The sequence below is a fragment of the Pseudomonas sp. TE6283 genome (genome assembly GCF_054060555.1).
Map to the genome: position 1 here is coordinate 1 of NZ_JBSSDH010000018.1, position 56,682 is coordinate 56,682.

At 65.5% G+C, this 56,682-nt stretch carries 49 protein-coding genes and 1 pseudogene (1 of these 50 only partly in view); 27 read left to right on the forward strand and 23 right to left on the reverse strand.

From position 1 onward, the window contains the following. The first annotated feature begins 190 nt into the window (after positions 1-190). From recC to ACVWZ5_RS20555, 6 genes are all read left to right on the forward strand, one after another. Positions 191-3,670 (forward strand): exodeoxyribonuclease V subunit gamma, encoded by a 3,480-nt coding sequence (recC, locus tag ACVWZ5_RS20530; RefSeq protein ID WP_457340812.1) that lies wholly within the window; start codon positions 191-193, stop codon positions 3,668-3,670. Continuing rightward, entirely contained in the window at positions 3,667-7,338 is a 3,672-nt protein-coding gene (recB, locus tag ACVWZ5_RS20535; RefSeq protein ID WP_457340813.1) for an exodeoxyribonuclease V subunit beta, read from the forward strand. The genes recC and recB overlap by 4 nt, the downstream gene beginning before the upstream one ends. Beyond that, positions 7,335-9,410, forward strand: a complete 2,076-nt coding sequence (gene recD, locus ACVWZ5_RS20540; RefSeq protein WP_062575261.1) for an exodeoxyribonuclease V subunit alpha — start codon at positions 7,335-7,337, stop codon at positions 9,408-9,410. Before recB ends, recD begins: the two co-directional genes overlap by 4 nt. A 69-nt stretch (positions 9,411-9,479) precedes the next feature. Beyond that, positions 9,480-10,055 (forward strand): YfiR family protein, encoded by a 576-nt coding sequence (locus tag ACVWZ5_RS20545; RefSeq protein ID WP_062575260.1) that lies wholly within the window; start codon positions 9,480-9,482, stop codon positions 10,053-10,055. After that, positions 10,052-11,323 carry a diguanylate cyclase domain-containing protein gene (locus tag ACVWZ5_RS20550; protein WP_028691309.1) on the forward strand — a complete coding sequence of 424 codons (1,272 nt, stop codon included), beginning with the start codon at positions 10,052-10,054 and terminating at the stop codon, positions 11,321-11,323. The genes ACVWZ5_RS20545 and ACVWZ5_RS20550 overlap by 4 nt, the downstream gene beginning before the upstream one ends. A 3-nt stretch (positions 11,324-11,326) precedes the next feature. After that, positions 11,327-11,827: an OmpA family protein gene (locus ACVWZ5_RS20555; protein ID WP_230962627.1), complete on the forward strand. Its 501-nt coding sequence runs from the start codon at positions 11,327-11,329 to the stop codon at positions 11,825-11,827. An 82-nt stretch (positions 11,828-11,909) separates the two neighbouring features. On the opposite strand, the gene ACVWZ5_RS20560 is transcribed toward ACVWZ5_RS20555, so the two are convergent. Continuing rightward, a complete protein-coding gene (locus ACVWZ5_RS20560) occupies positions 11,910-12,860 on the reverse strand; it encodes a LysR family transcriptional regulator (RefSeq protein WP_062575259.1) in 951 nt (316 codons plus the stop codon). 131 nt (positions 12,861-12,991) lie between these two features. On the opposite strand from ACVWZ5_RS20560, the gene ACVWZ5_RS20565 reads away from it, so the two are divergent. Both ACVWZ5_RS20565 and mmsB read left to right on the forward strand, forming a co-directional pair. Continuing rightward, positions 12,992-14,518, forward strand: a complete 1,527-nt coding sequence (locus tag ACVWZ5_RS20565; RefSeq protein ID WP_062575258.1) for a CoA-acylating methylmalonate-semialdehyde dehydrogenase — start codon at positions 12,992-12,994, stop codon at positions 14,516-14,518. 10 nt (positions 14,519-14,528) lie between these two features. Beyond that, entirely contained in the window at positions 14,529-15,419 is an 891-nt protein-coding gene (gene mmsB, locus ACVWZ5_RS20570) for a 3-hydroxyisobutyrate dehydrogenase (RefSeq protein WP_028691313.1), read from the forward strand. Positions 15,420-15,535: 116 nt separating this feature from the next. Here the strand turns inward: mmsB and ACVWZ5_RS20575 are convergent, their stop codons facing one another. From ACVWZ5_RS20575 to ACVWZ5_RS20610, 8 genes are all read right to left on the reverse strand, one after another. Then, positions 15,536-15,880: a cupin domain-containing protein gene (locus tag ACVWZ5_RS20575; protein WP_023631693.1), complete on the reverse strand. Its 345-nt coding sequence runs from the start codon at positions 15,878-15,880 to the stop codon at positions 15,536-15,538. A 97-nt stretch (positions 15,881-15,977) separates the two neighbouring features. Then, on the reverse strand, positions 15,978-16,490 hold the full coding sequence (locus ACVWZ5_RS20580) for an HIT family protein (RefSeq protein ID WP_028691314.1): 513 nt from the start codon (positions 16,488-16,490) through the stop codon (positions 15,978-15,980). 4 nt (positions 16,491-16,494) lie between these two features. After that, on the reverse strand, positions 16,495-17,427 hold the full coding sequence (locus tag ACVWZ5_RS20585; RefSeq protein WP_023631694.1) for a phosphatidate cytidylyltransferase: 933 nt from the start codon (positions 17,425-17,427) through the stop codon (positions 16,495-16,497). A 1-nt stretch (position 17,428) separates the two neighbouring features. Continuing rightward, complete coding sequence (locus ACVWZ5_RS20590) at positions 17,429-18,052, reverse strand: lysophospholipid acyltransferase family protein (protein WP_062575257.1); 624 nt, start codon at positions 18,050-18,052, stop codon at positions 17,429-17,431. A gap of 10 nt (positions 18,053-18,062) precedes the next feature. Further along, positions 18,063-18,482, reverse strand: coding sequence for a hypothetical protein (locus ACVWZ5_RS20595; protein ID WP_028691316.1), 420 nt, complete (start codon positions 18,480-18,482; stop codon positions 18,063-18,065). Next, positions 18,479-19,798, reverse strand: coding sequence for a phosphatase PAP2/dual specificity phosphatase family protein (locus tag ACVWZ5_RS20600; protein ID WP_457340814.1), 1,320 nt, complete (start codon positions 19,796-19,798; stop codon positions 18,479-18,481). Before ACVWZ5_RS20600 ends, ACVWZ5_RS20595 begins: the two co-directional genes overlap by 4 nt. Next, on the reverse strand, positions 19,798-21,552 hold the full coding sequence (locus ACVWZ5_RS20605) for a bifunctional alpha/beta hydrolase/class I SAM-dependent methyltransferase (RefSeq protein ID WP_457340815.1): 1,755 nt from the start codon (positions 21,550-21,552) through the stop codon (positions 19,798-19,800). Before ACVWZ5_RS20605 ends, ACVWZ5_RS20600 begins: the two co-directional genes overlap by 1 nt. Before the next feature lie 30 nt (positions 21,553-21,582). Further along, on the reverse strand, positions 21,583-22,188 hold the full coding sequence (locus ACVWZ5_RS20610) for a CDP-alcohol phosphatidyltransferase family protein (RefSeq protein WP_062575781.1): 606 nt from the start codon (positions 22,186-22,188) through the stop codon (positions 21,583-21,585). Positions 22,189-22,600: 412 nt separating this feature from the next. On the opposite strand from ACVWZ5_RS20610, the gene ACVWZ5_RS20615 reads away from it, so the two are divergent. Further along, positions 22,601-23,008 (forward strand): type II toxin-antitoxin system HicB family antitoxin, encoded by a 408-nt coding sequence (locus tag ACVWZ5_RS20615; RefSeq protein ID WP_062575254.1) that lies wholly within the window; start codon positions 22,601-22,603, stop codon positions 23,006-23,008. A gap of 21 nt (positions 23,009-23,029) precedes the next feature. On the opposite strand, the gene ACVWZ5_RS20620 is transcribed toward ACVWZ5_RS20615, so the two are convergent. Then, positions 23,030-23,917 (reverse strand): LysR substrate-binding domain-containing protein, encoded by an 888-nt coding sequence (locus tag ACVWZ5_RS20620; RefSeq protein WP_084940787.1) that lies wholly within the window; start codon positions 23,915-23,917, stop codon positions 23,030-23,032. A gap of 77 nt (positions 23,918-23,994) precedes the next feature. Here ACVWZ5_RS20620 and ACVWZ5_RS20625 point away from each other — a divergent pair, with 77 nt between their 5' ends. After that, positions 23,995-24,759, forward strand: coding sequence for a sulfite exporter TauE/SafE family protein (locus ACVWZ5_RS20625; protein WP_084940791.1), 765 nt, complete (start codon positions 23,995-23,997; stop codon positions 24,757-24,759). Here ACVWZ5_RS20625 and ACVWZ5_RS20630 read toward each other — a convergent pair. Continuing rightward, entirely contained in the window at positions 24,749-25,063 is a 315-nt protein-coding gene (locus ACVWZ5_RS20630) for a putative quinol monooxygenase (protein ID WP_028691321.1), read from the reverse strand. The genes ACVWZ5_RS20625 and ACVWZ5_RS20630 overlap by 11 nt on opposite strands. Before the next feature lie 160 nt (positions 25,064-25,223). On the opposite strand from ACVWZ5_RS20630, the gene ACVWZ5_RS20635 reads away from it, so the two are divergent. The 3 genes from ACVWZ5_RS20635 (at position 25,224) to ggt (ending at position 28,612) form a co-directional block, all read left to right on the forward strand. Further along, positions 25,224-25,814, forward strand: coding sequence for an NAD(P)H-dependent oxidoreductase (locus tag ACVWZ5_RS20635; RefSeq protein ID WP_062575250.1), 591 nt, complete (start codon positions 25,224-25,226; stop codon positions 25,812-25,814). 115 nt (positions 25,815-25,929) lie between these two features. Next, the gene (locus ACVWZ5_RS20640; RefSeq protein ID WP_062575249.1) at positions 25,930-26,826 is read left to right on the forward strand and encodes a LysR family transcriptional regulator; all 897 of its coding nucleotides are present in this window, start codon (positions 25,930-25,932) and stop codon (positions 26,824-26,826) included. Positions 26,827-26,944: 118 nt separating this feature from the next. After that, positions 26,945-28,612, forward strand: a complete 1,668-nt coding sequence (gene ggt, locus ACVWZ5_RS20645) for a gamma-glutamyltransferase (protein WP_062575248.1) — start codon at positions 26,945-26,947, stop codon at positions 28,610-28,612. Between the two features lie 79 nt (positions 28,613-28,691). On the opposite strand, the gene ACVWZ5_RS20650 is transcribed toward ggt, so the two are convergent. From ACVWZ5_RS20650 to ypfJ, 3 genes and pseudogenes are all read right to left on the reverse strand, one after another. Beyond that, positions 28,692-29,555, reverse strand: coding sequence for a methyl-accepting chemotaxis protein (locus ACVWZ5_RS20650; protein ID WP_371877790.1), 864 nt, complete (start codon positions 29,553-29,555; stop codon positions 28,692-28,694). 39 nt (positions 29,556-29,594) lie between these two features. After that, a pseudogene (locus ACVWZ5_RS20655) lies at positions 29,595-30,476 on the reverse strand (methyl-accepting chemotaxis protein); the annotation flags it as partial. A 363-nt stretch (positions 30,477-30,839) separates the two neighbouring features. Further along, positions 30,840-31,724 carry a KPN_02809 family neutral zinc metallopeptidase gene (gene ypfJ, locus ACVWZ5_RS20660; RefSeq protein WP_084940800.1) on the reverse strand — a complete coding sequence of 295 codons (885 nt, stop codon included), beginning with the start codon at positions 31,722-31,724 and terminating at the stop codon, positions 30,840-30,842. 199 nt (positions 31,725-31,923) lie between these two features. Here ypfJ and pcaH point away from each other — a divergent pair, with 199 nt between their 5' ends. Both pcaH and pcaG read left to right on the forward strand, forming a co-directional pair. After that, a complete protein-coding gene (gene pcaH, locus ACVWZ5_RS20665; protein ID WP_062575245.1) occupies positions 31,924-32,643 on the forward strand; it encodes a protocatechuate 3,4-dioxygenase subunit beta in 720 nt (239 codons plus the stop codon). 11 nt (positions 32,644-32,654) lie between these two features. Continuing rightward, entirely contained in the window at positions 32,655-33,260 is a 606-nt protein-coding gene (gene pcaG / locus ACVWZ5_RS20670) for a protocatechuate 3,4-dioxygenase subunit alpha (protein WP_062575244.1), read from the forward strand. 35 nt (positions 33,261-33,295) lie between these two features. On the opposite strand, the gene ACVWZ5_RS20675 is transcribed toward pcaG, so the two are convergent. The 5 genes from ACVWZ5_RS20675 to ACVWZ5_RS20695 form a co-directional block, all read right to left on the reverse strand. Further along, on the reverse strand, positions 33,296-33,721 hold the full coding sequence (locus ACVWZ5_RS20675; protein WP_062575243.1) for a cupin domain-containing protein: 426 nt from the start codon (positions 33,719-33,721) through the stop codon (positions 33,296-33,298). A 103-nt stretch (positions 33,722-33,824) separates the two neighbouring features. Then, a complete protein-coding gene (locus ACVWZ5_RS20680) occupies positions 33,825-34,724 on the reverse strand; it encodes a LysR family transcriptional regulator (RefSeq protein WP_457340816.1) in 900 nt (299 codons plus the stop codon). A 53-nt stretch (positions 34,725-34,777) separates the two neighbouring features. Then, the gene (gene trmA, locus ACVWZ5_RS20685) at positions 34,778-35,863 is read right to left on the reverse strand and encodes a tRNA (uridine(54)-C5)-methyltransferase TrmA (protein WP_062575241.1); all 1,086 of its coding nucleotides are present in this window, start codon (positions 35,861-35,863) and stop codon (positions 34,778-34,780) included. Then, on the reverse strand, positions 35,860-37,155 hold the full coding sequence (locus tag ACVWZ5_RS20690) for an NCS2 family permease (protein ID WP_062575240.1): 1,296 nt from the start codon (positions 37,153-37,155) through the stop codon (positions 35,860-35,862). The genes trmA and ACVWZ5_RS20690 overlap by 4 nt, the downstream gene beginning before the upstream one ends. Before the next feature lie 244 nt (positions 37,156-37,399). Beyond that, a complete protein-coding gene (locus ACVWZ5_RS20695) occupies positions 37,400-38,620 on the reverse strand; it encodes an MFS transporter (RefSeq protein ID WP_062575239.1) in 1,221 nt (406 codons plus the stop codon). 343 nt (positions 38,621-38,963) lie between these two features. Here ACVWZ5_RS20695 and ACVWZ5_RS20700 point away from each other — a divergent pair, with 343 nt between their 5' ends. From ACVWZ5_RS20700 to ACVWZ5_RS20710, 3 genes are read left to right on the forward strand one after another with little or no spacing between them, the layout of a single operon-like run. Beyond that, positions 38,964-40,400, forward strand: coding sequence for a cytochrome ubiquinol oxidase subunit I (locus ACVWZ5_RS20700; protein WP_028691332.1), 1,437 nt, complete (start codon positions 38,964-38,966; stop codon positions 40,398-40,400). Position 40,401: 1 nt separating this feature from the next. Further along, positions 40,402-41,409 (forward strand): cytochrome d ubiquinol oxidase subunit II, encoded by a 1,008-nt coding sequence (cydB, locus tag ACVWZ5_RS20705; RefSeq protein ID WP_062575238.1) that lies wholly within the window; start codon positions 40,402-40,404, stop codon positions 41,407-41,409. A gap of 12 nt (positions 41,410-41,421) precedes the next feature. After that, entirely contained in the window at positions 41,422-41,562 is a 141-nt protein-coding gene (locus ACVWZ5_RS20710) for a DUF2474 domain-containing protein (protein ID WP_023630574.1), read from the forward strand. 90 nt (positions 41,563-41,652) lie between these two features. On the opposite strand, the gene ACVWZ5_RS20715 is transcribed toward ACVWZ5_RS20710, so the two are convergent. Both ACVWZ5_RS20715 and ACVWZ5_RS20720 read right to left on the reverse strand, forming a co-directional pair. Continuing rightward, complete coding sequence (locus ACVWZ5_RS20715; protein WP_062575237.1) at positions 41,653-42,777, reverse strand: methyltransferase; 1,125 nt, start codon at positions 42,775-42,777, stop codon at positions 41,653-41,655. Between the two features lie 98 nt (positions 42,778-42,875). Further along, a complete protein-coding gene (locus tag ACVWZ5_RS20720; protein WP_062575236.1) occupies positions 42,876-43,580 on the reverse strand; it encodes an autoinducer binding domain-containing protein in 705 nt (234 codons plus the stop codon). Between the two features lie 214 nt (positions 43,581-43,794). Here ACVWZ5_RS20720 and ACVWZ5_RS20725 point away from each other — a divergent pair, with 214 nt between their 5' ends. Continuing rightward, entirely contained in the window at positions 43,795-44,571 is a 777-nt protein-coding gene (locus tag ACVWZ5_RS20725) for a ferredoxin--NADP reductase (RefSeq protein ID WP_062575235.1), read from the forward strand. Positions 44,572-44,639: 68 nt separating this feature from the next. Here the strand turns inward: ACVWZ5_RS20725 and mscL are convergent, their stop codons facing one another. Continuing rightward, positions 44,640-45,053 (reverse strand): large-conductance mechanosensitive channel protein MscL, encoded by a 414-nt coding sequence (mscL, locus tag ACVWZ5_RS20730; protein ID WP_011535791.1) that lies wholly within the window; start codon positions 45,051-45,053, stop codon positions 44,640-44,642. 177 nt (positions 45,054-45,230) lie between these two features. Between mscL and radA the strand changes: the two genes are divergently transcribed. From radA to ACVWZ5_RS20770, 8 genes are all read left to right on the forward strand, one after another. Next, positions 45,231-46,598: a DNA repair protein RadA gene (gene radA, locus ACVWZ5_RS20735; protein WP_028691337.1), complete on the forward strand. Its 1,368-nt coding sequence runs from the start codon at positions 45,231-45,233 to the stop codon at positions 46,596-46,598. Positions 46,599-46,670: 72 nt separating this feature from the next. Further along, positions 46,671-47,174 (forward strand): RNA polymerase sigma factor, encoded by a 504-nt coding sequence (locus ACVWZ5_RS20740; protein WP_028691338.1) that lies wholly within the window; start codon positions 46,671-46,673, stop codon positions 47,172-47,174. 68 nt (positions 47,175-47,242) lie between these two features. Beyond that, positions 47,243-48,232 (forward strand): FecR family protein, encoded by a 990-nt coding sequence (locus ACVWZ5_RS20745; protein ID WP_457340817.1) that lies wholly within the window; start codon positions 47,243-47,245, stop codon positions 48,230-48,232. A gap of 204 nt (positions 48,233-48,436) precedes the next feature. Then, the gene (locus tag ACVWZ5_RS20750) at positions 48,437-51,106 is read left to right on the forward strand and encodes a TonB-dependent receptor (RefSeq protein ID WP_280070909.1); all 2,670 of its coding nucleotides are present in this window, start codon (positions 48,437-48,439) and stop codon (positions 51,104-51,106) included. A gap of 82 nt (positions 51,107-51,188) precedes the next feature. Beyond that, positions 51,189-51,806 (forward strand): heme acquisition protein HasA, encoded by a 618-nt coding sequence (locus ACVWZ5_RS20755; RefSeq protein WP_062362109.1) that lies wholly within the window; start codon positions 51,189-51,191, stop codon positions 51,804-51,806. Between the two features lie 169 nt (positions 51,807-51,975). Next, entirely contained in the window at positions 51,976-53,742 is a 1,767-nt protein-coding gene (locus ACVWZ5_RS20760; protein WP_457340818.1) for a type I secretion system permease/ATPase, read from the forward strand. A 4-nt stretch (positions 53,743-53,746) separates the two neighbouring features. Beyond that, on the forward strand, positions 53,747-55,078 hold the full coding sequence (locus ACVWZ5_RS20765) for an HlyD family type I secretion periplasmic adaptor subunit (protein ID WP_084940813.1): 1,332 nt from the start codon (positions 53,747-53,749) through the stop codon (positions 55,076-55,078). Between the two features lie 4 nt (positions 55,079-55,082). Further along, positions 55,083-56,420, forward strand: a complete 1,338-nt coding sequence (locus ACVWZ5_RS20770; protein WP_062575229.1) for a TolC family outer membrane protein — start codon at positions 55,083-55,085, stop codon at positions 56,418-56,420. 88 nt (positions 56,421-56,508) lie between these two features. On the opposite strand, the gene ACVWZ5_RS20775 is transcribed toward ACVWZ5_RS20770, so the two are convergent. Continuing rightward, positions 56,509-56,682, reverse strand: the final stretch of a protein-coding gene (locus tag ACVWZ5_RS20775) for a nucleobase:cation symporter-2 family protein (protein WP_028691345.1). It continues 1,344 nt past the right edge of the window; 174 of the gene's 1,518 nt are visible here — the last part of the coding sequence; its start codon lies off the right edge, out of view — the gene reads right to left on this strand; it ends in the stop codon at positions 56,509-56,511.

Sequence of the window (56,682 nt, forward strand, 5' to 3'; positions counted from 1 at the left end):
GTGGGGCTTCCCCATGTGAGAGTAGGTCATCGTCAAGATTCATTTCGCAAAACCCCTATCTGCGCGAGCAGGTAGGGGTTTTGTCTTTTCCGCTTGCCCAAAAGCCAATGCCGTTCCGACAGGGGAAACGCGTCGGCTGCCTCCGTGATAAGGTTTCCCCTCTGCATCAACCGCTCCCCGAGACCAGCCAATGCCCCAGACCACCTCACTTCACCCAGGCTTCATGATCGTCCAGGGCAACCGCCTGGACGACCTGCGCAATCTGGTGGTGAGCGTGATGCGCCGTTACCCCCTGGCGCCGCTGGAAAACGAAATCGCCCTGGTGCAGAGCAACGGTATCGCCCAATGGCTGAAACTGGCCTTGGCCGAGGACCCGCTGGACGACGATCAGGGCGGTTGCGGGATCGCAGCCGCCATCGATGTGCAGCTTCCGGGTAGCTTCATGTGGCAGCTGTACCGCCGCGTGCTGGGGCGCGACGAAATCCCCGAGGTGTCACTGCTGGACAAGGCGCCCCTGACCTGGCGCCTGATGCGCCTGCTCCCGGAAGTGATCGAACGCCCGCACTTCGAGCCCCTGCGCCGCTTCCTCACCGATGACAGCGACCTGCGCAAGCGCTATCAGTTGGCCGAGCGCCTTGCCGACCTGTTCGACCAGTACCAGGTCTACCGTGCCGACTGGCTGAAGGACTGGGCAAGTGGTGCCCATGTGCTCAACACCGCACGTGGTGAGCGCAAGCCGCTGGCCGCCGGCAATCGCTGGCAGGCCGAGCTGTGGCGGATTCTGCTGGAGGATGTGGGCGAGGCGGGCATGGCCCAGAGCCGGGCCGGGGTGCATCAACGTTTCATCGAGCGGATCAACGGCCTGGAACAGGCCCCCGCCGGGCTGCCGGCGCGGCTGATCGTGTTCGGCATCTCGTCGCTGCCTGCCCAGATCCTCGAGGCTTTGGCAGGTCTTGCCCGCTTCAGCCAGGTGTTGCTGTGCGTGCACAACCCCTGCCGCCACCACTGGGGCGATATCGTCGCCGACAAGGACCTGCTGCGACACCAGTACAAGCGCCAGCAACGCAAGCAGGGCATGCCCCTGCAACTGGACGACGAGCTGCTGCACCAACATGCACACCCGTTGTTGGCCGCCTGGGGCAAGCAGGGGCGCGACTACATCAACCTGCTCGACAGCTACGACGATCCCGGCAGTTACCAGGGCGTGTTCAGCGACGGACGCATCGACCTGTTCAGTGAAGGTGAACCGAAGACCCTGCTCAACCAGCTGCAGGACGATATCCTCGAGTTGCGCCCCCTGGCCGAGACCCGCGAGCAATGGCCGGCGGTTGATCCGGCCAAGGACCGTTCCGTGCGTTTCCACCTGGCCCACAGCCCACAACGCGAAGTGGAGATCCTGCACGATCAGTTGCTCGCCCGCTTCAGTGCCGACCCCACGCTGCGGCCTCGCGACGTCATCGTCATGCTGCCGGCCATCGATACCTATGCACCGCATATCCGTGCTGTGTTCGGCCAGCTCGACCGTAACGATCCACGTTTTATTCCGTTCACCCTGACCGACCAGGGCCAGCGTGGTCGCGACCCATTGCTGATCGCCCTGGAACATCTGCTCAAGCTGCCTGACAGCCGTTTCGCCGTCAGCGAAGTGCTCGACCTGCTGGACGTGCCGGCAGTGCGCGCCCGCTTTGCCATCCAGGAAAGCGACCTGCCAACCCTGCACCGTTGGATCGAAGGAGCAGGCATCCGTTGGGGATTGAGTGCCGAGCAACGCGCCAGCCTTGGCCTGCCCGAGGGACTTGAGCAGAACAGTTGGCGCTTCGGCTTGCGACGCATGTTGCTGGGGTATGCGGTCGGCGTGGGCGAAGGCTGTGACGGTATCGAGCCATACGATGAGATCGGCGGCCTCGACGCCGCGTTGATCGGCCCGTTGGTGGCGTTGCTCGACGCCCTGGACATTGCCTGCCAGGCTCTCTCGCAGCCGGCCTCGGCGACGGAGTGGGGGACGCGGCTGCATGCCCTGCTGCAGATCTTCTTCCTGGCCGAGAACGAGCACGACGAGCTGCTCCTGGTGCAGTTGCAGGACCTGCGCGACACCTGGCTGGAAACCTGCGACGCAGTTGGCCTGCACGACTTGCTGCCACTGACCGTGGTGCGCGAAGCCTGGCTGTCCGGGCTGGACCAGGGCAAGTTGTCCCAGCGCTTCCTGGCCGGCTCGGTGAACTTCTGCACCCTGATGCCCATGCGCGCCATCCCGTTCAGAGTGGTCTGCCTGCTGGGCATGAACGACGGCGACTACCCGCGTGCCCAGCCGCCCCTCGACTTCGACCTGATGGCCAGCGATTACCGGCCAGGGGACCGTTCCCGCCGCGAGGATGACCGTTACCTGTTGCTCGAGGCCCTGCTCTCGGCACGCGACCAGCTCTATGTCAGCTGGGTTGGGCGCAGCATCCGCGACAACAGCGAGCGCCCGTCCTCGGTGTTGATCGGGCAGCTGCGCGACCACCTGGCCGCCGGCTGGCAGCTCGCCGGCGCCAAGACCGGCCAACGCGACGACCCTGGGCAGCAGCTGTTGCATGCCCTGACCCAGGAGCACCCATTGCAGCCGTTCAGCCAGCGCTACTTCCAGAGGGGCAGCCCGTTGTTCAGCTTCGCCCATGAATGGTTGGCGTTGCACCAGGCCGAGGACGAAGCGCAAGTGCCTGTCGCACTGTCGCCCTACACCAGCGATGAGCCGCTCAACCTGGTGCAGCTTCAGGACTTCCTGCGCCATCCGGTCCGGCATTTCTTCAGCCAGCGCCTGAAAGTGTTCTTCGAGGCCCTGGAGGCACCGACCCCGGACGAAGAACCCTTCGTGCTGGACGCTCTGCAACGCTATGGCCTGAGCGAAAGCCTGCTCGGCGCCGCGCTGGCCGATCCGGACAACGCCGAGCGGGCGTTGCAGGGCCAGGCCCGACGTCTCCAGGCCTGCGGGATGTTGCCGCTGGCAGGCTTCGGCGAAGCCTTGCAGGCAGAGTTGATTCAGCCGCTGCCGGACTTGCTGCAACGCCATCGGCAACTGCTGCAGCGCTGGCCGACCCGGGTCGAGGGCGCCATGCCGATCCATTTCGAGCAGGGGCCGCTGCGCTTGGAGGGCTGGCTTGGCCAGGTGTACCAGGCCGAGGACCAGAGCCTGTTGAGCATCGCCACCGTGCCCAATACCCTCAGTGCTGGACGCAACAGCCTGAAGTGGCACCGGCTGGTGCCGACCTGGGTGATGCACCTTGCTGCCTGTGCTTCCGGCTACCCGTTGCACAGCGCGCTGGTGGCCAGTGACCTGACCCTGTTGTTGGCCCCGTTGCCTCAGGGCGAGGCGGCAGAGCGCCTGGGCGAACTGCTGGTGGCACGCCAGGCGGGTATGAACGCGCCCTTGCCGGTGGCGGCCAAGACCGCCTTCGCCTGGCTGGCCCAGGAGGACCCGGACAAGGCGACGGCCGCCGCGATCCGCGCCTATGAGGGTGACGGCCAGAACAGCTTCGGCGATCGCAGCGAAAGCCTGGCCCTGGCCCGCCAGTACCGTGACTTCGCCGCGCTGGCCCTCGACGAAACCTTCGAAGGCTGGTGCGAAGCCTTGTATCGCCCCTTGTTCGCAGCGCCCTGGCAGACCCTGGGTAACCCGGAGAACGCCCAATGACCCAAGCCCGTCCCCTTGCGCTGAGTTTCCCCCTGCACGGCAGCCAGCTGATCGAAGCCAGCGCCGGCACCGGCAAGACGTTCACCATATCGGCCTTGTACCTGCGCCTGATCCTCGGCCATGGCGGCGAGCAGGGTTTCAGCCGCGAGCTGCTGCCACCGCAGATCCTCGTGGTGACCTTCACCGACGCGGCCACCAAGGAGCTGCGCGAGCGTATTCGCGCGCGCCTGGCCGAGGCGGCGCGTTTCTTCCGCGGCGAACTGGACGGTGCCGACCCGCTGCTGCACCTGCTGCGCGACGATTACCCACAGGAGCAATGGCCACGCTGCGCCAGCCGCCTGGAGATCGCCGTGCAGTGGATGGACGAGGCCGCCGTCTCGACCATCCACGGCTGGTGCCAGCGCATGCTGCGCGAGCACGCCTTCGACAGTGGCAGCCTGTTCACCCAGAGCCTGGAGACCGATCACAGCGACCTGCTGGGCCAGGTCATGCGCGACTACTGGCGGCGCTTCTGCTACGGCATGCGCGGCGAGTCACTGGCCTGGGTGCGCGGCAACTGGGTCAGCCCCGATGCCTTGTTGCCGAGGATCAGACCGCTATTTGGCCGTGTCCGTGGCCAGGAGGATGAGCAAGACCCGCAGTCGTTGATCGAGGCGACCCTGCGCCAGCGCACCGAGCAATTGGCTCAACTCAAGGCGCCCTGGGGCGCCTGGGCCGACGAGCTGCAGCAGATCTGTCGCGATGCCGTGGCGGCCAAGCAGGCCGACGGGCGCAAGTTGCAGGCGCGCTATTTCGAGCCCTGGTTCGACAAGCTGCGGGCATGGGCCGGTGATGAGCAAGCCATGGAGCTGGACCTGGGCACCGGCTTCACCCGCCTGACGCCCGCTGGCCTGGCCGAGGCCTGGAAGTCCGGCGAGCCGCCGCAACACCCGGCGCTGCGGGCCATGGAGTCCTTGCGCGAGCAGCTGCAGGGGCTGGCCAGCCCCGACGCACGGTTGCTGGAGCATGCCGCCGCCTGGGTATCGGCGCGCTTCGAGGTGGAGAAACGTCGCCGCGCCGAAATGGGCTTCGACGACATGCTGCTGCGCCTGGAACATGCCCTGGGCAGCGACTCCGGTCAGCGCCTGGCTGCGTTGATCCGCGAGCAGTTCCCGGTCGCGTTGATCGACGAGTTCCAGGACACCGACCCCGTCCAGTACGGGATCTTCGAGCGCATCTACCGCATCACCGAGAACAACCCGGACACCGGCCTGTTCATGATCGGCGACCCCAAGCAGGCGATCTATGCCTTCCGTGGCGCCGACATCTTCACCTACCTGGCCGCGCGCCGCGCCACCGCCGGGCGCCTGCACAGCCTGGACACCAACTACCGCTCCAGCCAGGCCATGGTCGCGGCGGTCAACCGGGTGTTCCTGCAGGCCGAGGAACGCGCCGAGGGCCGTGGCGCCTTCCTGTTCCGGGCCCAGGGCGACAACCCTCTGCCCTTCGTCGAAGTGCGCGCCAAGGGTCGTGGCGAGCAACTGCTGATCGCCGGGCAGCCCAGCGCGGCCCTGCATTGCTGGCAGCTGGAAAGCGACGAGCCGGTGTCCGGCACAGCGTATCGCCAGCAGCTGGCGGCCAGTTGCGCCAGCCATATCGTCGAGCTGCTCGAAGGTGGTCAGCAAGGCATCAGCGGTTTCGCCGATGCCGCCGGCAAGCTGCGACCCTGCTTGCCTTCCGATATCGCCATCCTGGTGCGCGACGGTCGCGAGGCCCAGCTGGTCCGCGCCGAGCTGGCGGCTCGCGATGTGCGCAGCGTATACCTGTCGGACAAGGATTCGGTGTTCGCCGCCCAGGAGGCCCATGACCTGCTGGCCTGGCTCAAGGCCTGCGCCGAGCCGGACTCGGAGCGCATGCTCAAGGCCGCCCTGGCCAGCCTGACCCTCGACCTGCCGCTTATCGAACTGGAGCGCCTGAACCAGGATGAGCGGGTCTGGGAAAACTGGGTTATGCGTTTTCGCCGCTACCGCGACATCTGGCAACGCCAGGGCGTGCTGCCGATGCTGCGGCGCCTGTTGCACGACTTCCAGCTGCCGCGGGCGCTGATGGGCCGCAGCGACGGCGAGCGGGTGCTGACCAACCTGCTGCACCTGGCTGAACTGCTGCAGCAGGCCGCGGGTGAGCTGGATGGCGAGCAGGCGTTGATCCGTCATCTCACCGAGCACCTGGCCAACGCAGGGCAAGCCGGAGAAGAGCAGATCCTGCGCCTGGAAAGCGACGAGCAACTGGTCAAGGTGGTGACCATCCACAAGTCCAAGGGTCTGGAATACCCCTTGGTGTACCTGCCGTTCATCTGCACCAGCAAGCCGGTGGATGGCCAGCGCCTGCCCCTGGGCTGGCACGACGACCAGGGCGTGGCGCACCTGACCTTGACCCCGAATGCCGCGCAGATCGAGCGCGCCGACGACGAACGCCTGGCCGAGGATCTGCGTCTGCTCTACGTCGCCCTGACCCGTGCCCAGCATGCCTGCTGGCTGGGCGTTGCCGACCTCAAGCGCGGCACCCAGCGCAGTTCGCAGTTGCATCGTTCGGCCTTGGGCTACCTGCTGGGTGGTGGCCTGTCGTTGGCGGCTTCCAGCCAGCTGGGCGAATGGCTCGCCACCCTGGCGGCCGGCAACCCGGCCATCACGTACGGTCCGCTGCCTGAGGTTCAGGCCCTGTGCTACCGCACGCCGGACAGCCAGCGCGAGCTGCTGCCGCCGCGCAAGCCTCGTCGAGCCGCTGCGGAACACTGGTGGATCGCCTCGTACAGTGCCTTGCGGGTGGGCGACCAGACCCTGGTCGCCGACAGCTCCCAGGCCCAGCAATTGCTGGACGACGAGGTGCTGGACAGCCAGTCGCTGCGTGAGGTACCGGCCGAGGCGGGCGATATCCACCGCTTCCCCCGTGGGCCGAATCCGGGCACTTTCCTCCACGGCCTGCTCGAATGGGCGGGACGCGAAGGGTTCGCCGAGGTCGCCGCCCAAGGGTCGGTGATCGAACGCACCGTGGGCCAGCGCTGCAACCGACGCGACTGGACAGGCTGGATTCCCACGCTGACCCAATGGCTGCAGCAACTGCTGGTCCAGTCCATGCCTTTGCAAGGGGCTACCTTGACCCTCGCAGGCCTCGAGCGCTACCAAGTCGAAATGGAGTTCTGGTTCGCCAGCCATCAGGTCGACGCGGTGCGCCTCGACCATCTGGTGGCGCGCCACACCCACGTTGGAATGACGCGGGCGGCCGCCCAGCCGACCGTGCTCAACGGCATGTTCAAGGGCTTCATCGACCTGGCCTTCGAACTCGACGGGCGCTACTACGTGGCCGACTACAAGTCCAACTGGCTCGGCCCCGACGCCGAGGCCTACGGCGCCCTGGCCATGGAGCAGGCAATCCTCGAGCATCGCTACGACCTGCAGTACGTGCTCTACCTGCTGGCCCTGCATCGCCAGCTGCGCGCGCGCCTGCCCGACTACGACTACGACCTGCATGTCGGCGGTGCCGTGTTCATCTTCCTGCGTGGGGTCACCTCGGCCGGCCATGGGCTGTATCATGCGCGGCCTCCCCGGGCGCTGATCGAACAGCTCGACGCGATGTTCCGGGGTGAGCAAGAACCCGCCCAACAGGACCTGTTTGCCGGAGTCACGCCATGAGCCGCAACCTCGACGACCTGCTGCCCACGCCCTTGCAGGCCGAGCACCTGAGCGCCCTGGCGCCGCTGCGCCACAGCCAGGACCTGCTGGCGCTGCTCGATCGCTGGGTCGAGCGTGGCTGGCTGCGGGCCCTGGACCGGGCCTTCGTGAGTTTCCTCGAGGAGCGGGCGCCGGGCAGCGATCCGCTGGTGCTGCTGGCCGCCGCCCTGGCCAGCCACCAGCTGGGCCATGGCCATGTCTGCCTCGATCTGCAACAGACCCTTGCCGAGCCGGACTTCGCCCTGTCGCTGCCACCGGAAGGCGATGCGCTGGCCGGGCCGTTGCTGCTGCCTTCGCAGCTGCTGGCCAGCCTCGAGCTGGGCACTTGGTTGCAGCGGCTCGCCGAGAGTCCCCTGGTTGCCGCAGGCGATACCGTCGAGCAGCGTGCCAGGCCACTGGTGGTCAGCGGCGAGCGCCTGTACCTGCGCCGCTATTGGACTTACGAGCGGCGCATCGACAATGCCCTGCATGAGCGCCTGGCGCGCCTTCAGCCTCAGCCGGCCGACCTGGCACTACGTCTGTCGCAACTGTTCGAAGGTGGCTCGACCGCAAGCGAGGTGGATTGGCAGAAACTGGCCTGCGCTCTGGCCACCCGTGCCGGCTTCAGTGTCATCACCGGCGGCCCCGGGACCGGCAAGACCACCACCGTGGTACGCCTGCTGGCGCTGTTGCAGGGGCCTGCGGTCGAGCAAGGCCGGCCGCTGCGCATCCGCCTGGCGGCGCCGACCGGCAAGGCCGCGGCGCGCCTCACCGAGTCCATCGGCCAGCAGGTGGAGCGCTTGCAGGTGGATGGCGCGGTGCGGGCGCAGATCCCCACCGAGGTCAGCACCGTGCACCGCTTGCTGGGCAGCCGCCCGGGTTCGCGGCACTTCCGCCATCATGCCGGCAACCCGTTGCCCCTGGATGTGCTGGTGGTCGACGAAGCCTCGATGATCGACCTGGAGATGATGGCCAACCTGCTCGACGCCCTGCCGGCCAATGCGCGGCTGGTGCTGCTGGGCGACAAGGACCAGCTCGCTTCGGTGGAGGCCGGAGCGGTGCTGGGCGACCTGTGCCGAGACGCCGAGGATGGCGGCTACTGGCCGCAGACCCTGGCCTGGCTGGAGCAGGTGGGCGGACAGTCGCTGGCCGACATCGGCCTGAGGCCGGGCGACGGCCAGCGCAACCCGCTGGCCCAGCAGATCGTGATGCTGCGCCACTCGCGGCGTTTTGGCGAAGGCAGCGGCATCGGCCAGTTGGCGCGCCTGGTCAATCGCCAGCAAGCCCTGGAGGCGCGTGCGCTGCTGGCGACCCGACCGGCGGATGTCCATTGCCTGACCCTGGGCGGCGAGCACGACAAACGCTTCGAGCGCCTGCTGCTCGATGGCCTCAACCAAGGCCCCGAGGGGCCACAAGGGTATCGCGGCTACCTGCGAACCATCGGTCGCCTGCGCCCGCCGCCAGGCACGCCAGGCGACGATCCGCGCTGGGAGCGCTGGGCGGCCGAGGTGCTGCAGAGCTTCGAGGCGTTCCAGTTGCTCTGTGCCGTGCGCAAGGGCGCCTGGGGCGTCGAAGGCCTCAACGAGCGGGTCGCCCGGGTGCTGCACAACGCCGGGCTGATCGACAACCAGCAACCCTGGTACGAGGGGCGTCCGGTACTGGTCACCCGCAACGACTATGGCCTCGGGCTGATGAACGGCGATATCGGCATCGCCTTGCGCCTGCCGGACGATCATGGAGAGGCGCTGCTGCGCGTGGCTTTTCCGCGCAACGATGGCAGCGGTGGGGTGCGTTTCGTACTGCCCAGCCGTCTCAGCGAGGTGGAAACGGTGTTCGCCATGACCGTGCACAAGTCCCAGGGCTCGGAGTTCAGCCATACCGCGCTGGTGCTGCCCGACGCGCTGAACCCGGTGCTGACCAAGGAACTGGTGTACACCGGCATCACCCGCGCCAAGCATTGCTTCAGCCTCATCGAGCCGCGGGCAGGGGTGTTCGAGGAGGCGGTGGGGCGCAAGGTCCGGCGGGTCTCGGGGTTGATGCTGGAGCAAGTCTGACTCTGGAGTTTGCCGCTGATATGCTATCGTTGCGGCATTATCCGCAAACATTTTGTGAGATTTCCCCCCATGACAGTGGCTGTCTCGGCCCTGGGACGCGTGAAGGGCTGTGCGCTCTCGTTGCTGATGGCCATGCTGTTGTCGAACGGCGCGCCCGCCTGGGCGGACAATGCCGTATCGCAGGCGCAGGTGAAGCTACGGGCCAAGGCCGTGACCCAGGTCGTGCTGGGCATCCTCAGCTACGCCCGCTGGCCTGCCGACCCCAATCCCATGCGCCTGTGCCTGGTCGGCCCGACCGAATACGCCGACGACCTGATCAAGGGCAACCTGCAGCAGTCCGGGCAACCCCTGCAGGTGCGCCGCCTGCTCGCCGACGATCCGAGCGTGGCCAGTGCCTGCGACGCCATCTACCTCGGCAAGCTCGACAAACAGCAACGTGAGCGATTGTTCCAGCGGATCAACGGCCACCCGGTGCTGAGCATCAGCGAGGCCGACGATCCGTGCACGGTGGGCAGCCTGTTCTGCCTGCGGGTCGGCGATCAGCAGGTGGCGTTCGACGTCAACCTCGACTCAGTGGCACGCAGTGGCGTGCGCATTCACCCTAGCGTGCTGCAATTGTCGCGACGGCGGGCGGGGCAGCCATGAAACGTTCAGCCAGGCGCTTCAGCCGGCCGACCCTGCGCGCCGTGCTCGGGCGGGGACACCTGAGCGTGGCCTTGCTGGCCGCGGGCCTGGCCGGGGTGCTGGTGACCCTGCTCGGGGTGGCGGCGCTGCGCGTATATGCCAACCACAACCTGCACCTGATCGCCCGCTCCATCAACTACACCGTCGAGGCCGCCGTGGTCTTCGACGACAGTGCCGCGGCCAACGAGGCCCTGGCGCTGATCGCGTCCACCGAAGAAGTGGCCGACGCCAAGGTGTACGACAACGATGGCGACCTGCTCGCCCACTGGCAACGCGACGAGCAGGGGGTAATGGCGCAGTTGCAGTCCCAGGTGGCGCGCAGCCTGCTGGAGGAACCGATCAACATGCCGGTGCAGCACATGGGCCAGCGGGTCGGCCATATCGAGCTGACCGGGCAGGGTGGCAGCCTGGTGCGCTTCCTGCTCAGCGGGCTGGTGGGCATCCTGGTGTGCACGGTGCTCAGCGCGGTGCTGGCGCTGTACCTGTCGCGACGTCTGTTCGGCGATATCATCCGCCCCTTGCGTAACCTGGCCAGCGTTGCCCACGCCGCGCGGCGCGAGCGCAGTTTCGACCGGCGGGTGCCGCAGACCCAGATCGCCGAGCTCAACGAGCTGGGCAATGACTTCAATGCCCTGCTCGATGAGCTGGAGGTCTGGCAGAGCCATTTGCAGAGCGAGAACGAAAGCCTCGCCCACCAGGCCAGCCATGACAGCCTCACCGGCCTGCCCAACCGCGCGTTCTTCGAAGGGCGGCTGAGCCGCAGCCTGCGCAATGCCGCACGTACCGAAGACCACCTGGCGCTGTTGTTCCTCGACAGCGACCACTTCAAGCAGATCAACGACAGCCTCGGCCATGCGGTGGGGGACGAAGTGCTGATCAGCGTGGCCAGCCGCGTGCGTGCGCAACTGCGCGAGCATGACCTGGTGGCGCGCCTGGGCGGCGACGAGTTCGCCGTGCTGCTGACCCCGCTGCACTCGCGCGAGGATGCCCAGCGCATCGCCGAGAAGATTGTCGCCAGCATGAAGCTGCCGGTGCAGCTTGAGGATGGCACCAGCCTGACCACCTCGCTGAGCGTCGGTATCGCCTATTACCCGGACGATGGCCGTGACCCGGCCAGTCTGCTCAATGCCGCCGATGCGGCGATGTACCAGGCCAAGCGCAATCGCCGTGGCCATTGGCAAGTGGCGCAGACGGAACGCTGCGCCACTGATGCAAAGAACAGGAGCTGAACCGTGACCAAGCGTTTTTCCGTGCTGCGTTTCCCGTTAATCACCCTGCTGCTGGCGCTGCTGGCTCTCGCCGGCTGCCAGAGCGTGCCGCCCAAGGGGCTGACCCCCGAGCAGGTCGCCGTGCTCAAGCGCGAGGGCTTCGCCCCGACCGACGAGGGTTGGGCGTTCGACCTGTCCGGCAAGGTGCTGTTCGGCAGTGACCTGGACAGCCTCAACAGCACCAGCGAGTCGATCGTCGAGCGTATCGGCAAGGCGCTGCTGTCGGTGGATATCCAGCGTGTGCGCATCGATGGCCATGCCGACGCCTCGGGCAAGGCCGCCTACAACCAGCAGCTCTCCGAGCGCCGTGCGCAGAGCGTGGCCAAGGCCTTGATCGGCATCGGCATGCAGCCACAGAACATCCAGACCCGCGGCATGGGCAGCAGCCAACCGGTGGCGGACAACCGCACCGCGGCAGGGCGCATGGAGAACCGGCGGGTGTCGATCGTGGTGGCGTCGGATTGAGGCACGCATCGCGGGGCAAGTCGCAGCGGCGAACCGCCGCTCCCATCGTGGGAGCGGGCTTGCCCCGCGATGATTCGCCCGCTCAACCCTGGGCGAATTTCATCTCGCGTGTTTCCCCCATCAACAGCGGCGCATTGGCCTCGGTCACCTCGCGGATGTAATCCCACAACAGGGTGATCCGCTTGAGCTTGCGCAGATCCTCCCGGCAGTACATCCAGAACTGCCGCGTCACCTCGATATCCTCCGGCAGTACTGTCACCAGCCGCGGATCCTGCGCCGCCAGGAAGCATGGCAGGATCGCCAGCCCGCGCCCCTGCAAGGCCGCCGTGTACTGGGCGATCACGCTGGTGCTGCGCAGGTGCGCGTTGGCGTTGGGGATCAGGTTGGCCAGGTACAGCAGCTCCGAACTGAACGCCAGGTCGTCCACGTAGCTGATGAACGGATGGCGGCCCAGGTCGGCGATCTCGCGAATCGGCTCGTGGCTGTCCAGGTAGTCCTGGGTCGCATACAGGCGCAGGCGGTAGTCGCACAGCTTGCAGCACACATAAGGCCCATGTTCCGGACGCTCCAGGGCGATAACGATATCGGCCTCGCGTTTGGACAGGCTGATGAAGTGCGGCAGCGGCAGGATATCCACCGAGATCGCCGGCCAGGCATCGACGAAGTGGCTCAGCTGCGGGGTGACGAAGAAGCTGCCGAAGCCTTCGGTGCAGCCCATGCGTACATGCCCCGACAATGCCACGCCCGACCCCGAGACCTGCTCGCAGGCCATGTGCAGGGTGCTCTCGATCGACTCGGCATAGCCCAGCAGGCGCTGGCCCTCGGCGGTGAGGACGAAGCCGTTGGTCCGTGATTTTTCGAACAGCAAAGTGCCCAGCGCCCCTTCCAGTGAACCGATGCGCCGCGACACCGTGGTGTAGTCCACGGCCAGGCGCTTGGCCGCACTGCTGGCCTTGCGGGTGCGCGCTACCTCAAGAAAGAACTTGAGGTCGTCCCAGTTCAGCGCGCTCAGGGAGGTGAGGTCTTTTTGCATGATGATCCGGTTTTTTTGTGCATTCTTGTTGGATGTTTGCACATCTATACTCGAACTCAGCCCCTGAGCGCCACCCCGTTCGCTGCGGCGTAGGCGTCCTCGTTCCGACAATAATTCCAAGGAGAGCGCAGATGAACGCACCCCAGACGCCCGACCAGACCAAGGTCGAGCAGGTCAAGCTGCTGATCGACGGCCAATGGGTCGAATCCAAGACCACCGAATGGCGCGACATCGTCAATCCGGCGACCCAGCAAGTGCTGGCGCGGGTGCCGTTCGCCACCGTCGAGGAAGTCAACGCCGCCGTGGCCGCCGCCGAGCGCGCCTTCAAGACCTGGCGCGACACCCCGATCGGCGCGCGCATGCGCATCATGCTCAAGCTGCAGGCGCTGATCCGCGAACACAGCAAGCGCATCGCCGCGACCCTCAGCGCCGAACAGGGCAAGACCCTCGCCGACGCCGAGGGCGATATCTTCCGTGGCCTGGAGGTGGTCGAACACGCCGCCTCCATCGGCACCCTGCAGATGGGCGAGTTCGCCGAGAACGTCGCCGGCGGTGTCGACACCTACACCCTGCGCCAGCCGATCGGCGTGTGCGCCGGCATCACCCCGTTCAACTTCCCGGCGATGATCCCGCTGTGGATGTTCCCGATGGCCATCGTCTGCGGCAACACCTTCGTGCTCAAACCGTCCGAGCAGGACCCGCTGTCGACCATGATGCTGGTCGAGCTGGCGCTGGAAGCCGGCATCCCGGCCGGCGTGCTCAACGTGGTGCACGGCGGCAAGCAGGTGGTCGACACGATCTGCACCCACCAGGACATCAAGGCGATCTCGTTCGTCGGCTCGACCGAGGTCGGCACCCACGTCTACAACCTGGGCAGCCAGCACGGCAAGCGCGTGCAGTCGATGATGGGCGCCAAGAACCACGCCGTGGTGCTGCCCGACGCCAACCGCACCCAGACCATCAACGCCCTGGTCGGCGCCGCCTTCGGCGCGGCCGGCCAGCGCTGCATGGCCACCTCGGTGGCGGTGCTGGTGGGCAAGGCCCGCGAATGGCTGCCGGATATCAAGGAAGCGGCGAGCAAGCTCAAGGTCAACGCCGGCAACGAGCCGGGCACCGATGTCGGCCCGGTGGTTTCCAAGCGTGCCAAGGAGCGTGTGCTGGGCCTGATCGAAAGCGGCATCAAGGAAGGCGCCAAGCTCGAACTGGACGGCCGCGATGTGAAGGTGCCGGGCTACGAGCAGGGCAACTTCGTCGGCCCGACCCTGTTCTCCGGGGTGAAGACCGACATGCAGGTCTACACCCAGGAAATCTTCGGCCCGGTGCTGGTCACCCTGGAGGTCGACACCCTCGACGAGGCCATCGCCCTGGTCAACGCCAACCCGTTCGGCAACGGCACCGGCCTGTTCACCCAGAGTGGCGCGGCGGCGCGCAAGTTCCAGAGCGAGATCGATATCGGCCAGGTCGGCATCAACATCCCGATCCCGGTGCCGGTGCCGTTCTTCAGCTTCACCGGTTCCCGTGGCTCCAAGCTCGGCGACCTCGGCCCGTACGGCAAGCAGGTGGTGCAGTTCTACACTCAGACCAAGACCGTCACCGCCCGCTGGTTCGACGACGACAGCGTCAATGACGGTGTGAACACCACCATCAGCCTGCGCTAAGGAGAACGCCATGCGTATCGCTTTCATCGGCCTGGGCAACATGGGCGCACCCATGGCCCGCAACCTGATCAAGGCCGGGCACCAGCTCAACCTGTTCGACCTGAACAAGACCGTGCTGGCGGAACTTGCCGAGCTGGGTGGCCAGGTCAGCACGTCGCCCAAGGACGCAGCAGCCAACAGCGAGCTGGTGATCACCATGCTGCCGGCCGCCGCCCATGTGCGCGGCGTGTACCTGGATGAAGAAACCGGCGTGCTGGCCGGCATCCGCCCCGGCACCCCGACCGTGGACTGCAGCACCATCGACCCGCAGACCGCCCGTGAGGTCTCCAAGGCTGCAGCGGCCAAGGGTATCGACATGGGCGATGCGCCGGTTTCCGGTGGTACCGGCGGCGCGGCGGCCGGCACCCTGACCTTCATGGTCGGCGCCAGCGCCGAGCTGTTCGCCACGCTCAAGCCGGTGTTGGAGCAGATGGGCCGCAATATCGTGCACTGTGGCGAGGTCGGGACCGGCCAGATCGCCAAGATCTGCAACAACCTGCTGCTGGGCATCTCGATGATCGGCGTGTCCGAGGCCATGGCCCTGGGCAATGCGCTGGGCATCGACACCAAGGTGCTGGCCGGCATCATCAACAGCTCCACCGGGCGTTGCTGGAGTTCGGATACCTACAACCCATGGCCGGGCATCATCGAGACTGCCCCGGCTTCGCGTGGCTACACCGGCGGCTTCGGCGCCGAGCTGATGCTCAAGGACCTGGGGCTGGCCACCGAGGCCGCGCGCCAGGCGCACCAGCCGGTGATCCTCGGCGCCGTGGCCCAGCAGCTGTACCAGGCCATGAGCCTGCGCGGCGAAGGCGGCAAGGATTTCTCGGCGATCGTCGAGGGGTACCGCAAGAAGGATTGACGAGCGAGTGGACTTGATCGCGGGCCGGGTGGCCCTTCCCCTTGTAACTGCGCACCTTGGGGAAGGGACATCGGGTTCGCGATTTTTTTTGCAAACTGTGTGAGCGTGGGAGCGGGTCAGGCGAAGACGAAGTACTTGCGCACCGTCTCGACCACTTCCCAGGTCCCCTTCATCCCCGGTTCGATCACGAACACATCACCTGCTTTAAGATGCTTCGGCTCTTCACCTTCAGGCGTGACGATGCAATAGCCGTCGAGGAAATGGCAGTACTCCCACTTCTCGTAGTTGACCTCGAACTTGCCCGGCGTGCAGATCCAGGTGCCCATGATCTTGCTGCCGTCGGCGGACAGGTAGGCGTTGAGGTTGACGGTGTGCGGGTCGCCGCCGATGCGCTTCCACTTGGTCGCATCGACCACCGGGGTCGGGCAGGTTTCGCGCAGGACGGTGATGAAATCGGACATGGCGTGGCTCCAGGCATGGGGGTGAGGTGACGCACCACCTTAGGGCCATCGCCACGCCTGCAGTTGCCTGGGGTCGACACCCAACTGTCTGTGCGCGCTATGCGGGGTATGGATCTTGCGCAGCAGTGGGCTGAAGCCGACTACGCAGGGCAGCGATCACCTCGGGTACACCCCGCCCGGGTACTGCTGGTGGTGTCGGGCTTTCCCCGAACTCCCGCCAGATAAACAAGGTCAGCTCCGCGCCGTCGGTCTTGGACAGCGGCTGTTCCATTGAGCCGAATTGCTGCAGCGAGCGGTAGCGCTCATCGCGCCAGAACAGCGCTTCGACCCAGTCGTATACCGGGATGAAGTGAAAGTGCAGGGGATGCCCTGGTACATGCCCGAAGCGCCCGATGTACAGCCATTTGGGCGCCAGCTCCTGCTCCATGGCACCTTGCATCCTGCCCATCAGCAGGCCCATGTCTGCCAGGGCTTCGCCTGGCAGCTCCGCGAGGCTGGCGACGCCAGCCCGCGAACCGAGCATCAGGTAGCCGGGCAGGTGCGAGGCCAGGTGATGATTGACGACCCAGTGCGCGCTTTCATGGACGATGTATTCGACCGGAATCTCCATCGCCTCACGCCCACCAGTAACGCACGAAGTGGAAGAACACCGGCGCGGCGAAACACACCGAGTCCATGCGATCGAGCATACCGCCGTGGCCTTCGATCATATGGCCCCAGTCCTTCACGCCGCGGTCGCGCTTGATCGCCGACATCACCAGCCCGCCGAAGAAGCCCATGGCATTGACGGTCAGGGCCATCAGCGCCGCCTGCCAGAAGGTGAACGGGGTGATCCAGCACAGCAGGGCGCCGACCAGGGTGGCCAGCGCCACGCCGCCGGCCAGGCCTTCGACGGTCTTCGACGGTGACAGGTTCGGCGCCACCTTGCGCTTGCCGAACAGCTTGCCGCACACGTACTGCAGCACGTCGCTGATCTGCACGACCAGGATCAGCCAGGCGATCAGCAGCAGGTTGCGACCCTCGTAGCCGGGAATGTCCAGGGTCATCAATGCGGGCACCGACGACACGCAGTACACCGCGATCATCAGGCCCCACTGCACCTTGGAGGCGCGCTCGAGGAAGCGCGTGGTGTCGCCGCCGAAACTGGCCAGGATCGGCAGCAACAGGAACAGGTACACCGGGATGAAGATGCTGAACAGCCCGTACCAGTCCATGGCGATCAGCAGGTACTGCACCGGCAGCGCCACATAGAACGCCGCCACCAGCGCCGGATAGTCGCTGCGTCGGGTCGGGGTGAGGGTCATGAACTCGCGCAGGGCATAGAACGACACGCCGTAGAACAGCACGATCACGCCGTACTTGCCGAACAGGAAGGCGATGCCGATCACCAGCACCATTACCCACCAGGCGTTGATGCGCGCATTGAGGTTGTCGATCACCGCGTGCGGCGCGGGGCCGGCGCGCCATTTGAGCAGGCGGCCGACCAGGCTGGCGAGCAGCAGCAGGGCGCCGATGCCGGCGAACAGCGACAGGGTGTTGTGATCCATCTCAGGCTTCCTTCGGGGCCAGGTTCAGCAGGGCCTGGCGGGCCCGCTCGAGAAAGGCGTGCTTGCCCTCGTCCGGCTGCAGGTGCAGCGGCTCGCCGAAGCTCAGGGTGCACAGCAGTGGCAATGGCAGGGCGCGACCCTTGGGCATGACCCGGTTGAGATTGGCGATCCACACCGGCACCAGCTCGACCTGCGGGTTGGCCGAGGCCAGGTGGAACAGGCCGCTCTTGAATGCCAGCAACGGGTCGTCGGTCAGGTTGCGCGTGCCTTCCGGGAAGAAGATCAGCGAGTCGCCCTGGGCGAAGGCCTCGAGCACCGGTTGCAGCGGGTTGCCTTCGCTTGCGCCGTGCTGGCGGTCGATCAGCACGCCGTTGAACACCTGGCGGATCAGGAAGTCGCGGATGCCCGGCTTGCACCAGTAGTCGGCGCCCGCCACGGGGCGGGTGCGGCGGCGCAGCGGCTCGGGCAGCGCGGCCCACAGCAGCACGAAGTCGCCATGGCTGCTGTGGTTGGCGAAGTACAGGCGCTGTACCGGCTGCGGCGTGCAGCCCAGCCACAAGGCGCGGGCGCCGGTGATCAGGCGGGCGGCGGAGGTGATGACGAAGGCGGTCAGGCTGGCGAGCATGGCATTGGTCTTATCCGGTGAAAGGGAGGATCAGCATTAATGCGACCTGCAGGGTCAGGCACAGGGCCTGGCGGCGCAACAGGGCCAGGGCGGCCCGGCTGCGGGTCGGCCAGTCGCGCGGGTCGCTGGCCGCAGGCTTGAGGCGCAGGTCGAACAGGGCGTGGTCCAGGGCCTGGGTGTCGCCGGGCAGGTCGCTGCTGGCGCCGATGCGGGCGAACAGGTCGGCGTCCAGGGCGACGCGCAGGGCCCAATACTTGTGGGCCAGGCCGAGCAGCAGCAAGAGGCCGCAGAGCAGGTGCGGCAGCGGCGCCAATGGCAGGCCGAGCAATGGAGCCAGGGTGCAGGCCAGGGCCAGCAGGGTCAGGCCGTCCGACAGGCGCTCCAGCTGGCGGCCACGGGCGAGCAGGCTGGCGACGAGGAGCAGCCTCATGGCTGGGCCTCCAAGTTATGCAATACCAGGCGGTGGGCCGGGTGCAGGACCACACCGGGGCGCGCCTGGCGAATCAGCGCTTCGGCCTGGGGGGCACTGGCACAGTGGCCGCTGAGCAGCAGCCAGGCGGCGACGGCGCTGGCGCTGCGTGAGTAGCCCAAGGCGCAGCAGACCAGCACCGAGCCTTGTTGATGGCGGTGGTCGATAGCCTTGGCGGCCTGTTGCAGGATTTCCCGGTCTGGGGCAATCAGGTCCAGGGTCGGCAGGCTCTGGTAGTCCTGCGGCGTTTCCAGCGTCGTCGTCGCGGGGCAGGGCAGTTCCGCGCTCAGGTCGACAATCGCCGCGAACGCAGACGCTTCAGTGCGCCCCGGCACTCTGCCGAGATACACGCCATCGGCCACCTCATCCGCCTGCGGATGGCGCCAGGTCCATAGCCGCGAATTGACCCAGGCACATAGCAGATACGGCGCCAGCAGCCAGGTGGCGGCCACGGACAGCCGCCCATCGGCGCCTTTCTGGAAACCTGCGGCGCCGAACAGGGCATAGTTCAGCGCCACCAGCAGCAATGACAGCGCCGGCCACAGTAACCACAACCCGCCACCGCCGATCTTCATTGCCAGTAGCCCCAGCGCGGCCGCGCCCAGGCCATAGCGCAGCGCCAGGCGCCAACGTTTCGGATCCTGCGCCAGGCGTGCCTGTCGCCAGGGCAACGGGCCGCAGTGCGGCCACAGCCAGAGGCACACAAACCCCGCCAGCGCACCGGTCGGCACATCGATGAAATGATGCTGCCAGGTGGTCAGCACCGACAGGCCGATCAGCCCCATCCAGCCATGCACCACCCAGCGCCAGGCAGGATGCCGCGTATGTCGGGCAAACATCGTCCAGATGATCACCAGCAACGCGATGTGCAACGACGGTGCCTGGTTGTAGGGCTTGTCGAAACCCATCAGCACATCGAACAGCCAGCCGAACAGCCCCGACAGCTCGGGGCGCTCGAAGGTGAAACGCAGCGGCCAGAGCAGGAAGCTGGCCACGCAGATCAGTTGCGCCGTCAGCAGCGCCAGGGCATGGCGGTCCATCTCCGAACGCGCGCGCGGCAGCAGGAACGACAAACCGTACAGCAGGTCGATCGACCAGTACGGGATGATCGTCCAGGGCCACAGCGGCATCTGCCGTTCCCAGGCGAACACCAGGCTGCCAATGTCCTCGCGGCCAGCGGTGTAGGTATTGGCCATGCCATAGCTGAGAAAGAAGAACGGTCCGAGCAGCAACAGCCACAGGATGCCACGGCGGATCAGCCCGCTTTCACGGACCATCAGCGCACCCGCTGTGCCAGGCTGACGCTGAAGATGCCCCACTCGTCGATGCGCTGGGTAATCTTGCGAAACCCTGCCGCCTCCACCAACTGGTCCATCTCCGCCTGGCTGCGCCGACGCATCACCCAGGCCTGGCCGCCACGGTGGCTGGTCAGGGCGCGGGCGATCATCTCCAGCTGCGGGTGCCAGGGCTGACCGGTGTAGACCAGGTAGCCACCGTCCTCGACCGCATCGGCGAGTCCCGCCAGCGAGTTGCCGACCAGCTCGTTGCTGGGGAACAGTTCGTAGAGGCCTGAGACCACCGCCAGTGTCGGATGCGGGGTGAGAGCGGCCAGGCTCGGGCGGTCGAAGGCATCGCCCTGGACGAAGCGGGCGATCTCGCCCAGGCCTTTCTCGGTTATCAAGGTATTGCCCTGCTGCACGTTCAGTTCGCTGTAGTCGCGCAGCAGGATCGAGTCGGGCAGTTGTTGCAGGCCTTGCAGCGCCTCGAGGATGTAGCGGCCATGGCCGGCGGCGATATCGACGATATGCACCGGGCGCTGCTGTTCACGCAGGCGAGCGATGGCCACGCGCAGGAGTTCCTCGACATTCAGCTTGCGCTGGCGGATGCCACGCCAGCCGATGGCATCCAGGTAGTTGCGGTCGATCAGCTCGCCCAGCTTGCCCTTGCCGGTCGGGGTGTTGCGGTAGACATAGTCGAGGGTCGAGCCCGAGTCGAAACCGGTGTCGAAGCCCAGCTTCACCCCCTCGGAAAGGCCTTTGCCCAAGCGCAGTCCGGCGCGGGTGGCACGCCAGTAGAGTTCGCGTGGCGAATGGCGCGGCAACGGCGCGGCCAAGCTCTCGGCCTCGGCGCAGCTGGCGCCGCTCTTGTCGGCATCGAGCAGCGAGGGCTGCGCTTGCGGTGCGTCGAAGCAGTGCGCGACGAAGCGCTCGATCCGCGCCAGGGCATGGGCGCGGTCGCGTTCGCCGAGGGTGTCGTGGAAGAAGCCGGGGAGGATGTGTTTTTCCTTGCGCGTGCTGCCCAGGCGGTCGAAGAACTGCTCTTGCGGCTTGCGCTCGACCACCAGGTCGGCGCCGGAGATCAGTAGCTGTGTCGGCACCTGGATCGCCTGGGCATCGGCGACCACGCGGTCGGCGGCGTCGTACAGGCCCAGCAGCACGGTGACGGAGATAGGCCGGCTGATCAGCGGGTCGGCGACATAGGACATGACGCGTTCCGGGTCGTGGGTCAGCAGGCGTGGCTTGACGTAGCTGTTGACGAAGAAGTTGCCGCGCAGGGCCTTCATCAGCTTCAGCCCGGGGCGGGCGAAGGGCACGTAGAGCTTGACCTTGAAGGCCGGCGAGGCGAGCACCAGGCAACGCACCTTGGGCGCATAGTCGTGGGCCCAGGTGGCGACCAGTACCGCGCCAACGCTCTGTGCCAGCACCACCATGTCGGCCTGGGCGATGCCGTGCCGTGCCTGGATGTGCTCGATGAAGGTCTGCACGTCGCGCACGCTGGTGGCAAAGCCCGGGCTGTCGCCGCGAGCCCCTGGCGACTGGCCATGGCCACGGGCGTCCCAGGCGAAGAAGTCGTAGCCGGGCATGTCCAGCTCATCGGCCAGGTGGGCCATGCGCCCGCCGTGTTCGTGGCCACGGTGGAACATCACCACGGCCCGGCGCGGTTGGTGTTCGTTGCGCGTGGCGGGCCAGTGGCGATAGTGCAGTTCGACGCCGTCATGGGTGCAGAAGTGCAGTGATTGCGCTTGGCGCATGGCGAATATCCTTGTCCGGCAGCGAGGGGCTCAGCGGGTTTCGGCCAGGCCGTGGCGAACCCGGTTGTAGAGGGTATAGAGCGAGAGCAGCAGGATGACCAGCAGCAGGCCGTTGATCCAGGCCGCGCCCAGCAGCCCGAACGCCACGCCGGTACCCAGCACGCCGAAGGCGAAGGCCCGGTCGCTCTTGCCCATCGGCCCGTCGTAGCGGCGCGACGCGCCGGCCAGCGGGCCCATCACCCCGGCGTATTCGCTGATCACCGCGAACACCACCACCAGCACCACCAGTGTCGGCGAAACGCCTGGCAGCAGGGCGAAGGGCAGGTAGAGGGCGGTGTCGGCTATCACGTCGCACAGTTCATTGAGGTAGGCGCCGAGCTTCGACTGCTGGCCGAACTCCCGGGCGAGCATGCCGTCGACTGCGTTCAGCGCCATGCGCAGCAACATCCACACCGGGATCAGCAGGAACAGCCAGGTGACCTGGGGCAGCCAGGCCAGCAACAGGCCCAGCAGGACGGAAACCGCGGCAGCGGTGACCGTGACCTGGTTGGCGGTGACGCCGCGGTCGAACAGGCGCTGGACGGCAGGGCGCAGCAACGCCTGGAAGCGGGGTTTGAGCTGGTAGATCGATGGCACGTTGAATTCCCTGTCGTGGTGCGGCATGGACGCGATTGTGGGGAATCAGGCGGGGGGGCGGCAAGGGGCGCGTAGTGGAGTTGTGAGGAGGGCGAGGTAATTGAGGTGGCCTTTGCCGGCATTGATCGCGGGGCAGCCCGCCTCCCACACTGTTTCCCGCGAAGCCAGGGTAGTGCAATAGTCAGGACAATCTCCTACAGATTTGGCGCGATCGTTGTAGGCGCGGGCTTGCCCCGCGAGGGGCCGCACAGCGCGTTCCGGTACTCGGCTGTAGTTCATTTCCGAAACTTGTTTCACTGCCGCCTGGCACATTGCGAGGGTGCGGCTAAACGTTCTAGTTTCGCGGTTCACCGACCGGAAACGCTGCCCGGCAGAGGCCCATCCATGGCAGTTCGACAAAGCGAGAGAGCCGATGAACCTACTTGTTGTCCTGCACAAGTCCCGTGAGACCTATTACGGCGTCACCATCCCCGATGTACCTGGCTGTTTTTCCGCAGGCGCCACGGTCCCCCAGGCACTGGAGAACGTTCAGGAGGCGCTGGCGCTGCATTATGAAGCGCTGGTGGCCGATGGCGCGCCCCTGCCACAGGTGCAGGAAATGGATGTGCATGTGAACAACCCAGAGTATGCAGGCGGCCTCTGGGCGTTGGTGGACTTCGACGCAACGCCGTACCTGGGGACGGCGGTACGTTTCAGTGCGACGTTGCCCAAGAACTTGTTGCAACGAATCGACGATAGGGTGAAGCAGGATAATCGCTACGCTTCACGCTCCGCATTTCTGGCTTCGGCGGCGCTGCGCGAACTGGCTGAGGTGTACTGAGCCTGCGCGCCCCGGTCATGTTCAGACGGGCTCGGCCAAGCGATCGACCAGCACGGCGGCGTATCCCGGCAATACGCTGAAATCCCGCGAGCAGAGGAGCAAATGGCGATTGGCCCAGTCCTCTCGCAGGGCAACCCAACGCAGCGGCAGGACGCCTTCCCAGCGCCGAACCGAGGCCAGTGGCACCACTGCCACGCCGGCCCCACCCGAGACCATGCGGATCACCCCATCGAACCCTTCCGCACGAACCCGCACCTGCATGCGCCTTCCCTGACGTAGCGCCTGTTCCTCAAGGTGTAACGCGAGGGCGCTGTTGGCGCCAAGCCCCACATGCCCATGGCCCAGACTCGCGTTGAAACCTGCCTCATCATGGGCGTCCAGCGGATGTCCCTGGGGCATTACCAGCACCAGCGGATCATCGCGAAACGGCCGTGTCTGCAGATGCTCGCAAGGCGCGGCGCTGGAAATGATGCCGAGGTCCGCCATGCCCTGAGTGATCGCCTGGACGATGCCAAGGCTCGGCAACTCCTGGATATCGACACTCACCCCCGGGTGCTCGACCAGAAAGCTGGCCAGCAACTCCGGCAGGTACTCGGTCAGTGCTGCCGTGTTGCACAGCAGGCGTACCTGTCCTTGCAGGCCTTGGGCGTACTGCCCCAGGTCGTATTGCAGGCGTTCCAACTGCCGGGCAATCAGCCGCGCATGCTGCAGGAGCGCCTGGCCGGCAGGTGTGGGCTGTACACCGCGGCGATTGCGAGTGAGCAAGGGGATGCCCAACGAAGCTTCCATGGCACGAATGCGGGCACTGGCCGCTGGCAGCGACAGGTGGCTGCGTCGGGCGCCTTCGGTGATGTTGCCGCTCTCGAGGGTATGCTGGAACAGCTTGAGATCGATCAAGTCGAAATGCATCTGCCTCTGTCCTGGAAAGAGTCTGCCTGAGTATATGGCAGATTTTCAGCGAGCTGGCCGCACGGCAGGATGACGCCATGAATACCTTCCTGGCGTTTTATCAGAGTATCGGACCCGCAGTTTCAATGCTGGTGATCATGACCTTCTTCCTGGCTGGCGCGGTCAAGGGGGTGATCGGCCTGGGGCTGCCTACCATTGCCATGGGCTTGTTGGGCCTGGCTATGTCTCCGGCGCAGGCAGCTGCGCTGCTGATCGTGCCGTCGACCGTGACCAACCTGTGGCAGCTGGCGGCAGGCGGTCACTTGCTGGCGCTGCTGCGGCGCCTGGGAGGGATGTTGTCGATGATCTTCATCGGCACCCTGTTGGGCAGCGCCTGGTCAGGTATCGACAGTGGCCCGTGGGCAGCCCATGGTTTGGGCGCTGCGTTGCTGATCTACGCCCTTTACGGCTTGGCCGGCCCGGGCTTGCGAGTGGCGCCTGGGCGGGAACGCTGGCTGGGCCCCGTCTGCGGGTTGCTGACAGGCGTGGTGACGGCTGCCACCGGGGTGTTCGTGATGCCCGCAGTGCCCTATTTGCAAGGTCTAGGCCTGAGCCGTGAGGAGATGGTCCAGGCATTGGGGCTTTCATTCACCGTCTCGACCCTGGCGCTGGCTGTCGGCCTGGCCGGTCAGGATGCCTTGGGTGGCCAGGCCTTGGGCTTTTCGTTGCTGATGCTGGCGCCCGCCTTGCTGGGCATGTTCGCCGGTCAGTGGCTGCGTGGGCGGATCAGTCCAGCGCTGTTCAAGCGCTGCTTCTTCATCGGCCTGGCGCTACTGGGCACGCACCTGTTGATCAACGGTTAGCGGAAGAAGCGCTGAGCATATCGATCATCTGGATATCAAAGTCGCGCTCCAGGTAATCCATGCGCTTTTCGAAGAACGCGGCCATGTGCGGCAGCGCCGAGTGCACGTCCAGGGCCGCCTTGCTGGCCCAGACCTCGAAGAACACGAACAGGCTCGGGTCTGCCTTGTCGCGCAGCATATGGTATTCGATGCAGCCCGGCTCCTGGCGGCTGGGTTCGACGTAGGGACGGAACAGTTGCTCGAAGGCTTCGGCCTGTTCCGGGCGGGTCTTGGCTTTGAGGATGAAGGCGTACTGCTCGCTCATGGGGGATCCCGGTAAGTGAAGTGGGTGAGCAGATATTAAATCAACAATATGTTTGTCATTCGTGATCTTAAGACAAATGTATTTTGCCCTGGGACAGCTGTTTCCCCGCCCGGTGAGTGCCTAACCTGCCGGCAACTTCACTTACAGGGCTGACCCTCCCATGAAAAAGATCCTCCTGCTCAACGGTGGCAAACGCTTCGCCCACTCCGACGGCCGCCTCAACCAGACCCTGCACGACGCCGCGCTGGCCCATCTGGACCGTGCTGGCTTCGATGTGCGGGAAACCTTCATCGACGGCGGCTACGACGTCCAGGCCGAGGTGGAGAAATTCCTCTGGGCCGACGTGGTGATCTACCAGATGCCCGGTTGGTGGATGGGCGCGCCGTGGACGGTGAAAAAATACATCGACGAGGTGTTCACCGCCGGCCATGGCAGCCTGTACGCCAACGATGGTCGCACCCGCTCCGATGCCTCGCAGAAGTACGGCAGCGGTGGCTTGGTCCAGGGCAAGCAGTACATGCTTTCGCTGACCTGGAACGCGCCGCAGCAAGCGTTCGATGAGCCGGGCGACTTCTTCGAAGGCAAGGGCGTGGATGCGGTGTACTTCCCGTTCCACAAGGCCAACCAGTTCCTCGGCATGAGTGGGTTGCCGACCTTCCTTGCCGTCGATGTGATGAAGCGGCCGGATGTGCCGGCGGCGCTGGCGGCGTACGAGCAGCACCTGGATGAGGTGTTCGGCAAGGGTAATTGAGTCGCGAGCCATCGCGGGGCAAGCCCGCTCCCACGAGCCCGCGATGGACTAATTGCTTGCGCATGCCTGGCTCAGCAGCTATCAATCACGGCATTCTCCAATCAGGTCCTTTCGTGTGAAAACCCGCTCCGAAGAACTCCAGGTCTTCGTCGCCGTCATCGACAGCGGCTCGATCTCCGCCGCCGCCGAGCAGATCGGCCAGACGCCGTCGGCCGTCAGCCGCACCTTGTCGCGGTTGGAGGGCAAGCTCGGCACGACGTTGGTCAACCGCACCACCCGGCGCATGGACCTGACCGAGGAGGGGCGCTTCTTTCTCGAGCGGGCACGGTTGATCCTCGAGCAGATGGACGACATGGAAGAGCGCCTGTCGATGAACCGCCAGACCCCGTCCGGGCGCCTGCGCATCAATGCCGCCGCGCCGTTCATGCTGCACGCGATCCTGCCGTGGATCGGCGAGTTCCGCCGGCAATACCCTGGCATCGAGCTGGAGTTGAACACCGACGACCTGATCATCGACCTGCTGGAGCAGAGCACCGACGTGGCCATCCGCATCGGCGAGCTGTCCGACTCCAGCCTGCATGCCCGCTCGCTGGGCTGCAGCCCGGTGCAGGTCCTCGCCAGCCCCGATTACCTGGCGCAGCACGGCACGCCGCAAAAGGTCGAGGATCTCGACCAACATTGCCTGCTCGGCTTCAGCACCCTGGAATCGCTCAACCGCTGGCCGTTGCGCCACGCCCAGGGCGACCATTGGGCAATCCGCCCGCAACTGCTCGCCTCCAGTGGCGAAACCCTGCGCCAACTGGCCCTCGCCGGTGAAGGCATTGTCAGCCTGTCGCATTTCATGACTCACGAGGACATCCGCGCCGGCCGCCTGCAGGTGCTGCTCGCAGAGCACAATAACGGCTATCGCCAGCCGATCCATGCGGTCTACTACCGCAACACCCAGTTGGCGTTGCGGATCCAGTGTTTCCTCGATTTCATCCAGAAGAAGCTGGCCGCCTACGCCTGCTGAGTTGCCTGAACGCGACAGTGTCTGCCCATTGGCGGCGCAATCCTGCCATGGTGTTTGCTTAGTCGGATGGCTTCGGCCTTAATGACTGATCAACAAAAACAACACCAAGGAAGTGCGCATGCGTATCGTCATGTTCCAGCCGCTGGCTCTCGGGGCCGCGATCCTGAGCTGTTCCTCCGCCTTTGCCGTGACGCTGGAAGGCGGCGCGGTGGCCGCGCCTGATCAATATGGCGCACAGGTGGCCGCCGATATCCTCAAGAAAGGCGGCAACGCGGTGGACGCTGCCGTCGCCACCGCCTTCACCCTGGCCGTGACCTACCCCGAGGCCGGCAATATCGGCGGCGGTGGTTTCATGACCTTGTTCGTCGACGGCAAGCCCTATTTCCTCGACTACCGCGAGGTGGCGCCCAAGGCCGCGACCAAGACCATGTACCTGGACGACAAGGGCGAGGTGATCGAGAACCTCAGCCTGGTCGGCGTACGCGCCGCCGGTGTGCCGGGTACGGTGATGGGGCTGTGGGAGGCGCACCAGAAGTTCGGCAAGCTCAAGTGGAGCGAGCTGCTGACACCGGCCATCGGCTACGCGCAGAACGGCTTCAAGATTGCCCAGAAGCAGTACCAGTACCGCGACGACGCCCAGGGCCTGTTCAAGACCGCCACCAACTTCAACGACTACTTCGGCCACATGAAGGTCGGCGAGCTGTTCAAGCAGCCGGAGCTGGCGCAGACCCTGGAGCGCATCGCCGACAAGGGCGTCAGCGAGTTCTACCAGGGCAAGACCGCCGACCTGCTGGTGGCGCAGATGCAGGCGGACAAGGGCCTGATCAGCAAGGACGACCTCAAGGACTACAAGGCGGTGTGGCGTGACCCGATCGCCATAAACTGGCGCGGCAATGTGGTCTACACCGCGCCGCCGCCAAGCTCCGGCGGTGTCGCCCTGGCCCAGCTGCTGGGCATCAAGGAAGACCGCGCGGCCGACTTCAAGGGGGTCGAGCACAACTCGGCCAAGTACATCCACCTGCTGGCCGAGATCGAGAAACGCGTGTTTGCCGACCGCGCCGACTATCTCGGCGATCCGGCTTTCACCAAGGTCCCGGTCGACCAGCTGGTGGCCAAGGACTACCTGGCCAAGCGGGCCGCCCAGGTCAACCCGAACGCGATCTCCGAGACCGACAAGGTCAAGCCGGGGCTGGAACCGCACCAGACCACGCACTTCTCCATCGTCGACAAGCAGGGCAACGCGGTGAGCAACACCTACACCCTCAACCTCGACTATGGCAGTGGCGTGGTGGTCAAGGGCGCGGGGTTCCTGCTCAACGACGAAATGGACGATTTCAGCGCCAAGCCGGGGGCGGCCAATGCCTTTGGCGTGGTCGGCGGCGACGCCAACGCCATCGCGCCGGGCAAGCGCATGCTCTCGTCGATGAGTCCGAGCCTGGTGACCCGCGATGGCAAGGTGGCCCTGGTACTGGGCACGCCGGGCGGTTCGCGGATCTTCACCTCGATCTTCCAGGTGATGAACAACCTGTATGACTACGGCATGCCGCTGGAGAAGGCGGTGGCGGCGCAGCGCGTGCATCACCAGTTGCTGCCCAAGGATACGATCTACTTCGACAGCTACGCGCCGCTCAAGGGGGCAGTGGCCGACGACCTGAAGAAGATGGGCTACGTGCTGGAGGACCAGGGCTGGGAGATGGGCGATATCCAGGCGATCCGGGTCACCGGGGAGAAGCTGGAGACCGCTTCCGATCCGCGTGGGCGTGGGGTGGGGATGATCGTCAAATAAGGCTGGGGTGAAATGATCGCGGGGCAAGCCCGCTCCCACGACCGGTGGGAGCGGGCTTGCCCCGCGATGCGTTACAGGGTCAGACGCGGAACTGGCTGACCAGTGTCTGCAGGTGACCACCCAGGCGCGCCAGCTCCACGCTGGAGGCGGCGGTCTCGTCGCTGGCCGCGGCGGTCTGCTCCGACACGTCGCGCACGTTGAGGATGCTGCGGCTGATCTCTTCGGCCACGGCGCTCTGCTGCTCGGCGGCGGCGGCGATCTGCTGGTTCATCGACTGGATGTTCGACACCGTGCGGGTGATGCTCTCCAGCGAACCACCGGCCTTGCGCGCCAGCTCGACGCTGCTGTCGGTCAGGCTGCGGCTGCCGTTCATCACTTCGGCGACCTGCTGTGTACCGTGTTGCAGGCTGGCGATCAGGCCTTCGATCTCTTCGGTGGACTGCTGGGTGCGCTGGGCCAGGCCACGGACCTCGTCGGCCACCACGGCAAAGCCACGCCCGGCCTCGCCGGCACGGGCCGCCTCGATGGCGGCGTTGAGCGCCAGCAGGTTGGTCTGCTCGGCCACCGACTTGATCACGTCCATGACGCTGCCGATCTTCTGGCTTTCCTGCTGCAGCAGGGTCATCGCCTCGGTGGAGCGGTGCACCTCGTGGGCCAGGCGCTCGATCTGGCTGATGGCTTCACCCACCACCTTGTCACCGACCCTGGCTTCGTCGTCGGCGTTGGTCGCCGCGTGGGAGGCCTGCTCGGCGTTGCGCGCGACTTCCTGGACGGTGGCGGCCATCTCGTGCATGGCGGTGGCCACCTGGTCGGTCTCGACCTTCTGGCTGTTGGCGCCGGCGCTGGTCTGCTCGGTCACCGCCGACAGCTCTTCGGCGGCGCTGGCGATCTGGGTGACGCCGTCACGGATGCCGGTGATCAGGTCGCGCAGGGTGGTGCCCATGCGGGCGATGCCCTGCTGCAGGGCGCCCAGTTCGTCGCGACGGGTGACACGCAGTTCCTGGGTGAGGTCACCGCTGGCGATGCGGTTGACCACGTCCATGGTCTCGCGCAGCGGGCGGGTGATCTGGCGGGTGATGATGAACGCGGCGAGCACGCCGACCAGCAGTGCCAGCAGGGTGGCGGTGGTCTGCAGGCTGCGGGCCTGGACGCTTTCGTCGTCACGGCGTTCGATCTGGATCTTGTACAGCTCGTCGCTGCGCTTGACGATGTCGGCGCCCTGCACGGTCATTTCGGCACGGGCAACACCGATGGCGGCGGTGGCGTCGCGGAACTGGCGCACGGCGTCGCGATAGGCCAGCACGGCGTTTTCGAACTGCTGGATGCGCGAGGCTTCGCCCGACAGCTGACGCTTGAGGCTGTCGATTTCATTCAGGGCGTTTTCCAGCTGGCGCAGGGCGGCCTGCTCGGCTTCGCTGGTCAGGTCGGCGATGTAGCTACGTACATCCAGGCGCACTTGCACCAGCTGTTGCTTGGCCTTGCTGATCAGCAGGTACTGGGCCAGGCGGCTGGCATCGCTCTCGGAGCTGGACAGCACGGCGCTGCTGATCGCCTCGATGGCGTCATTGGCGCGGGCCGCAGCCTGGTTCATCGATTCACGGGCAGCGAGGGTGGTCTTGTAGCCCTGGCGCATTTTTTCCAGCGAGATCCGGTATTCGCTGATGCTCTGGCCCTGCTCGCGCAGCAGCTTGAGGTTCTCGGGGCTCTTGAAGGTGTTGACCAGGTGCTGCTGCTGGCTGCCGAAGGCGTCGAGCTTGGCCTGGACATTGGCCGCCGAGGCGTCGTCGCCGTTGGTCAGCATCCACTGCAGGCGGGCCACGCGCAGGTTGGTCAGGTCACTGTTGAGCTGGGTGATGTCGCTCATCCAGTTGCTGCGGTCGATGAGGCTGCCCAGGCTGTTCCAGCCGGTCAGGGCCAGCAGGCCGGTCAGGACCAGGACCAGGCCGAAGCCCAGGCCGAGTTTGAGGTTGACGCTGATATTGGCGAACCAACTGTTCATGCACGCTCTCCCAGAGAATGATTTCGCTCACTTGATCTCAAAAGCTGGGCGTTGTTGTTGTCAGATAGCCCGCAGATTTGTGTAGGACTTATCGGCAAGTTGGGGAGAAGCTGAAACGCTTTTTCAGCAAATTTGTAACTTGGTGAATACGTTTGTGTTTTTGATGTGGTCAATCGCGGGAGCACACCCAGTGCGCACCTGCGGGCGCGCACTGGGCTGCGCGTGATATCAAAGGCTACGCGCGCTGAAGGTGTCGCATTGGTTCACGTCGCCACTGGAAAACCCGGCCTTGAACCAGCGCACACGCTGTTGCGACGTGCCGTGGGTGAACGAGTCGGGCACCACCCGCCCTTGCCCCTGCTGTTGCAGGCGATCGTCACCGATGGCATTGGCGGCATTCAGCGCCTCTTCCACATCGCCCGGCTCCAGCCAGTTCAAGCGTTTCTGCGCCTGGTAGGCCCAGACCCCGGCCAGGCAGTCGGCCTGCAGTTCCTGGCGCACCAGCAGGCCGTTGTCGCCTTCCATGCGCTGGCCATTGCGGCGCGCAGCGTCGACCTTGGCCGAGACGCCGAGCAGGGTCTGCACGTGGTGGCCGATTTCATGGGCGATCACATAGGCCTGGGCGAAGTCGCCGGCAGCCTTGAAGCGGGTTTCCATTTCGCGGAAGAAGGTCATGTCCAGGTACACGCGCTGATCACCCGGGCAGTAGAACGGCCCGACCGCCGACGAGGCGAAGCCGCAGGCGGAATTGACCTGGCCACTGAACAGCACCAGCTTGGGATCGCGGTACTGCTTGCCGGACTGGGCGAACAGCGCCTTCCAGGTGTCCTCGGTGTCGCCGAGGATCGAGGCGACGAACTCGGCCTGCTCGTCGTTGGCCGGCGGGGCCTTGCCGTCGACATTGACCGGGGCGGTCTGCTGCTGCTCCATCTGCCCGGCCAACTGGCCGAGGATCTGCAACGGGTCCTGCCCGGTGAGCCAGCCGATGCCGACGATCAGCAGGATGGCGCCGAGCCCCAGGCCCTTGCCGCCGCCGAAGCGCATGCCGCCGCCGCCCCCTTCGCCGCGGGCATCGACCACGTTGTCGCTGCGTCGGCCTTTTCGCCATTCCATGTAGAGCTCTCCGGTTTGTGAAACATGAAGTCAAAGATTAGTTCAGCGCTGCCCTCGGCGTCGCCTTGGTCGTTTGTGCATAACCAAATGGTTATGGCTAAGACCGCTGAATTCAATATTCATCCCGATTGGCCTGCCGGAAACTGCAACTCCGCCTGCCACGCCCAGGCGTTCGACAATTCCAAGAGAGGAAACCGGCATGCCCGCCCAGGACACCAGCCGCTTCGTGATCCGTGATCGCAACTGGCACCCCAAGGCCTTCACCCCCGACTACAAGACCTCGGTGGCGCGCTCGCCACGCCAGGCGCTGGTCAGCATCCCACAGTCGATCAGCGAAAGTACCGGCCCGGACTTTTCCCATCTGCGTTTCGGCGAACATGACCATGACTTGCTGCTCAACTTCAACCACGGCGGCTTGCCGATCGGCGAGCGCATCATTGTCGCCGGCCGCGTTGTCGACCAGTACGGCAAGCCGGTGGCCAACACCTTGGTGGAGATGTGGCAGGCCAACGCCGGCGGTCGCTACCGGCACAAGAACGACCGCTACCTGGCGCCGCTCGACCCGAACTTCGGTGGTGTCGGCCGTTGCCTGACTGATCGCGACGGCTACTACAGCTTTCGTACCATCAAGCCCGGTCCATACCCATGGCGCAACGGCCCCAACGACTGGCGCCCGGCACATATCCACTTCTCCATCAGCGGGCCGTCGATCGCCACCAAACTGATCACCCAGTTGTACTTCGAGGGCGATCCGCTGATTCCGCTGTGCCCGATCGTCAAGTCGATCGCCAACCCCGAGGCGGTCCAGCGGCTGATCGCCAGGCTCGACATGAGCCACGCCAACCCCATGGATTGCCTGGCCTACCGCTTCGACATCGTCCTGCGCGGCCAGCGCCAGACCCACTTCGAAAACCGCTGAGGAGGCCCGTCATGCCTATCGAACTGCTGCCGGAAACCCCTTCGCAGACCGCCGGCCCCTACGTGCACATCGGCCTGGCCCTGGAAGCCGCAGGCAACCCGACCCGCGACCAGGAAATCTGGAACCGCCTGGCCACCCCCGAGGCGCCGGGCGAACAAATCCTGTTGCTCGGCCAGGTGTACGACGGCAACGGCCACCTGGTGCGCGATTCGTTCCTGGAGGTCTGGCAGGCTGATGCCGATGGCCGCTACCAGGATGAGTTCAACCACGAGAACGCCTTCAACAGCTTCGGCCGCACCGCGACCACCTTCGATGCCGGCGAATGGACCCTGCACACGGTCAAGCCAGGCGTGGTGAGCAATGGCGCGGGCGTGCCGATGGCGCCGCACATCAACATCAGCTTGTTTGCCCGGGGGATCAATATCCACCTGCACACGCGGCTGTACTTCGAAGATGAAGCCGAGGCCAACGGCAAATGCCCGGTGCTCAACCTGATCGAGCAGCCACAGCGTCGCGAGACCTTGATCGCCAAACGTTGCGAGGTGGACGGGAAGACGGCGTATCGGTTCGATATCCGTATTCAGGGGGAAGGGGAGACGGTGTTCTTCGATTTCTGATCGAGTCAGAGGGGCTGCCAAGCAGCCCTAGGATTTCAGCCTTTTACAGGTTTCAGGTCAAAAGCACCGCCCTGATACTGGAACAACAAGCAATCAGCTGCGGCGGTGCAACCGCTTTCATGCACCAGGTCAGCCGGCAACTTGTAGTAGGAGCCCGCCGGATACTCGGTGCGCTTGCCATCGATCACTGCATAGAAAGTCCCGCTCAGCACAACCGTCGGCAACGTCTGGCTGTGCTGATGCAGCCCGTTGTCGGTACTTTTCCTGAATTTCACATAAGCCGAATAAGGCCCCTTGCCGAAGATATCGCCCTCGACATTGGCATAGCTGACGGCGCCTTGGGTATTGGGCACGTCCTGCCACTTCAACGCCGCGTTGTCGGTGACCGAAATGGTTGTCTCGGCCGCATGGACGCCGACGGCCAAGGTGCCGAGCAGCAAGCCCGCAATGACTGCTTTCATGGTGGATCTCCTTCATTGAGTGACTGTGCAATGAAGGTTAATCGAACAAACAATGCACAAATACGTGCGAAGTAAGCCATGACTTGTGCGCAAGTTGCACAAATCACCCTCTGGTTTGTGTGTAATACGCCTGCACGTAATCCACCAACACCCGCACCTTTGGCGCCAGATAGCGGCTCTGTGGATAAACCGCGTACAGGCTGCGGGCTGGCAGCCTCCAGTCCTCCAGCACCGACACCAGCCGTCTGTCCTGCAGCGCATCATGCACGATGAAACGGTCGAAGCTCGCGATGCCCAAGCCGCCGATGGCGGCGGCGCGCAGGGCCATGGGTGAGTTGGCGCTCAGGCGCCGGGGCATGAGGACGTCTCGCTGTTCACCACAGGCGCTGGTAAGTTGCAGGCGTTGCGGGTGCAGGAGCTGGTTGTAGCCAAGCAAGGCATGACCGGCCACTTCATCGGGATTTGATGGTGCGCCGTGGCGCTCGAGATACCCCGGGGCGGCCACCAGCAATACCTCGCTGCTCGCCAACCGGCGTGCCACCAGGCTGGAGTCCGGCAGGTGATCGGTAACCCGCAGGCACACATCGATCTCCTCCTCCAGCAGGTCGACAAAGCGATCGCTGCAGTGCAGTTCGATCTGCAGCAGCGGGTGGCGTTCGACGAAGTCCGGCAACCAGTGTCCCAGCTCCAGCTCACCGAACGCCGTGGCCACGCCCAGGCGCAGTGTGCCGCAGGGCTGTTGCTGATGTTCGGAGAGCTCGAGGGTCATGGCCTGCATTTGCTCGAGGATCTGCACGCAGTGGCGATAGAAGAGCGCGCCGGCCTCGGTCAGGTGCAGGCGGCGGGTGGTGCGGGTGAGCAATTGCGTGCCGAGGTGGCGTTCGAGTTGCTTCACCTGGCGGGACAGTACGGTGTGCGACATGCCCGCCTGGCTGGCGGCGGCGCTGAAGCTGCCGAGGTCGACGACCCGGCGGAAGGTTTGCATGGCACTCAACTGGTCCATCAACACTCCTGGCTGCGTGCGGTGGGGCCAGGGAGGCCCCACCGCATCGCGGATCAGCGCCGAACCAGCAGTACCCCGCTTTCCATGTGATGGGTGTAGGGGAACTGGTCGAACAGCGCACAGCGTTCGATACGGTGGGTATCTTGCAACTGGGCGATGTTCTGCGCCAGGGTCTCTGGGTTGCACGAGATGTACAGGATGCGCTCGAAGCGGCGGGTCAGCTCGCAGGTGTCCGGATCCATGCCGGCGCGCGGCGGGTCGACGAACACGGTGCCGAAGTCATAGCTTTTCAGGTCGATGCCTTCCAGGCGGCGGAACGGGCGGACATCGTTCAGCGCCTGGGTCAGCTCCTCGGCCGACAGGCGCACCAGGCGCACGTTGTCCACGCCGTTCTCGTCGAGGTTATGCAAGGCGGCGTTGACCGAGGTCTTGCTGATCTCGGTGGCCAGCACCTGGCGCGCGCGGGTCGCCAGCGGCAGGGTGAAGTTGCCGTTGCCGCAGTACAGCTCCAGCAGGTCGTCCTGGCGCTCGCCCATGGCTTCGAAGGCCCAGCCGAGCATCTTCTGGTTCACCGCGCCGTTGGGCTGGGTGAAGGCACCTTCGGGCTGGCGGTAGCTGAAGGTACGGCCGGCGATGTCAAGTTTCTCCACCGCGTAGTCGCGGCCGATCACCACGCGCTTGCCCTTGGAGCGGCCGATGACGCTGACGTTCAGGTCGCTGGCCAGTTGCTGCGCGGCGGCTTCCCAGGCTTCGTCCAGAGGGCGGTGATAGCACAGGGTGACCATCGCGTCACCGGCCAGGGTGGTGAGGAACTCGACCTGGAACAGGCGATTGTCGAGTGCCTCGTTGCCCTGCCAGGCGGCCTTCAGGCGTGGCATCAGTTCATTGATGCGCTCGCTGGCGATGGGGAAATCGTCGATCAGGATAGCCTTGTGTTTCTCGCCCGGGGCGAACATCGCGTAGTGACGTTGACCGCCCTCGCGCCACAGGCGGAACTCGGCGCGCAGGCGATAGTGCTCGCGTGGTGAGTCGAACAGCGCCGGCTCCGGCGCGCCGAACGGGGCCAGCAGCTCGCGCAGGCGGGCGGCCTTGGCCGCCAGTTGCGCGTCGTATTGTGAAGGATCCAGGACAGCACTCATGCGGGGAACCAGCCCAGCTTGATGACGAACAGGATCGACAGGATCACCAGCGCCGGGTTCAGGTCGCGGTGACGGCCGGAGATCAGCTTGATGGCGGTCCAGGCGATGAAGCCGAAGGCGATGCCGTTGGCGATCGAGTAGGTCAGTGGCATGGCCAGGGCGGTCACCACCACCGGCGCGGCTTCGGTGACGTCGTCCCAGTTGATCTCGGCCAGGCCCGAGGCCATCAGTACGGCGACGAACAGCAGGGCCGGCGCGGTGGCGAAGGCCGGCACGCTGCCGGCCAGCGGGGCGAAGAACAGCGCCAGCAGGAACAGGACGGCGACCACGATGGCGGTCAGGCCGGTGCGCCCGCCCGCGCTCACGCCCGCCGCCGACTCGATGTAGCTGGTGGTGGTCGAGGTGCCCAGCAGGGAACCGGCCATGGCGGCGGTACTGTCGGCGATCAGGGCGCGGCCCATCTTCGGCATGTGACCGTCCTTGCCCATCAGGCCGGCGCGCTTGGCCACACCGATCAGGGTGCCGGAGTTGTCGAACAGGTCGACGAACAGGAAGGCGAAGATCACGCTGACCAGACCGACGTCGAGGGCGCCGGCGATGTCCAGCTGCAGGAAGGTCGGGGCCAGCGACGGCGGCATCGAGACCACGCCGCCGAACGGGGTGACGCCCATCACGATCGAGGCCACGGTCACGGCCAGGATGCCGATCAGCACCGCGCCGCGGACCTTCAGCGACTCGAGGGCGACAATCAGGAAGAAGCCCAGGGTGGCGAGGATCGGCGCCGGTTTGCTGAGGTCGCCCAGGCCCACCAGGGTAGCCGGGTTATCGACGACGATACCCGCGTTATGCAGGGCGATCAGCGCCAGGAACAGGCCGATGCCGGCAGCGATGGCCGAGCGCAGCGGCAGCGGGATGCTGTTCACGATCCACTCGCGGATGCGGAAGATCGACAGCAGGAAGAACAGCACCGCCGAGAGGAACACCGCGCCCAGTGCCACCTGCCAGGTGTGGCCCATGTGCAGGACCACGGTGTAGGTGAAGAAGGCGTTCAGGCCCATGCCCGGCGCCAGGGCGATCGGGTAGTTGGCGATGATGCCCATGGTCACCGAGCCGATAGCCGCGGCAAGGCACGTGGCGACGAACAGCGCGCCCTTGTCCATGCCGGTCTCGCCGAGGATGCTCGGGTTGACGAACAGGATATAGGCCATGGCCAGGAAGGTGGTGACGCCCGCGAGAATCTCGGTGCGCACATTGGTGTCGTGTGCTTTTAGTTGAAACAGCCTTTCCAGCATGCCTGCTCCCCGGGCGCCCTCGCGCCGTGAATGTATCGACCCCAACAGCAAAGCACAGACCGTACCGGATACCGTGGTTTTGTGTGGGGCGGAAAAAAGCCGCGCATCATACCAGCAAGGGGGGCAGGGGCCTATCGTGGGAGCGGGCTTGCCCCGCGATTTCGTCGGATCGGTCAGGCGCAAGCGTCCGGGCCTGTGAAATCGCGGGGCGAGCCCGCTCCCGTAAACGCAATACCAGGACTTGTCAGCCGTTGTGCATACGGTCCCGATGGGTCAAGGTCGGGAACAGCTTCATCCACACCCCGGTCACCACCAGCGTGCCCACGCCGCCGAGCACCACCGCCGGTACCGTGCCAAACCAGTGCGCGGTAACGCCCGACTCGAACTCGCCAAGCTGGTTCGAGGCACCGATGAACAGCCCGTTCACCGCGCTCACCCGGCCACGCATCTCGTCCGGCGTCTCCAGTTGCACGAAGGCGCTGCGGATGACCATGCTGATCATGTCCGCCGCGCCCAGCACCACCAGTACCGCCAGGGAGAACCAGAACGAAGTGGACAGGCCGAAGGCGATGGTCGCCACGCCAAATATGCCCACTGCGGTGAACATGGTCAGACCCACCTTGCGTTCCACCGGGAAGCGCGCCAGCCACAGCGACATCAGCAATGCCCCGACAGCGGGCGCCGAGCGCAACAGGCCCAGGCCCCAGGCTCCGGTGAGCAGGATGTCCTTGGCGAACACCGGCAGCAGCGCGGTGGCGCCGCCGAGCAGCACGGCGAACAGGTCCAGCGAGATGGCGCCGAGGATATCCGGACGACTACGGATGAAGCGGATCCCGGCCAGCAGCGAGTCGAGGTTGGCCCTGCCTGGCTGCGGCTGCTGCCGACGGGCATCAAGGCTCAGGGTCAAAAGGCAGGCAATGAGATAGAGGACTACGGTCGGACCGTACACCCAGGTACTGCCGAGGGCGTAGAGCAGGCCGCCCACCGCCGGGGCGACGATGGTCGCCGCCTGGGTCGCCGAGGCCGAGGCCGCCACCGCGCGGGGGAACAGTCCGGGCGGCACCACGTTGGGCAGCAAGGCCTGGGTCGCCGGCATCTCGAACGAGCGGGCGGCACCCAGCAGGAAGGCCAGGACGAAGATCAGTTCACGGCTGACGTTGTCGGTAAAGCTGCCCACGGCCAGCGCCAGGGCGATCAGCGCCTGCAGGGTCTGGCACAGGGCGGCGACCTTGCGCCGGTCGTAGCGGTCGGCGACATGCCCGGTGTGCAGCATGAACAGGACCCGCGGGGCGAACTCGACCAGCCCGACCAGGCCCAGGTCGAGCACATTGCCGGTGAGCTGGTAGAGATGCCAGCCGATGGCCACGGTGAGCATCTGGAAGCCGCTGGCGGTGAATACGCGGGCCAGCCAGAAGGCGAGGAAGGGGCGGTGATGGCGCAGCAGTTGCGGGGCGGAATCGGACATCGGGGAGCCTGCGACCTCGGTACTAGAGGGGGCTGAAGAGTAACATCTGTTTGTAACAAATAGTTGCTGGAAGCCGCGTGGATCACCTTTCCGCACGCAAAAAAAGAGGGTGAGGCAACCGGTCACGCGGCAATCAACCACACATCCGGATGGGTCATTCGGGACTATGCTTCCATTCAGTCGTTGATCTGGATCAATCGTTCCAGATGCAACGATCTTGGCCCTTGGGCCGGAATCCCCGCGATCGAACAGAACAATTCCAACGCGCCGCACTCGATACCCGTGGGGGCAGTGGGCGACAGGCCATGAGCCCGGTCGCCGGATTACCTGAAGAGGAAGCACCATGTTCGGATTGGAAGCCTTAGAGCTCGCCCGAATCCAGTTTGCCTTTACCGTGTCCTTTCACATCCTGTTCCCGGCCATCACCATTGGCCTGGCGAGCTACCTGGCGGTGCTCGAAGGCCTTTGGCTGAAGACCGGCGACAACACCTACCGTGACCTCTACCACTTCTGGTCGAAGATCTTCGCCGTCAACTTCGGCATGGGCGTGGTCTCTGGCCTGGTCATGGCCTATCAGTTCGGCACCAACTGGAGCCAGTTCTCCGACTTTGCCGGCTCCATCACCGGTCCCTTGCTCACCTACGAGGTCTTGACCGCCTTCTTCCTCGAGGCCGGTTTCCTGGGGGTCATGCTGTTCGGCTGGAACCGTGTCGGGCGTGGCCTGCACTTTTTCGCCACGTGCATGGTGGCGCTCGGCACGCTGGTATCGACGTTCTGGATCCTCGCTTCCAACAGCTGGATGCAGACGCCCCAGGGCTACGAGATCGTCAACGGCCAGGTGATCCCGGTGGACTGGTTCGCGGTGATCTTCAATCCGTCGTTCCCCTACCGGCTGATGCACATGGCCACCGCGGCCTTCGTTGCCACCGCGTTCTTCGTCGGCGCCTCGGCGGCCTGGCACCTGCTGCGCGGGCGCGACAACCCGGCGGTGCGCAAGATGCTGTCGATGGCCATGTGGATGGCGCTGATCGTCGCGCCGGTGCAGGCGGTGATCGGTGACTTCCATGGCTTGAATACCCTCAAGCACCAGCCGGTGAAGATAGCCGCCATCGAAGGCCACTGGGAGAACAAGCCCGGCGAGCCGACCCCGCTGATCCTGTTCGGCATTCCCGACATGCAGGCCGAGACCACCCGCTTCAAGATCGAGATCCCGGCGCTTGGCAGCTTGATCCTCACCCACAGCCTGGACAAGCAGGTCCCGGCGATGAAGGATTTCCCGCCCGAGGACCGGCCCAACTCGACCATCGTGTTCTGGTCGTTCCGGGTCATGGTCGGCCTGGGCATGCTGATGATCTTCGTTGGCCTGTGGAGCCTCTGGCTGCGCAAGCGCGGCACGCTGTACAGCTCGCGTCCGTTCCTCTACCTGACCTTGTGGATGGGCCCATCTGGCTTGATCGCCATCCTCGCCGGCTGGTTCACCACCGAGGTCGGTCGTCAGCCCTGGGTTGTCTACGGCCTGATGCGTACCGCCGACGGCGTGTCCAACCACAGCTATGCGCAACTCGGCTTCACTCTGGTGATGTTCGTTGTAGTCTATTTCGCCCTGTTCGGCACCGGGCTCGGCTACATGATGCGTCTGGTGCGCAAAGGTCCGCACACGGGCGAGGGCGACACGCAGCCCCCCGGAGGCCCTGGCCAGAAACGCACGCCGGCGCGGCCGCTGTCCGCCGCCGATGACGGCCATGAGGCCGACTCCGCCAGCCTGAGCAAGGGGAACTGAGATGGGTATCGATCTTCCGCTGATCTGGGCCGTGATCATCATCTTCGGCGTCATGATGTACGTGGTGATGGATGGTTTCGACCTGGGCATCGGCATGCTCTTCCCCTTCGTCAAGGACGAGCATGACCGCGATGTGATGATGAACACCGTCGCCCCGGTATGGGACGGCAACGAGACTTGGCTGGTGCTGGGCGGCGCGGCACTGTTCGGCGCTTTCCCGCTGGCCTACTCAGTGGTGCTCGAAGCACTGTACCTGCCGTTGATCCTGATGCTGGTGGGGCTGATCTTCCGCGGCGTGGCCTTTGAGTTCCGCTTCAAGGCCCGAGCCAACAAGCGCCACATCTGGGACAAGGCGTTCATCTGGGGTTCGCTGGTGGCGACCTTCTTCCAGGGCGTGGCCCTGGGCGCCTTCATCGAGGGCTTCAAGGTGGTCGATCGCAAGTTCGTCGGCGGCACCCTGGATTGGCTGACGCCGTTCACGCTGTTCAGTGGCCTGGGCCTGATCGTCGCCTACTCTCTGCTGGGCTGCACCTGGCTGATCATGAAGACCGAAGGGCCATTGCAGAAGCAGATGCATGATATCGCTCGGCCACTGGCGCTGGTCCTGCTGGCGGTCATCGGTGTGGTCAGCCTGTGGACGCCGATTGCTTACCCGCAGATCGCCGAGCGCTGGTTCAGCATGCCCAACCTGATCTGGTTCATGCCAGTGCCGATCCTGGTGCTGGTGACGTTCTACGGCCTGCTGCGGGCGGTGGCACGCGATGCCCACTACACGCCGTTCCTGTTGACCCTGGTGCTGATCTTCCTGGGCTACAGTGGACTGGGCATCAGCCTGTGGCCGAACATCATCCCGCCGTCGATCAGCATCTGGGACGCCGCGGCGCCACCGCAGAGCCAGGGCTTCATGCTGGTGGGCACGCTGTTCATCCTGCCGTTCATTCTTGGTTACACCTACTGGAGCTACTACGTGTTCCGCGGCAAGGTGACCCATGAAGATGGCTATCACTAGGAGCGCATCGTGATGAACGTCGAAGAGAAAAAGCCGCTCTGGCAACGCCTGGGTTGGCTGGTGCTGATCTGGGGGCTGAGCGTGGCGGCGCTTGGGGTGGTGGCTTATGGCATGCGCATGTTCATGAATGCTGCCGGCCTTAGTACCCACTAGGTTGCGAGGGCTGCGGTGCAGCCCTATCGCGGGCAAGCCCGCTCCTACGGGACCAGTAGGAGCGGGCTTTTCTCGTTTTCTACTGGGTGTTTATTTCCGGGCCTTGAGCACCACGAACTTCGGCGTCGCCGCCACCTGCTCGACCCCTCGGAACAACCGCGCCAGCTTGCTGTGATAGCCCAGGTGGCGGTTACCGACGATGTACAGCGCCCCACCGACTTCCAGCGCCTCCCGGGCCTGCTGGAACATGCGCCAGGCGAGAAAGTCGCCCACCACCTGCTGCTGGTGGAACGGCGGGTTGCACAGCACCACGTCCAGCGATTGTTTCTCCTGGCCGGCCAGGCCATCCGCGGCCCTGATCGTCACTTCGCGCTCGCCCAGCGCCGCCTGCCAGTTCTCCCGCGCCGACTGCACCGCCATGTACGACTCGTCGACCAGGGTGAACTGTGCATCCGGGTTGGCCAGGGCGCAGGCGATCGCCAGCACGCCATTGCCGCAGCCCAGGTCGGCGACCCGGGCACGACCCAAGTCGCGTGGCAGGTGCGGCAGGAAGGCGCGGGTGCCGATGTCCAGGCCTTCGCGGCAGAACACATTGGCGTGGTTGACCAACTCAAGGGCCGGGCTGTCCAGGCGGTAGCGGCTGGGGTAGGGCGAGCGTGCGGTCGGGCGTTCGCCGACGCTGGCAATCAGCAGACGCGCCTTCTTCTGCGCCAGCGACGCCTGGACCGGGCCGATGTATTTCTCCATCAGGTCGCCGGCGGCGCGGGGCAGGTGCTTGATCATGGCCCCGGCGATCACCTGGGCACCGGGCGCCAGTTGGCCTTGCAGGCGGATCAGCTGTTCCTCGAGCAGGGCCAGGGTCTTTGGAACACGCACCAGCACACGGTCGAACGGGCCAGGGAAGGTCTCGCTGGCCGGGATGAAGGGCACGCTGTCGAACGGCCTGCCGTTACCCGCCAGATTCTTCTCCAGGGCCAGGTGCGCCAGGTGCGAGTCGCCGCTGCTGGTCACCTGCACATGCCCCGCGAGGCTCGCGGCAAGGGCGCCGAAGCTGTCGTTGAGCACCAGCACCCTGCAGCTCGCCTGTGGCACCTGGGCGGCCAGGTGTTCCAGCAGGTACTGGTCGGCGGCGTCGAAGGCCAGCAGCGGGTCATTGGCCTGGGCCGGCTGGCGGATCAGGTCGAGGTCGGCGAAGGGGCTGTTGAACAGGGGCATGACGTGGGGCTCTGCTGCGAATCCTGCCCGGCGCGCTGCGCGGCGGGCTTGCGGCGGGTGATTCTACAGGGCTTTGCGCCTGGGTGGGGGACGGGCTGTCAGAGCAGGCCGCGCAAGGCGGCGATGGCGATGGCGCCGGCCTTGTTGGAGGCGTTGGTCTTGGTGATCACGCTGCGGATATGGAAGTTCACGGTACTGGTGGAGAGCGAGAGGATCATCGCCACGTCGGCGGCGGTCTTGCCGGCGGCGGACCACTTGAGTACTTCGAGTTCGCGCTCGCTCAGTTGCGGGATCGGGCTGCACTTCTGCAGATGATGCGCGCAGAGAACAGCGTGCAACGTGTTGCACAGCCACATCACCTGGGCACTCTTCGCGAAGAGTTCTTCACGGGTGATTACACCCACGGGTCTGGAGACGCTCAACTGACTTTCATTGTGCTGCTGGTCATGTATCGACTGACTCCAGCCATGGGTCATGCCATACGCTGAGGCGGCTTCACGCAGTTGTGGTACCTCACGGTAGAGATCGTCGTTCCAGACGAGTGGCAGTGTTGTGTGGTGGCATTTTGATACTGTCGGGTCTATTTTGATGAAGTCCTCAGCTTGGTAACGCTCATTCCAGGCACCTGGATAGTTGTTGTAGAGGATTACCTGTGGACCACGGGCTGCCACGTGGAGGTGCAGTGCCAAGCCAACGAACTCCATGTTGAGTGCCTGGGCCAGTTTCACCGCATGGCTGAATAGCGCTTTCGGCTCCCGCTCATCCAGCAACTGCTGGAGTTGCTCGCTTTTCCAATGTGGCATCGCTGAAGCTCCTGCGCTTGGCGTTGGATCCAAAAACGGCGGTGTACGGAGCGAAGTGTAGGAAATCTCCTAACGCTGTGCTGGGTTTTTTCGCTATAGCTGTCACGCCTTCTTAGCTGATTACGGTCACTCCCGATCGATACCTTACAAACCGACGGTGTTTATCTCCGGCGCTTTGCGCGAAACTGTGCGCATCTGATCCATGGAGCCCGTCATGACCGCCAGCGCCGACAAATTCACCCGCCAGACTCTGCTCGACGTCCAGCCCCTGACGCCCAACCTGTTTTCCCTGCGTGTCACTCGCGATGCCGGATTCCGTTTCCGCGCCGGCCAGTTCGCCCGCCTCGGGGTGAGCAAGGCCGATGGCAGCGTGGCCTGGCGCGCCTATTCCATGGTCAGTGCGCCCCATGACGAGTTCCTCGACTTCTTCTCCATCGTGGTGCCGGGCGGTGAATTCACCAGCGAACTGAGCCGCCTGGGTGAAGGCGATACCTTGCTGATCGACCGTCAGGCCTTCGGCTACCTGACCCTCGACCGTTTCGTGGGGGGGCGCGACCTGTGGTTGCTGGCCACCGGCACCGGCATTGCGCCGTTCATGTCGATTCTGCAGGACTTCGAGGCCTGGGAGCGCTTCGACAACATCAAGCTGGTGTACTCGGTGCGCGAGGCGAAGGAGCTGGCGTATGTGGACGAAATCGCCGCGCTGGAGCAGCGCGACTACCTGGCGGAGTTCGCGGGCAAGCTGCAGTTCATCCCGGTGGTGACCCGAGAGCAACACCCGGGCGCGTTGAATGCGCGGATCACCACGCTGATCGAGAACGGTGAGCTGGAAAAGGCGGCGGGGCTGGCGCTGTCGCCGGAACATTCGCGGATCATGCTGTGTGGCAACCCGGAAATGATCGACGAGACACGCAAGGTGCTCAAGGCGCGCGACCTGCAACTGAGCCTGAGCAAGCGGCCGGGGCAGGTGGCGGTGGAGAACTACTGGTAAGGATCAACGGCGCCTTGAGGGTCGTCGTCACTGGGGCCGCCGCGAAGCGGCCCCAGTCGTTTTGTGCTTCAGGGCTGTCGGTTCTGCGCCTTGAGCAGGTCGCGAATCTCGGTCAGCAGGGTTTCCTCGGCGCTCGGCACCGGCGGTGCGGTCGGGGCCACGGCTTCTTCGCGCTTGAGGCGATTGATCACCTTCACGCCCATGAAGATGGCGAAGGCTACGATGATGAAGTCAAGGATGGTCTGGATGAATTTGCCATACGCCAGCACCACTGCGGGCACATCACCTTCGGCGGCCTTTAGCGTGATGGCCAGGTCGCTGAAATCCACCCCGCCGATCAGCAGGCCGATCGGGGGCATGATCACGTCGCCGACAAAGGAAGAGACGATCTTGCCGAACGCCGCGCCGATAATGATACCTACCGCCATGTCGACGACATTTCCCTTGACCGCGAAGGCCTTGAATTCACTGAGCATGCCCATGCTGTATTCCTTTGTTACGAATGGAGAGGTAACCGCAGTGTAAGCCACTAAAACGCTTCATGCGCGATGTTCGCAGCTACAGACTGTGTTTAGAGCGAATAGTTTTGTCGCCTGCCGCGGCCTCCGGGACACGTCCGTGTTCGGCTATCATGGCGGTTTTTCCCAGGAGACCCGCCCATGGCCAAGGCCAAGCGCTTGTATGGCTGCACAGAGTGCGGCGCGACCTTCCCCAAATGGGCCGGCCAGTGCGGTGACTGCGGTGCCTGGAACACCCTGGTCGAGACCATGATCGAAAGCGGCGGCGCCGCGGCGCCGAGCGGGCGGGCCGGCTGGACCGGGCAGCAGGCACAGATCAAGACCCTGGCCGAAGTCAGTGTCGAGGAGATTCCGCGCTTCACCACCAGCAGCACCGAACTCGACCGCGTGCTCGGCGGTGGCCTGGTGGACGGCTCGGTGGTGTTGATCGGCGGTGATCCGGGGATCGGCAAGTCCACCATCCTCCTGCAGACCCTGTGCAACATCGCCACGCAGATGCCGGCGCTGTATGTCACCGGCGAGGAGTCGCAGCAGCAGGTGGCCATGCGCTCCCGGCGCCTGGGCCTGCCCCAGGACCAGCTCAAGGTCATGACCGAAACCTGCATCGAGACCATCATCGCCACCGCGCGCCAGGAAAAGCCGCGGGTGATGGTCATCGACTCGATCCAGACCATCTTCACCGAGCAGTTGCAGTCGGCCCCGGGCGGTGTCGCCCAGGTGCGCGAGAGCACGGCGTTGCTGGTGCGTTACGCCAAGCAAAGCGGCACGGCGATCTTCCTGGTCGGCCACGTCACCAAGGAAGGCTCGCTGGCCGGGCCCCGGGTGCTCGAGCACATGGTCGATACCGTGCTGTATTTCGAGGGCGAGTCCGATGGCCGCCTGCGCCTGCTGCGGGCGGTGAAGAACCGCTTCGGCGCGGTCAACGAACTGGGCGTGTTCGGCATGACCGACCGTGGCCTGAAGGAAGTCTCCAACCCCTCGGCGATCTTTCTCAACCGTACCCAGGAGGAAGTGCCGGGCAGCGTGGTCATGGCCACCTGGGAAGGGACCCGGCCGATGCTGGTGGAGGTCCAGGCGCTGGTCGACGACAGTCACCTGGCCAACCCGCGCCGGGTGACCCTGGGCCTGGACCAGAACCGCCTGGCCATGCTGCTGGCGGTGCTGCACCGGCACGGCGGCATCCCTACCCATGACCAGGATGTATTCCTCAACGTCGTCGGTGGTGTGAAAGTGCTGGAAACAGCCTCCGACCTGGCATTGCTGGCTGCGGTGATGTCGAGCCTGCGCAACCGTCCGCTGGCCCATGGCTTGCTGGTATTCGGCGAGATCGGCCTGTCGGGCGAGGTGCGGCCGGTGCCCAGTGGCCAGGAGCGCCTGAAGGAGGCCGCCAAGCATGGCTTCAAGCGCGCCATCGTGCCCAAGGGCAACGCGCCCAAGGAAGCGCCCGCCGGCTTGCAGGTGATTGCCGTAACCCGTCTGGAACAAGCGCTGGATGCACTTTTCGAGTAGTGCTGTTTCTTGCAAGTGATTCTCAATAACCAGTAGCATACCGCCACCTTGCGACCACCCCATGGAGAGCGTGTGGCGGAGTTCGACCTCAAGCGGCTGTTCACGAAGCACGCGAAAAACCTTCAGGGCCTGCTCTCGCGCAAGGTGCGCGACCCGCAGTTGGCGGCCGACCTGGTGCAGGACAGCTTCCTGCGCCTGGCCGAGCAGCAGCGTCACGAGCCCATCGAAAACGCCCAGGCCTACCTGTACCGCACGGCGCACAACCTGATGATCGATCACGTGCGCCAGCAGCAGCGACGCAAGACTGACACGGTGCCCCACGAGGCCTTCGAGGCGATCGTCGAGGACACCCCTGGGCTTGAGGAGCAGGCCGTGCGCGAACAGCACCTGCGCCGCCTGCAGGCGATCCTCGGTGAGCTGCCCGAGCGCACCCGGGAAATCTTTCGCCTGAACCGCCTGGAGGGCATGACCCACGCCGAGGTCGCCCGGCACCTGGGGATCTCCGACAGCTCGGTGCAAAAGCATCTGGCCAAGGCCCTGGCCTATGTGATGCAGTGCCTGCAGGAAACCGAATGACCAACGGTTTACTGACAAATGCCGCTTCAGACGTCAGCCCAGACATAACCAGATCGCGAGAGAACCGTGTGAGCAGCCAGAACGAGCAAGCCATCCGCGAGCAGGCCGCCGAGTGGGTGGTGCTGCAGCAGGCCGGTCCCCTGAACCCGGCGCAGCAGCACGCCTTGGACCAGTGGTGCGCCAGCGATCCCCGGCATGCCCGTGCCTATGGGTTCGCCCAGGCCACCTGGGCTGACCTTGGGCAATTGGCACGCTTGCCCGCCGTCTCGAGCGCTCGCCCCACGACTCCCCTCCAGGGCAGCCCGATGCGGCGACGGCGACCTCGGTTGCGCCGGGCTGTCGCCAGCGCGGCGGCGCTGTTGCTGGCCGTGCTGGCCGTGCAGCAAGGGCCGCAGGCCTGGCTAGGTTGGCGCGCGGACTACCTGACGGGTATCGGCGAGGTACGCCGGGTGAGCCTGCCCGATGGCAGCCAGGTCGAACTGGACAGCCGCAGCGCCGTCCAGCTTGCCTTCGACGATCAGGAGCGCCGCGTGCGCCTGTTGTTCGGTGAAGCCATCTTCACTGCCGCACCGGTCACGTCCCGGGACGCACGCCCGTTCGTGGTCGAATACGCCGGGGCTACCAGCCGCGCCCTCGGTACACGCTTCGTGGTTGGCGCGGCGGGCGAGGGGGGCTGGGTCGGCATGCTGGAGCACAGCGTCGCGGTCGACCTGCAGGTGCCGCCGTTGCAGGGGCAGGCCAGTCAGTTACTGGAGCAGGGCGACAGCCTGCGCTATGACCAGCACAAGGGGGTACGACCCTGGCCGGGTCACGATCTGCGGCGAGCCACGGACTGGCAGCGCGGAGTGCTGGTGTTCGAACGCCAGCCGCTCGCCGAGGTGGTCGCCCGGCTCAATCGCTACCGTGCAGGCCAGTTGGTAGTTGCCAGTGACGCACTGGCCCGGCGTGAGGTCAGCGGCGTATTCCGCCTCGACCAGCTAGGCACCGCCCCGGTGGTGCTCGGTGAAGAGCTCAAGGCCCGGCTGATCGAGCTTCCAGGCTTGGCCGTGCTGTACTGAATGCGGCTTCGGTAAAATACTTTCAATTTAATTTACTGACTTTTCCTGCGCAGCTCGTCTGATTGTTGAGATTGATTTTCATTACTAGAAAACGCCAACAACGGACGAGCAACCGCAGTGAGCACGCCACGACAACAATCCTTGCGCCCTCTGGGCCGCCTCGCCCTGGCCGGCAGCCTGGTCCTGGGCAGCTGTGTACTGCCGATGGGGATCGGCCAGGCACACGCCGCCGATTCGCCAAGCACCGCCAGCCGCAACCTGGTGCGTTTCGACATTCCGGCCCAGTCGCTCGACAGCGCGGTACTGGCCTACGCCGAGCAGTCCGGTGTGCAGGTGTTCTTCGACAGCCGCAAGCTGGCCGGCCTGCGCAGCGAAGGGCTGCAGGGCAGCTACCCGGCCGAAGAGGGCCTGCGCCAACTGCTGCGCGGCATGCCAGTACGCTACCGCTTCAGTGCCGCCGGGCAGGTCGGCCTGGAGCGAATCGTCCAGGACGGCGAGGCGCTGGAGCTGGGCGCGACCCATGTCGATTCGCAGCGCGATGGTGATTGGGTGTACCAGGCCCCGCGATCAGTGAGTGTCATTACCCGTGAGCAGATCGAGCAGCGCGCCCCACGTCATGCCGCCGACCTGCTCGAGCAGACCGCGGGCGTGTACACCGCCGTCAACCAGCGCGACCCCGGACTGTCGGTGAACATCCGCGGCGTGCAGGACTATGGCCGGGTCAACATGAACATCGATGGCATGCGCCAGAACTTCAACGTCAACGGCCACCAGCAGCGCAACGGCGTGATGTTCATCGACCCGGAGTTCATCCAGGGTGTCGAGATCGACAAGGGCACCTCGGCCGGCATGGGCGGCGCCGGGGTGATCGGCGGCATCGCCAGCTTCAACACCGTCGATGCCCGCGACCTGCTCGGTCCGGGAAAGGAAATCGGAGGGCGCCTGCGCGCCGGCCACGGTATCGGCGAGCAGGGCAATGGCACCTACTTCAATGGCAGTGCACTGTTCGCCGTCGGCAATGAAGCCGGCGATATCCTGCTTGGCCACAGCGAACGGCATTTCGGCAACTACCGCAGCGGTACGCAGAACGCCGACAACCTGGGCACGCAGATCCGCGGCAAGCTGGAGAACCGCGAGGCTTGGAAGAGCTGGCTGCACGGCGAAGTGGGGGCGATGGACAGCGTGACCCGTTCGCAGCTGTTCAAGCTCGGCCTCAACCTCGCCGACGACCAGCGCCTGCAGTTCAGCTACATCGAGACCGACACCGACAGCAAGGACGCCTGGACCTACAACGACAGCAACGCCAACCGCTATTACTACCGGGTCACCGGCACCAACGACATCAATGCGAAGAATGCCGCACTGGACTACAGCGTAACCCCGGACAACGACCTGATCGACTTCAAGGCCAAGCTGTACTACGTGACCACCCGCCAGGACCGCTGGAACGCCGACAACCTGTCCAGCGCCGCCACCGGCAACCGCGTCGAGGCCTACACCGACCGCTTCCAGACCGACACCTGGGGCCTGCAGCTGCAGAACACCTCGCGCTGGCACCTGGGACAGGCCGACACCCTGAGCTTCAACTACGGCACCGAGCTGTTCCAGGACAGCTTCCGCCCCAGCACCGAGCGCGTCGCCGCAGTCAACGAGGTGGAGTCGCTACCCTACGTGCAGGGCGCCAACCCCAAGGGCAAGCGAGTGATGGCCAGCCTGTTCGGCAAGGTCACCTACGAGCATGACGACTGGCTCACCCTGGATGCCGGGCTGCGCTACGACCGTTATCGCCTGAGCGGCAAGACCGGGGTCACCACCTGGATGTACCCTGAAGGCGTCACCGAGGTCGGCCTTACCCGCCAGCAGACCCACATGATCTTCGACGAGGACACCGAGGAGGGCCGCTTCTCGCCGACCTTCGGTATCGCGCTCAAGCCCGGGCCGGACTGGCTGCAGGTCTACACCCGCTGGGGCCGTGGCTGGCGCCCGCCAGCGGTGACCGAAGTGTTCATGAGCGGCCGCCCGCATGCCGGCGGCAGTGCCGAGATGGTCTACCCCAATCCGTTCCTCAAGGCCGAGGAGTCGCACAACTGGGAGTTGGGGCTGAACATCTTCAAGGAGTCGCTGCTGCGCGACGGCGACCGTTTCGGCGCCAAGGTCGCCTACTTCGATACGCGCATCGACAACTTCTCGTTCCTCGACACCAACGTCTCGCTGCCCGGCAGCAGCGTGGCGGGTATCGCCCTGGGCCGTTCGGCCTACCAGAACAACCTGGAGACCACGCGATTTCGCGGCGTGGAGTACAGCCTGGACTACGATGCCGGCGCCTACTACGGCCAGCTCAGCTACACCCACATGATCGGCAGCAACGAGTTCTGTTCCAACCAGTTCTACATGGGTGGCGCACAGCGTTTGGTCAGCGCCGGCACCGTCATGCGCCCGGTGCGGGTGGGCAGCCGCATCATCATGCTGCCGGTGCGCGTATCACGAGCCGAGGGCGCCAGCGACACCAACAACATCGTCAGCTGCGGCGACATCATGGGCAACGCCTCGTACATGCCCGCCGACCGTGGCGCCCTGACCCTGGGCATGCGCCTGCTCGAGCGCACCCTGGATGTGGGCATGCGGGTGCGCTACAGCGAAGGCAACGGCGAGAACCTCAAAAGCCATACCTACAACCAGATCGACCAGGCCCAGTGGCCGCAGTACACGGTCTACGACCTCTACGCCAGCTACTGGATGACCCCCAGCCTGAACCTGGCCCTGTCGTTGGAGAACGCCACCGACGAGGCCTACTTCGTGGCCATGGGCGACGGCAACAACCTGTCGCTGGCCCGCGGCCGCACCTTGAGCGGCATGCTCGAGTACCGCTTCTGAACCAACCGGGTTTGCCCATTCCGGGCGACGCGAAGGCACGGAACGCGCCTTCGTCATCACTGTGCAACAACGAGGAACCGTCATGACCCTTTCCGTTAACTACGACGCCGCCTTCGCCAGCTCGACCGTCGACGACTACCTGGCCTTCTGGAGTGCCGGCTTCGTCACTGCCGGCCATGGCTACAGCAACACCGGCGGCTTCAGCAACGGCACCTTCGATGGCGACCAGTACGCCACCCACGGTCGCAACAACTCGGACTACGCCTTCATCGCCGACAGCGACAGCGCCAACGGTCTGCACTATGTGTTCGACCCGTCCAAGGCCCCGGGCGACAACCTCAACCACTACCTGTGGGGCTCGCTGGACAACGTCTCCCTGGGCGAAGTGCTCGGTGGCGGCAGCGGCAGCGACTTCAGCCTGGGCAACTACGTGGTCAGCTTCAACGGCCTGGACCTGGATGCCGCGCAGGGCGCCGGGCGTGCCGGCAACGAAGTACAGGGCGTGATCTACGGCCTGATGCAGGGCAACACCTCGGCCCTGGAAGGCGTGCTGGACAACCTGCTGGCCGGTTATGGCGTCTCCACCAACAACACGTTCGCCGAGATCGGTGCGGCCCTGGCCGCCGGCCCGGCTCACGCCGCTGCCGCCGAAGCGGTCGGCGTGCAGGCGCTGCCCGAGGACCTGGCCCTGGCGGCCTGAGCACAGGCATGAAAAAGCGAATGGAAGGTCACCCCGCCATTCGCTGATCTGATGCACTTACCCCGCAGCCCGTGTCTTTGCCGGGCCCAGGCTGCGGCGGTGCGAATTCTGTGGCGACGACAGGGCGAATGCAATCGCCGGTCGGCGCCTTCTACGAGGTTTCCAACCAATGCGAACCGCTCCCACCGCGGCCAACGAAGTGCTGCGGGCGCTCAGGGCCTGCCGTGCCGGGCTTGGCAACGTCGCGCTGTTCACTGCGGTGATCAACGTGCTGATGCTGGCCCCGGCGCTGTACATGCTGCAGGTCTACGACCGGGTCCTGTCGTCGCGCAACGAGATGACCTTGCTGATGCTCAGCCTCATGGTGCTTGGGGTGTTCGCCTTCATGGGTCTGCTGGAGTGGCTGCGCAGCCAGGTGGTAATCCGCCTGGGCACGCGCATGGACATGGACCTCAACCCACGGGTGTTCGAGGCCGCCTACGAGGCCAGCCTGGCCGGGCACAAGGGCGCCGCGGGGCAGATGCTCGCCGACCTGACCGCGCTGCGCCAGTTCGCCACCGGCCAGGCCCTGTTCGCGTTCTTCGATGCGCCGTGGTTCCCGGTGTACCTGCTGGTGATGTTCATGTTCAGCCCATGGCTCGGCCTGATGGCGCTGCTGGGGGCGGTGCTGCTGACGCTGCTGGCCTGGGTCAACGAGCGCCTGACCCAGGCGCCGTTCGCCGAGGCCGGGCAGCTGTCGCAGCAGGCCGGCCTGGAGGCCAGCGCCAACCTGCGCAACGCCGAGGTGGTCGAGGCCATGGGCATGCTGGCGCCGGTTCGCCAGCGCTGGGCGCGCCTGCACCATGGCTTCCTGGCCCGGCAGAACCTGGGCAGCGAGCGCACCGCGGCGATCACCGCGCTTACCAAGACCGTGCGCCTGGCTCTGCAGTCGCTGGTGCTTGGCCTGGGGGCCTGGCTGGCCATCGAGCAGTTGATCTCGCCGGGGATGATGATCGCCGGTTCCATCCTCATGGCCCGGGTGCTGGCACCCATTGACCAACTGATCGGCGCGTGGCGCCAATGGAGTGGTGCGCGCCTGGCCTATCAGCGCCTCAGCGAGCTGCTGCGGGCCCAGCCGCCGCGCCCGGCGGGCATGCCGCTGCCGGCACCGCTCGGCAAGCTGACACTTGAGCAGGTGGGGGCGACGCAGCCGGGCAGCAGCCGTCTGTGCCTGAACAACCTGGGCTTCGAACTGCCGGCGGGCGAGTCACTGGGAATCATCGGCCCGTCCGGCTCGGGCAAGTCGACCCTGGCGCGGCTGCTGGTCGGCGCCGTTGTTCCGGCGAGCGGCAAGGTCCGCCTGGATGGCGCGGACCTGAGGGTCTGGGACCGTGGCGCGCTGGGGCAGCATATCGGCTACCTGCCCCAGGATGTGCAGCTGTTCGCCGGCAGCATCGCCGATAACATCGCCCGGCTCGGCGCGGTGGATGCCCAGCAAGTGGTGGCCGCGGCGCAGCTGGCGGGTGTGCACGACATGATCCTCAAGCTGCCGGGAGGCTATGACACGCTGTTGGGGGAGGGCGGGCTGGGCCTGTCCGGCGGCCAGCGCCAGCGCATCGGCCTGGCGCGGGCGCTGTATGGGCTGCCGGCGCTGATCGTGCTCGACGAGCCCAATTCCAATCTCGATGAGGCCGGGGAGCAGGCGTTGGTCGAGGCCATTGCCAGGCTGCGCGAGCACAAGCGCACATTGATCCTGATCACCCACAAGTCCTCGCTGTTGGCCGGCCTGGACAACCTGCTGATGCTCAAGGGCGGCCAGTTGCAGGCCTTCGGCCCCACCGCCCGGGTGCTGCAGGACGCACAGCGGGCCGCCCGGCCGGCTCCCGCCCCCGTCGCGCCATCCTCCACACGCAACCCTATCGGCCTGAGCGTCACCTTCGGCCAGCCAAGAGCCTGACACCATGAGCGTACACGCCCTCTCCACGCAAAAGACCGAGGCGAGCCTGCTCAGCCTCGACGAACACCGCCCGGGCCGGGTGGGCCGCTGGCTGGTGCTGGCAGGTTTCGGCGGTTTCCTCCTGTGGGCCGCGCTGGCGCCGCTGGACAAGGGCGTGCCCGTCAGCGGCAGCGTGATGGTCGCCGGTAGCCGACAGGCCGTGCAGCACCCCACGGGCGGGGTGATCGAGCAGTTGCTGGTGCATGACGGCGACACGGTGAGCGCCGGCCAGGTCGTGCTGCGCATGGACCGGACCCAGGCCCAGGCCCAGGTCGGTTCGCTACGGGTACAGTACGTCAACGCCCGCGCCGCCGAGGCGCGCCTGCTGGCCGAGCGCGATGGCAGGGCTTCGATCGACTTCCCCCAAGGCCTGCGTGACCAGGCCGCCAGTGCCTGGGTGGCCACGGTGCTGGAGAGCCAGCGGCAACTGCGCAGCAGCCGCGCCCAGGCGCTGGAGATGGAGCTTGGCGGCCTGCGCGAGAGCATCGCTGGCGCCGAAGCCTCGCTGCAGGGCCTGCAAGGCTCGCTGGCCAGCAAACAGGCCCAGCGTGACGCGCTGGACGAACAGTTGCGCGGCCTGCGCGAACTGGCTCGGGATGGCTACATCGCCCGCAATCGCCTGCTCGACAGTGAGCGCCTGCTGGCCCAGGTCAACGGCTCGATTGCCGAGGATTTCGGCAGCATCGGCCGCACCCGGCGTCAGGTCCTGGAACTCAAGCTGCGCATCGGCCAGCGCCAGCAGGAGTACCAGAACGAGGTGCGCCAGCAGCTCGCCGAGCTGCAGGCCAGCGCCGAGGATCTGGACAACCGCCTGCGCAGCGCCGAATTCGAGCTGGCCCATACCCAGGTACGGGCCCCCGTGGCCGGCACCGTTGTGGGCCTGAGCGTGTTCACCGACGGTGGCGTCATCGCCCGGGGCCAGCAACTGATGGAGATCGTGCCGCGCGATGCGCCGCTGCTGGTCGAAGCCCGAGCCTCGGTGGACATGATCGACCGCCTGCGCCCCGGGTTGCCGGTGGAGCTGATGTTCGTCGCCTTCAACCAGAGCACCACGCCACGAGTGGATGGCGAGGTGACATTGGTCTCGGCCGATCGACTGATCGACGAAAAGACCCAACAGCCCTACTACCAGGTGCGCATCAAGGTCAGCGACCAGGGCCTCGGCCAACTGGCCGGCCTGGATATCCGCCCGGGCATGCCGGTGGAGGCCTTCGTGCGAACCGGCGAGCGTTCGCTGCTCAACTACCTGTTCAAGCCACTGGCCGACCGGGTGCATGTCGCCCTGGCCGAGGAATAAGAGGATGTCCGTGCTGCTGCGTGCCGCCTGCCCGCTGCTGTTGTTCACGAGCCTGTCGGCGCAGGCCCTGGACCTGGGTGACGCCTATGCCCTGGCGCTGCGCAACGATCCCACCTGGCAGGGCTCCATCGCCGAGCGCGAGGCCGGGCTCGAAAACCTGGCGATCGGTCGCGCTGGCCTGCTGCCCAGGCTGTCGTATCGCTACAACCGCGCCCGCAACGATTCCGAGGTGACCCAGCGTAGCCAGTTCGGCGACGTGACCACCCAGCGCGATTACCGCAGCTACAGCTCGACCCTGACCCTCGAGCAGCCGTTGTTCGACTACGCTGCCTGGAGCGACTACCGCCGTGGTGTGGCCCAGGCCGCCCTGGCCGACGAGCGCTATCGCGGTCGTGGCCAGGAACTGATGGTGCGCCTGTTCGGCGCCTACAGCGAAGCGTTGTTCGCCAACGAACAGATCGCCCTGGCCCAGGCCCAGCGACGCACCTACGCCGAGCAGTTGACCCTCAACGAGCGGCTGCTCAAGGGCGGCGAAGGCACCCGTACCGATGTACTGGAAACCCGCGCCCGCTACGAGTTGGCGCAGGCCCAGGAAATCGAGGCTGGCGACAATCTCGATGCGGCGCTGCACGCATTGCAGGCGATCATCGGCGAGCCGGTGGCGGTCGAGGACCTGGCGCCGATGACCGCCGATTTTCGCGTCCAACCCCTCACCCCCACACGTTTCGAGCGCTGGCGCGACCTGGCCGTGGCCCACAACGCCGAGCTGGCCAGCCAGCGCCATGGGTTGGAGGTCGCCGAGCAGAACATCGAGCGGCAACGGGCCGGGCACCTGCCTTCGTTGAGTGCCTATGCCAGCAAGGGCATTTCCAGTTCGAGCTCCGAGAGCAGCTACAACCAACGCTACGATACCGACAGCATCGGCGTGCAGTTGAGCGTGCCGCTGTATGCCGGTGGCGGGGTGCAGGCGTCAGTGCGTCAGGCTCGTGCCCAGCGCGATGCCGTGGGGTTCGAACTGGATGCACAGTTGAACGACACGCTCACCCAACTGCGTCGGCAGTTCAACCTGTGTGCCAGCGGCACGGCGAAGATCCGCGCCTACGACCTGGCGGTGAAGGCGGCCTCGGCCCTGGTGCAGGCCACACGCAAGAGCGTGCGGGGAGGGGAAAGGGTCAACCTTGATGTGCTGGATGCCGAGCAACAGCTGTTCAGTGCCAGGCGTGACCTTGCGCAGGCACGCCATGAGTACCTGCGGGCGTGGTTGCAGCTGCGCTATCTGGCGGGCGTACTGGAGGCGGGGGATCTGAATGCGCTGAGCAGGTATTTCCTGTCGCACGGATAGTGCGTCGGTGCTCCCACACCTGCACCAGATAAAAAAGGGAGCCGACGATGCGCGTCGGCTCCCCCTCGATGACCGTCCTGGTCAGCGATCAGTGTTCGGCAACCGCCTTGCGCCTGGGCGCCTCGTTGCCGTGCTCGTCAAGCTCCAGCACCGGAACCTCATTGCCGTCGGCGTCGAACAGCTTGCCGTCCTTGAAGTAGTCGCCATCGCGCAGGGCCGAGATGTCCGAGTACTGGATGGTGCGCTCGTAGGCCGCGGCGAA

Coding starts and splice junctions, on each gene's coding strand:
- recC (WP_457340812.1), top strand. CDS start 191: ATGCCCCAGACCACCTCACTTCACCCAGGCTTCATGATCGTCCAGGGC.
- recB (WP_457340813.1), top strand. CDS start 3,667: ATGACCCAAGCCCGTCCCCTTGCGCTGAGTTTCCCCCTGCACGGCAGC.
- recD (WP_062575261.1), top strand. CDS start 7,335: ATGAGCCGCAACCTCGACGACCTGCTGCCCACGCCCTTGCAGGCCGAG.
- ACVWZ5_RS20545 (WP_062575260.1), top strand. CDS start 9,480: ATGACAGTGGCTGTCTCGGCCCTGGGACGCGTGAAGGGCTGTGCGCTC.
- ACVWZ5_RS20550 (WP_028691309.1), top strand. CDS start 10,052: ATGAAACGTTCAGCCAGGCGCTTCAGCCGGCCGACCCTGCGCGCCGTG.
- ACVWZ5_RS20560 (WP_062575259.1), bottom strand. CDS start 12,860: ATGCAAAAAGACCTCACCTCCCTGAGCGCGCTGAACTGGGACGACCTC.
- ACVWZ5_RS20565 (WP_062575258.1), top strand. CDS start 12,992: ATGAACGCACCCCAGACGCCCGACCAGACCAAGGTCGAGCAGGTCAAG.
- mmsB (WP_028691313.1), top strand. CDS start 14,529: ATGCGTATCGCTTTCATCGGCCTGGGCAACATGGGCGCACCCATGGCC.
- ACVWZ5_RS20575 (WP_023631693.1), bottom strand. CDS start 15,880: ATGTCCGATTTCATCACCGTCCTGCGCGAAACCTGCCCGACCCCGGTG.
- ACVWZ5_RS20580 (WP_028691314.1), bottom strand. CDS start 16,490: ATGGAGATTCCGGTCGAATACATCGTCCATGAAAGCGCGCACTGGGTC.
- ACVWZ5_RS20585 (WP_023631694.1), bottom strand. CDS start 17,427: ATGGATCACAACACCCTGTCGCTGTTCGCCGGCATCGGCGCCCTGCTG.
- ACVWZ5_RS20590 (WP_062575257.1), bottom strand. CDS start 18,052: ATGCTCGCCAGCCTGACCGCCTTCGTCATCACCTCCGCCGCCCGCCTG.
- ACVWZ5_RS20595 (WP_028691316.1), bottom strand. CDS start 18,482: ATGAGGCTGCTCCTCGTCGCCAGCCTGCTCGCCCGTGGCCGCCAGCTG.
- ACVWZ5_RS20600 (WP_457340814.1), bottom strand. CDS start 19,798: ATGGTCCGTGAAAGCGGGCTGATCCGCCGTGGCATCCTGTGGCTGTTG.
- ACVWZ5_RS20605 (WP_457340815.1), bottom strand. CDS start 21,552: ATGCGCCAAGCGCAATCACTGCACTTCTGCACCCATGACGGCGTCGAA.
- ACVWZ5_RS20615 (WP_062575254.1), top strand. CDS start 22,601: ATGAACCTACTTGTTGTCCTGCACAAGTCCCGTGAGACCTATTACGGC.
- ACVWZ5_RS20620 (WP_084940787.1), bottom strand. CDS start 23,917: ATGCATTTCGACTTGATCGATCTCAAGCTGTTCCAGCATACCCTCGAG.
- ACVWZ5_RS20625 (WP_084940791.1), top strand. CDS start 23,995: ATGAATACCTTCCTGGCGTTTTATCAGAGTATCGGACCCGCAGTTTCA.
- ACVWZ5_RS20630 (WP_028691321.1), bottom strand. CDS start 25,063: ATGAGCGAGCAGTACGCCTTCATCCTCAAAGCCAAGACCCGCCCGGAA.
- ACVWZ5_RS20635 (WP_062575250.1), top strand. CDS start 25,224: ATGAAAAAGATCCTCCTGCTCAACGGTGGCAAACGCTTCGCCCACTCC.
- ggt (WP_062575248.1), top strand. CDS start 26,945: ATGCGTATCGTCATGTTCCAGCCGCTGGCTCTCGGGGCCGCGATCCTG.
- ACVWZ5_RS20650 (WP_371877790.1), bottom strand. CDS start 29,555: ATGGGCACCACCCTGCGCGACCTGATCACCGGCATCCGTGACGGCGTC.
- ypfJ (WP_084940800.1), bottom strand. CDS start 31,724: ATGGAATGGCGAAAAGGCCGACGCAGCGACAACGTGGTCGATGCCCGC.
- pcaH (WP_062575245.1), top strand. CDS start 31,924: ATGCCCGCCCAGGACACCAGCCGCTTCGTGATCCGTGATCGCAACTGG.
- pcaG (WP_062575244.1), top strand. CDS start 32,655: ATGCCTATCGAACTGCTGCCGGAAACCCCTTCGCAGACCGCCGGCCCC.
- ACVWZ5_RS20675 (WP_062575243.1), bottom strand. CDS start 33,721: ATGAAAGCAGTCATTGCGGGCTTGCTGCTCGGCACCTTGGCCGTCGGC.
- ACVWZ5_RS20680 (WP_457340816.1), bottom strand. CDS start 34,724: ATGGACCAGTTGAGTGCCATGCAAACCTTCCGCCGGGTCGTCGACCTC.
- trmA (WP_062575241.1), bottom strand. CDS start 35,863: ATGAGTGCTGTCCTGGATCCTTCACAATACGACGCGCAACTGGCGGCC.
- ACVWZ5_RS20690 (WP_062575240.1), bottom strand. CDS start 37,155: ATGCTGGAAAGGCTGTTTCAACTAAAAGCACACGACACCAATGTGCGC.
- ACVWZ5_RS20695 (WP_062575239.1), bottom strand. CDS start 38,620: ATGTCCGATTCCGCCCCGCAACTGCTGCGCCATCACCGCCCCTTCCTC.
- ACVWZ5_RS20700 (WP_028691332.1), top strand. CDS start 38,964: ATGTTCGGATTGGAAGCCTTAGAGCTCGCCCGAATCCAGTTTGCCTTT.
- cydB (WP_062575238.1), top strand. CDS start 40,402: ATGGGTATCGATCTTCCGCTGATCTGGGCCGTGATCATCATCTTCGGC.
- ACVWZ5_RS20710 (WP_023630574.1), top strand. CDS start 41,422: ATGAACGTCGAAGAGAAAAAGCCGCTCTGGCAACGCCTGGGTTGGCTG.
- ACVWZ5_RS20715 (WP_062575237.1), bottom strand. CDS start 42,777: ATGCCCCTGTTCAACAGCCCCTTCGCCGACCTCGACCTGATCCGCCAG.
- ACVWZ5_RS20720 (WP_062575236.1), bottom strand. CDS start 43,580: ATGCCACATTGGAAAAGCGAGCAACTCCAGCAGTTGCTGGATGAGCGG.
- ACVWZ5_RS20725 (WP_062575235.1), top strand. CDS start 43,795: ATGACCGCCAGCGCCGACAAATTCACCCGCCAGACTCTGCTCGACGTC.
- mscL (WP_011535791.1), bottom strand. CDS start 45,053: ATGGGCATGCTCAGTGAATTCAAGGCCTTCGCGGTCAAGGGAAATGTC.
- radA (WP_028691337.1), top strand. CDS start 45,231: ATGGCCAAGGCCAAGCGCTTGTATGGCTGCACAGAGTGCGGCGCGACC.
- ACVWZ5_RS20750 (WP_280070909.1), top strand. CDS start 48,437: ATGGGGATCGGCCAGGCACACGCCGCCGATTCGCCAAGCACCGCCAGC.
- ACVWZ5_RS20755 (WP_062362109.1), top strand. CDS start 51,189: ATGACCCTTTCCGTTAACTACGACGCCGCCTTCGCCAGCTCGACCGTC.
- ACVWZ5_RS20760 (WP_457340818.1), top strand. CDS start 51,976: ATGCGAACCGCTCCCACCGCGGCCAACGAAGTGCTGCGGGCGCTCAGG.
- ACVWZ5_RS20765 (WP_084940813.1), top strand. CDS start 53,747: ATGAGCGTACACGCCCTCTCCACGCAAAAGACCGAGGCGAGCCTGCTC.
- ACVWZ5_RS20770 (WP_062575229.1), top strand. CDS start 55,083: ATGTCCGTGCTGCTGCGTGCCGCCTGCCCGCTGCTGTTGTTCACGAGC.